Annotated in this window: 48 protein-coding genes and 3 pseudogenes (1 of these 51 cut by a window edge); 25 read left to right on the plus strand and 26 right to left on the minus strand. The window is 70.8% G+C overall.

The features are described from left to right. Nucleotides 1-167 (plus strand): annotated as a pseudogene (locus ACZ6B1_RS27305) (flavodoxin-dependent (E)-4-hydroxy-3-methylbut-2-enyl-diphosphate synthase); the annotation flags it as partial. A gap of 114 nt (nt 168-281) precedes the next feature. Here ACZ6B1_RS27305 and ACZ6B1_RS27310 read toward each other — a convergent pair. After that, a complete protein-coding gene (locus tag ACZ6B1_RS27310; RefSeq protein WP_468782597.1) occupies nt 282-479 on the minus strand; it encodes a hypothetical protein in 198 nt (65 codons plus the stop codon). A 445-nt stretch (nt 480-924) separates the two neighbouring features. On the opposite strand from ACZ6B1_RS27310, the gene ACZ6B1_RS27315 reads away from it, so the two are divergent. From ACZ6B1_RS27315 to ACZ6B1_RS27350, 8 genes are all read left to right on the plus strand, one after another. Then, nucleotides 925-1,716, plus strand: a complete 792-nt coding sequence (locus tag ACZ6B1_RS27315) for a nucleotidyltransferase domain-containing protein (RefSeq protein WP_468783094.1) — start codon at nt 925-927, stop codon at nt 1,714-1,716. 186 nt (nt 1,717-1,902) lie between these two features. Continuing rightward, nucleotides 1,903-2,925: a LacI family DNA-binding transcriptional regulator gene (locus tag ACZ6B1_RS27320; RefSeq protein ID WP_468783095.1), complete on the plus strand. Its 1,023-nt coding sequence runs from the start codon at nt 1,903-1,905 to the stop codon at nt 2,923-2,925. A gap of 311 nt (nt 2,926-3,236) precedes the next feature. After that, on the plus strand, nt 3,237-4,367 hold the full coding sequence (locus tag ACZ6B1_RS27325) for a glycoside hydrolase family 12 protein (protein ID WP_468782599.1): 1,131 nt from the start codon (nt 3,237-3,239) through the stop codon (nt 4,365-4,367). An 871-nt stretch (nt 4,368-5,238) separates the two neighbouring features. Next, nucleotides 5,239-6,534: a globin domain-containing protein gene (locus ACZ6B1_RS27330; protein ID WP_468782601.1), complete on the plus strand. Its 1,296-nt coding sequence runs from the start codon at nt 5,239-5,241 to the stop codon at nt 6,532-6,534. Continuing rightward, nucleotides 6,531-7,196, plus strand: a complete 666-nt coding sequence (locus tag ACZ6B1_RS27335; protein WP_468782603.1) for a pyridoxamine 5'-phosphate oxidase family protein — start codon at nt 6,531-6,533, stop codon at nt 7,194-7,196. Before ACZ6B1_RS27330 ends, ACZ6B1_RS27335 begins: the two co-directional genes overlap by 4 nt. 797 nt (nt 7,197-7,993) lie before the next feature. Beyond that, nucleotides 7,994-8,779, plus strand: a complete 786-nt coding sequence (locus ACZ6B1_RS27340; protein WP_468782605.1) for an SDR family oxidoreductase — start codon at nt 7,994-7,996, stop codon at nt 8,777-8,779. Then, the gene (locus ACZ6B1_RS27345) at nt 8,770-9,387 is read left to right on the plus strand and encodes a VOC family protein (RefSeq protein WP_468782607.1); all 618 of its coding nucleotides are present in this window, start codon (nt 8,770-8,772) and stop codon (nt 9,385-9,387) included. The genes ACZ6B1_RS27340 and ACZ6B1_RS27345 overlap by 10 nt, the downstream gene beginning before the upstream one ends. Nucleotides 9,388-9,498: 111 nt before the next feature. Further along, nucleotides 9,499-10,344: a nuclease gene (locus ACZ6B1_RS27350; protein WP_468782609.1), complete on the plus strand. Its 846-nt coding sequence runs from the start codon at nt 9,499-9,501 to the stop codon at nt 10,342-10,344. A 19-nt stretch (nt 10,345-10,363) separates the two neighbouring features. Here ACZ6B1_RS27350 and ACZ6B1_RS27355 read toward each other — a convergent pair whose 3' ends face one another. Further along, a complete protein-coding gene (locus ACZ6B1_RS27355) occupies nt 10,364-10,666 on the minus strand; it encodes a protealysin inhibitor emfourin (protein ID WP_468782611.1) in 303 nt (100 codons plus the stop codon). After that, nucleotides 10,663-11,874, minus strand: a complete 1,212-nt coding sequence (locus tag ACZ6B1_RS27360) for a M4 family metallopeptidase (RefSeq protein WP_468782613.1) — start codon at nt 11,872-11,874, stop codon at nt 10,663-10,665. Before ACZ6B1_RS27360 ends, ACZ6B1_RS27355 begins: the two co-directional genes overlap by 4 nt. A 421-nt stretch (nt 11,875-12,295) precedes the next feature. Between ACZ6B1_RS27360 and ACZ6B1_RS27365 the strand changes: the two genes are divergently transcribed. The 4 genes from ACZ6B1_RS27365 (at nt 12,296) to ACZ6B1_RS27380 (ending at nt 18,575) form a co-directional block, all read left to right on the plus strand. Beyond that, the gene (locus tag ACZ6B1_RS27365) at nt 12,296-12,709 is read left to right on the plus strand and encodes a hypothetical protein (RefSeq protein ID WP_468782615.1); all 414 of its coding nucleotides are present in this window, start codon (nt 12,296-12,298) and stop codon (nt 12,707-12,709) included. Further along, the gene (locus ACZ6B1_RS27370) at nt 12,706-14,616 is read left to right on the plus strand and encodes a GMC family oxidoreductase (RefSeq protein ID WP_468782617.1); all 1,911 of its coding nucleotides are present in this window, start codon (nt 12,706-12,708) and stop codon (nt 14,614-14,616) included. The genes ACZ6B1_RS27365 and ACZ6B1_RS27370 overlap by 4 nt, the downstream gene beginning before the upstream one ends. A 73-nt stretch (nt 14,617-14,689) precedes the next feature. Beyond that, a complete protein-coding gene (locus ACZ6B1_RS27375) occupies nt 14,690-16,543 on the plus strand; it encodes a peroxidase family protein (protein WP_468782619.1) in 1,854 nt (617 codons plus the stop codon). A 1-nt stretch (nt 16,544) separates the two neighbouring features. Continuing rightward, on the plus strand, nt 16,545-18,575 hold the full coding sequence (locus ACZ6B1_RS27380) for a trypsin-like serine peptidase (protein WP_468782621.1): 2,031 nt from the start codon (nt 16,545-16,547) through the stop codon (nt 18,573-18,575). A 63-nt stretch (nt 18,576-18,638) separates the two neighbouring features. Here ACZ6B1_RS27380 and ACZ6B1_RS27385 read toward each other — a convergent pair whose 3' ends face one another. From ACZ6B1_RS27385 to ACZ6B1_RS27395, 3 genes are all read right to left on the minus strand, one after another. Beyond that, nucleotides 18,639-19,217, minus strand: a complete 579-nt coding sequence (locus ACZ6B1_RS27385; protein WP_468782623.1) for a GH25 family lysozyme — start codon at nt 19,215-19,217, stop codon at nt 18,639-18,641. 360 nt (nt 19,218-19,577) lie between these two features. Then, on the minus strand, nt 19,578-20,768 hold the full coding sequence (locus tag ACZ6B1_RS27390; RefSeq protein ID WP_468782625.1) for an acyltransferase family protein: 1,191 nt from the start codon (nt 20,766-20,768) through the stop codon (nt 19,578-19,580). A 193-nt stretch (nt 20,769-20,961) separates the two neighbouring features. Continuing rightward, nucleotides 20,962-22,083, minus strand: a complete 1,122-nt coding sequence (locus ACZ6B1_RS27395; RefSeq protein ID WP_468782627.1) for a PP2C family protein-serine/threonine phosphatase — start codon at nt 22,081-22,083, stop codon at nt 20,962-20,964. 155 nt (nt 22,084-22,238) lie between these two features. Between ACZ6B1_RS27395 and ACZ6B1_RS27400 the strand changes: the two genes are divergently transcribed. Continuing rightward, nucleotides 22,239-22,829: a GNAT family N-acetyltransferase gene (locus ACZ6B1_RS27400; RefSeq protein ID WP_468782629.1), complete on the plus strand. Its 591-nt coding sequence runs from the start codon at nt 22,239-22,241 to the stop codon at nt 22,827-22,829. Between the two features lie 197 nt (nt 22,830-23,026). Here the strand turns inward: ACZ6B1_RS27400 and ACZ6B1_RS27405 are convergent, their stop codons facing one another. The 5 genes from ACZ6B1_RS27405 to ACZ6B1_RS27425 form a co-directional block, all read right to left on the minus strand. Beyond that, on the minus strand, nt 23,027-24,253 hold the full coding sequence (locus tag ACZ6B1_RS27405) for a serine/threonine-protein kinase (protein WP_468782631.1): 1,227 nt from the start codon (nt 24,251-24,253) through the stop codon (nt 23,027-23,029). A 467-nt stretch (nt 24,254-24,720) separates the two neighbouring features. Next, entirely contained in the window at nt 24,721-26,391 is a 1,671-nt protein-coding gene (gene atzF / locus ACZ6B1_RS27410) for an allophanate hydrolase (RefSeq protein ID WP_468782633.1), read from the minus strand. Continuing rightward, on the minus strand, nt 26,388-29,975 hold the full coding sequence (gene uca / locus ACZ6B1_RS27415) for an urea carboxylase (protein ID WP_468782635.1): 3,588 nt from the start codon (nt 29,973-29,975) through the stop codon (nt 26,388-26,390). The genes atzF and uca overlap by 4 nt, the downstream gene beginning before the upstream one ends. A 5-nt stretch (nt 29,976-29,980) precedes the next feature. Then, nucleotides 29,981-30,619 carry an urea amidolyase associated protein UAAP2 gene (locus ACZ6B1_RS27420; protein ID WP_468782637.1) on the minus strand — a complete coding sequence of 213 codons (639 nt, stop codon included), beginning with the start codon at nt 30,617-30,619 and terminating at the stop codon, nt 29,981-29,983. Further along, nucleotides 30,616-31,458 carry an urea amidolyase associated protein UAAP1 gene (locus ACZ6B1_RS27425; protein ID WP_468782639.1) on the minus strand — a complete coding sequence of 281 codons (843 nt, stop codon included), beginning with the start codon at nt 31,456-31,458 and terminating at the stop codon, nt 30,616-30,618. Before ACZ6B1_RS27425 ends, ACZ6B1_RS27420 begins: the two co-directional genes overlap by 4 nt. Before the next feature lie 157 nt (nt 31,459-31,615). On the opposite strand from ACZ6B1_RS27425, the gene ACZ6B1_RS27430 reads away from it, so the two are divergent. Continuing rightward, nucleotides 31,616-32,296 carry a TetR/AcrR family transcriptional regulator gene (locus ACZ6B1_RS27430; protein ID WP_468782640.1) on the plus strand — a complete coding sequence of 227 codons (681 nt, stop codon included), beginning with the start codon at nt 31,616-31,618 and terminating at the stop codon, nt 32,294-32,296. Nucleotides 32,297-32,327: 31 nt separating this feature from the next. Here the strand turns inward: ACZ6B1_RS27430 and ACZ6B1_RS27435 are convergent, their stop codons facing one another. After that, nucleotides 32,328-33,893 carry an amino acid permease gene (locus ACZ6B1_RS27435; RefSeq protein ID WP_468782642.1) on the minus strand — a complete coding sequence of 522 codons (1,566 nt, stop codon included), beginning with the start codon at nt 33,891-33,893 and terminating at the stop codon, nt 32,328-32,330. 319 nt (nt 33,894-34,212) lie between these two features. Next, nucleotides 34,213-35,325 (minus strand): catalase family protein, encoded by a 1,113-nt coding sequence (locus ACZ6B1_RS27440; RefSeq protein WP_468782644.1) that lies wholly within the window; start codon nt 35,323-35,325, stop codon nt 34,213-34,215. A 214-nt stretch (nt 35,326-35,539) separates the two neighbouring features. Between ACZ6B1_RS27440 and ACZ6B1_RS27445 the strand changes: the two genes are divergently transcribed. Next, nucleotides 35,540-35,830 carry a hypothetical protein gene (locus ACZ6B1_RS27445; protein WP_468782646.1) on the plus strand — a complete coding sequence of 97 codons (291 nt, stop codon included), beginning with the start codon at nt 35,540-35,542 and terminating at the stop codon, nt 35,828-35,830. Between the two features lie 15 nt (nt 35,831-35,845). Here ACZ6B1_RS27445 and ACZ6B1_RS27450 read toward each other — a convergent pair whose 3' ends face one another. Further along, nucleotides 35,846-36,715 (minus strand): class II glutamine amidotransferase, encoded by an 870-nt coding sequence (locus ACZ6B1_RS27450; RefSeq protein ID WP_468782648.1) that lies wholly within the window; start codon nt 36,713-36,715, stop codon nt 35,846-35,848. Nucleotides 36,716-36,983: 268 nt separating this feature from the next. On the opposite strand from ACZ6B1_RS27450, the gene ACZ6B1_RS27455 reads away from it, so the two are divergent. Both ACZ6B1_RS27455 and ACZ6B1_RS27460 read left to right on the plus strand, forming a co-directional pair. After that, complete coding sequence (locus ACZ6B1_RS27455; RefSeq protein WP_468782650.1) at nt 36,984-37,532, plus strand: putative immunity protein; 549 nt, start codon at nt 36,984-36,986, stop codon at nt 37,530-37,532. Nucleotides 37,533-37,697: 165 nt separating this feature from the next. Continuing rightward, nucleotides 37,698-38,351 carry a M15 family metallopeptidase gene (locus ACZ6B1_RS27460; protein ID WP_468783096.1) on the plus strand — a complete coding sequence of 218 codons (654 nt, stop codon included), beginning with the start codon at nt 37,698-37,700 and terminating at the stop codon, nt 38,349-38,351. A 3-nt stretch (nt 38,352-38,354) separates the two neighbouring features. Here ACZ6B1_RS27460 and ACZ6B1_RS27465 read toward each other — a convergent pair whose 3' ends face one another. Beyond that, nucleotides 38,355-39,275, minus strand: coding sequence for an EamA family transporter (locus ACZ6B1_RS27465; protein WP_468783097.1), 921 nt, complete (start codon nt 39,273-39,275; stop codon nt 38,355-38,357). 52 nt (nt 39,276-39,327) lie between these two features. On the opposite strand from ACZ6B1_RS27465, the gene ACZ6B1_RS27470 reads away from it, so the two are divergent. After that, on the plus strand, nt 39,328-39,852 hold the full coding sequence (locus ACZ6B1_RS27470; protein ID WP_468782652.1) for a MarR family winged helix-turn-helix transcriptional regulator: 525 nt from the start codon (nt 39,328-39,330) through the stop codon (nt 39,850-39,852). Nucleotides 39,853-39,959: 107 nt separating this feature from the next. Here the strand turns inward: ACZ6B1_RS27470 and ACZ6B1_RS27475 are convergent, their stop codons facing one another. Together ACZ6B1_RS27475 and ACZ6B1_RS27480 are read right to left on the minus strand one after the other, a co-directional pair. After that, on the minus strand, nt 39,960-41,723 hold the full coding sequence (locus ACZ6B1_RS27475; protein ID WP_468782653.1) for a thiamine pyrophosphate-dependent enzyme: 1,764 nt from the start codon (nt 41,721-41,723) through the stop codon (nt 39,960-39,962). 14 nt (nt 41,724-41,737) lie between these two features. After that, the gene (locus tag ACZ6B1_RS27480; RefSeq protein ID WP_468782655.1) at nt 41,738-43,321 is read right to left on the minus strand and encodes an FMN-binding glutamate synthase family protein; all 1,584 of its coding nucleotides are present in this window, start codon (nt 43,319-43,321) and stop codon (nt 41,738-41,740) included. 237 nt (nt 43,322-43,558) lie between these two features. Between ACZ6B1_RS27480 and ACZ6B1_RS27485 the strand changes: the two genes are divergently transcribed. Then, entirely contained in the window at nt 43,559-44,050 is a 492-nt protein-coding gene (locus ACZ6B1_RS27485) for a hemerythrin domain-containing protein (protein ID WP_468782657.1), read from the plus strand. A 191-nt stretch (nt 44,051-44,241) separates the two neighbouring features. Here ACZ6B1_RS27485 and ACZ6B1_RS27490 read toward each other — a convergent pair whose 3' ends face one another. Continuing rightward, on the minus strand, nt 44,242-45,021 hold the full coding sequence (locus tag ACZ6B1_RS27490) for an SDR family NAD(P)-dependent oxidoreductase (protein ID WP_468782659.1): 780 nt from the start codon (nt 45,019-45,021) through the stop codon (nt 44,242-44,244). A 517-nt stretch (nt 45,022-45,538) separates the two neighbouring features. Between ACZ6B1_RS27490 and ACZ6B1_RS27495 the strand changes: the two genes are divergently transcribed. From ACZ6B1_RS27495 to ACZ6B1_RS27505, 3 genes and pseudogenes are all read left to right on the plus strand, one after another. Further along, nucleotides 45,539-45,940: a hypothetical protein gene (locus ACZ6B1_RS27495; RefSeq protein ID WP_468782661.1), complete on the plus strand. Its 402-nt coding sequence runs from the start codon at nt 45,539-45,541 to the stop codon at nt 45,938-45,940. Nucleotides 45,941-46,237: 297 nt separating this feature from the next. Next, a pseudogene (locus ACZ6B1_RS27500) lies at nt 46,238-46,573 on the plus strand (ArsR/SmtB family transcription factor); the annotation flags it as partial. 213 nt (nt 46,574-46,786) lie between these two features. Further along, nucleotides 46,787-47,691 (plus strand): annotated as a pseudogene (locus tag ACZ6B1_RS27505) (DUF3626 domain-containing protein). Nucleotides 47,692-47,773: 82 nt separating this feature from the next. On the opposite strand, the gene ACZ6B1_RS27510 reads toward ACZ6B1_RS27505, so the two are convergent. Continuing rightward, nucleotides 47,774-48,754, minus strand: a complete 981-nt coding sequence (locus ACZ6B1_RS27510; RefSeq protein WP_468782663.1) for a Clp protease N-terminal domain-containing protein — start codon at nt 48,752-48,754, stop codon at nt 47,774-47,776. Between the two features lie 68 nt (nt 48,755-48,822). On the opposite strand from ACZ6B1_RS27510, the gene ACZ6B1_RS27515 reads away from it, so the two are divergent. Together ACZ6B1_RS27515 and ACZ6B1_RS27520 are read left to right on the plus strand one after the other, a co-directional pair. Beyond that, nucleotides 48,823-49,182: an excisionase gene (locus tag ACZ6B1_RS27515; protein WP_468782664.1), complete on the plus strand. Its 360-nt coding sequence runs from the start codon at nt 48,823-48,825 to the stop codon at nt 49,180-49,182. Nucleotides 49,183-49,389: 207 nt separating this feature from the next. Next, the gene (locus ACZ6B1_RS27520) at nt 49,390-49,848 is read left to right on the plus strand and encodes a hypothetical protein (protein ID WP_468782666.1); all 459 of its coding nucleotides are present in this window, start codon (nt 49,390-49,392) and stop codon (nt 49,846-49,848) included. A gap of 89 nt (nt 49,849-49,937) precedes the next feature. Here ACZ6B1_RS27520 and ACZ6B1_RS27525 read toward each other — a convergent pair whose 3' ends face one another. From ACZ6B1_RS27525 to ACZ6B1_RS27555, 7 genes are all read right to left on the minus strand, one after another. Continuing rightward, the gene (locus ACZ6B1_RS27525; protein ID WP_468782668.1) at nt 49,938-50,591 is read right to left on the minus strand and encodes an HD domain-containing protein; all 654 of its coding nucleotides are present in this window, start codon (nt 50,589-50,591) and stop codon (nt 49,938-49,940) included. A 32-nt stretch (nt 50,592-50,623) separates the two neighbouring features. After that, on the minus strand, nt 50,624-51,985 hold the full coding sequence (locus tag ACZ6B1_RS27530; RefSeq protein ID WP_468782670.1) for a solute carrier family 23 protein: 1,362 nt from the start codon (nt 51,983-51,985) through the stop codon (nt 50,624-50,626). Continuing rightward, a complete protein-coding gene (locus ACZ6B1_RS27535) occupies nt 51,972-52,787 on the minus strand; it encodes a phosphoribosyltransferase (protein WP_468782672.1) in 816 nt (271 codons plus the stop codon). The genes ACZ6B1_RS27530 and ACZ6B1_RS27535 overlap by 14 nt, the downstream gene beginning before the upstream one ends. Continuing rightward, nucleotides 52,784-54,208 (minus strand): MFS transporter, encoded by a 1,425-nt coding sequence (locus tag ACZ6B1_RS27540; protein WP_468782674.1) that lies wholly within the window; start codon nt 54,206-54,208, stop codon nt 52,784-52,786. Before ACZ6B1_RS27540 ends, ACZ6B1_RS27535 begins: the two co-directional genes overlap by 4 nt. Before the next feature lie 26 nt (nt 54,209-54,234). Then, nucleotides 54,235-55,167, minus strand: coding sequence for a nucleoside hydrolase (locus tag ACZ6B1_RS27545; protein WP_468782676.1), 933 nt, complete (start codon nt 55,165-55,167; stop codon nt 54,235-54,237). Between the two features lie 80 nt (nt 55,168-55,247). Next, entirely contained in the window at nt 55,248-56,333 is a 1,086-nt protein-coding gene (locus ACZ6B1_RS27550) for a glycosyltransferase family 4 protein (RefSeq protein WP_468782677.1), read from the minus strand. A 6-nt stretch (nt 56,334-56,339) separates the two neighbouring features. After that, on the minus strand, nt 56,340-56,761 hold the 3' end of the coding sequence (locus tag ACZ6B1_RS27555) for a formylglycine-generating enzyme family protein (RefSeq protein ID WP_468782679.1). It continues 592 nt past the right edge of the window; the window shows 422 of its 1,014 coding nt (coding positions 593-1,014); its start codon lies beyond the right edge, outside the window; it ends in the stop codon at nt 56,340-56,342.

A 56,761-nucleotide genomic window follows, 5' to 3' on the forward strand; every position in this document is an offset into this window, starting at 1 on the left:
AGGGCCAGATCTTCGTCAAGGGCGAGGTCATCAAGACCGTCCCGGAGTCGAAGATCGTGGAGACCCTCATCGAGGAGGCCATGAAGCTCGCCGAGCTGATGCGGCAGGGCGAGATCGACGACTCTTCCGCAGCCGTCCTCTCCGCCGGGCAGAACAGCGCCAGGTGAGCACACCGACCACCGTCAGACCAACCAATGGTGGGCGGCGGGGCAGCGCGCGGGCCGCGGGTGCGGGGAGTCGGGCAGGGCGGCGGCCGTCGTGGCTCCGGGGGGCATGGGTGCCTACTGGTAGCAGGGATCCCCGCACAGCACGGTGACCGTGCCACTCTCACTGGCCGTCGCGGAGGTGCCATGGGTGACGACTGTGGGCGTCCTGCTGGTCTCCCAGGGCATGGGTGCGGCCATGGCCTGCGGTCCCAGGGCAGCGAAAGCCGCTGCGGTCACCAACACGACGGCCAGCGGCCCCTTGCGCAGATGCATCTCAACTCCTCATCCGACGGGTGGGGGTCGGCTGCCGGCTCCTCTCTCGGAGAGACGCCGGCCGCCGGCTGTCATTCTCAGCATGCGCCTCGCCCTGGGCCAAGGTCTGGCTGACAAGTCGAATGAGTCCGCCGGACGGTCAGTCGCAGAAGTAGGCCTTGGCGGCGGCGTAGCTGTCCTCGTAGAGGTGGTAGCGGGTGATCCGCCCGTCCCTCAACGCCGCCAGATGACCCCTGGAGCCGGCTCGGGCATGCACCACCGCTGCGGAACCGACCCATCGCCCTCACCCAGCGCCTGACACACGTCCGGCGCCCGGGGCGTCGCGGGCTGTCAACGGAAACGAGCCGGGCGGGCGTCCTACGCGGGCCGGCCCAGCGGGCGGACACGGCTGGGCCGACGCGTCGACGGCTGCGAGAATCGATGCGTGCGGGTGATCATCGAGGAAATGGCCGGCCGGCTGGCCGAGGTGCCGGGCGTAGCCGGAGTGGTACTCGGCGGCAGCCGGGCACGTGGAGAGCACCGCCCCGACTCGGATTGGGACCTCGGCGTCTATTACCGGGGCGAACTCGATCTTGCCGCCTTGCGCGTGCTGGCGGGCCCCGACGTGGAGGTGGCCGGCCCAGGCGGGTGGGGGCCCTGGGTGAACGGAGGCGCGTGGCTCCAGGTCGACGGCGTGGCGGTGGACTGGATCTTGCGGGACCTGGATCGGGTCGAGCAAGTGTGGGCGGACTGCCGCGAGGGCCGGTACGAAGTGGGCATGCAGCCGGGGCATCCGCTCGGATTCTGGTCCCCGTGTTATGCAGGTGAGTTGGCGCTCGGTCAGGTACTGGCCGACCCGTCCGGCGAGTTGACGGACCTTCGATGCCGGACCGCCGACTACCCAGAGCCGCTGCGAGCGGCGTTGACGGCGGGAGCCTGGGAGGCGGAATTCCTGACCAGCGCCGCGGCAAAGGGGGTGGCGCAGGAAGACACCCTCTACGTCTCGCTCTGCCTGTCCCGGGCCGTCGGCGTGCTGGTGCAGGCGATGTTCGCCGCGGAGCGGCGGTGGTGTCTCAATGAGAAGGGCGCGCTGGCTGTCGCCGAGGCACTGCCGATGGCGCCAGCCGGCTTCGGCCCACGAGTCCGCGGCTTGCTGGGGGCGCCCGGCGAGACGGCGGGGTCGTTGGCGGCAACGGTGGCCGAGGCGCGGGCGCTGGTCGAGGAGACCCTCGCCGCGCTGAGGAACCGCACCGAGTGACAGCTGCCGTCCTCAGTACAGGAATCGCCGGCGCCACGGGTGCAGCCCGGCACGCGAAGGCCAACCGGATTCACCGGCCCGGTATCAGCCCCTGGTCGCACGGCGATCCCGGAATCCGGTGCCGCAAGAAGACCTGTGCCCTGGGTCGTCCGCGCCGTAGTATCGGTGATCTCCGGGGAGGTGGTCATGGGCAGGCGGCAGCCGGGCGCTCCGACACTCGAGGAGGTGGCCGCCCGCGCCGGGGTGGGCCGGGGCACCGTCTCCCGTGTCGTCAACAACGCGGCGGGCGTCAAGGAATCGACGCGGCGAGCCGTGAAGCGAGCCATCGCGGAACTGGGGTACGTGCCCAACCTGGCGGCGCGTTCCCTCGCCGGGCAGCGGGCCGACGCTGTCGCCCTCGTGATGACGGAGCCCAGATGGCGGCAGTTCGCCGAGCCGTTCTTCTCCGAGATCGTCCACGCGATCGGCGACGCGCTGGCCGGCACCGGGCCGCAACTGCTGCTGACCCTCGTCCGCTCGGACGCCGAGCGGCAGCGCTTCCTCGAGTACGCCCGCGGCGGGCGGGTCGACGGAGTCCTGCTGATGTCCGTTCACGCCGACGATCCGCTGCCCGACATGCTCGCCGAGGCCCGGCTGCCGACCGTGCTGATGGGACGCCGCTCGAGCGACGAGCGCGTCAGCTACGTCGACGCGGACAACGCCGGCGGCGCCCGAAGCGCGGTCGCCCACCTGCTGGCCACGGGACGACGGACGATCGCCACGATCACCGGGCCGCTCGACATGTACGTGGCCCAGTGCCGGCTGCGCGGCTACCAGGAGGCCCTCGCGCTGGGCGGCCTGGACGCCCGGCCTTCGTGGGTCGGCGAGGGTGACTTCACCGAGGAGGGCGGCCACCGCGCCATGACCCAACTCCTCGAAAACCATCCGGAGATCGACGGCGTCCTCGCCGCTTCGGACACCACCGCCGAAGGCGCCCTGGCGGCGTTGCGGGCGGCGGGACGGCGGGTGCCGGAGGACGTCGCCGTCGTCGGTTTCGACGACTTCCCGCTCGCGGAGCGGACCGAGCCACGGCTGACGACGGTGCGTCAGCCGCTCGAGGAGATCGGCCGGACCATGGTCCGACTCCTCCTCCAGGAGATCGAGGAGCCGTCCGTGGCGTGGCGCCACGTCATCCTCCGAACGGAACTGGTGTTGCGCGACTCCGCTTGAGTGACGCCGCCGACCGGTTGGGCGGCCGGGGACCCGCGTGCGCGGTGGGGCGGCGTGTCCGCTGGAGTTCGGGAGCGCTCCCAGTACAGCGGCCGTCGACCCGGCGCGTCACGCCGTACCGCTCGACGTTGCCGACCTACGCCCCGACCTGCGCCTGCGCAGGCGTTTCGACGGGATTCTGCGCGCTGCCTTGTCAGGGGCACGACCCTCTCCTACAGTCCCCCGGAAACGGAGGTGATGGGAGCGCTCCCAACCCAGCCTTGTCTCCGGCGCTCCCTCGATCTCTCCCCACCCCCTCCGAGAGGACCCGCATGCGAACCTCACGGCACCCCCTCCCCACCAGGCCGCACGCCCTGTTAGGCGCACTGCTCGCCTCGCTCGCCACCCTGGCGGCGCTGCTCGGTACCGCCCCGGCGGCCCATGCAGACACCTCGATCTGCGAACCGTTCGGAACGACCACGATCCAGGGCCGCTACGTCGTCCAGAACAACCGCTGGGGCACCAGCCAGACCCAGTGCATCACCGCCACCGACTCGGGGTTCAGGATCACCCAGGCCGACGGCTCGGTCCCGACGAACGGCGCCCCGAAGTCCTACCCATCCCTCTACAACGGCTGTCACTACACCAACTGCTCGCCGGGCACCCGTCTCCCGGCGCAGCTCAGCGCCATATCCAGCGCACCGACCGGCATCTCCTACAGCTACGTCAGCGACGCGGCGTACGACGCCGCGTACGACATCTGGCTGGACCCCACTCCCCGAACCGACGGGGTCAACCGCACCGAGATCATGGTCTGGTTCAACAAGGTGGGTTCCATCCAGCCCGTCGGCTCACAGGTGGGCACTGCCACCGTGGCAGGGCGCCAGTGGCAGGTGTGGTCCGGCAACAACGGCTCCAACGATGTCCTCTCCTTCGTCGCCCCGTCGGCGATCGCCAGCTGGAACTTCGACGTCATGGACTTCGTCCGGCAGGCCGTTTCCCGAGGGCTGGCGCAGAACAACTGGTACCTGACCAGCGTTCAGGCAGGCTTCGAACCCTGGCAGAACGGCGCCGGCCTCGCGGTGACCTCGTTCACCTCCACGATCAACACCGGCGGCGGGGACTCCGGAAACCCCGGAGACCCCACGGCCTGCTCCGTGTCGTACGCGACGAACGTGTGGCAGGGCGGCTTCACCGCCGACGTCACCCTCACCAATAGCGGCTCCTCCCCCGTCAGCGCCTGGAAGCTGGGGTTCACACTGCCGGCCGGGCAGCAGATCACCAGCGCCTGGAACGCGAGTCTGACCCCGTCGTCCGGAGCCGTCACGGCGAGCGGTGTCGCCCACAACGCGCAGATCCCGGCCGGCGGGAAGGTCTCCTTCGGCTTCCAGGGGACGTACGGCGGCACCTTCGCCAAACCCGCCGCCTTCAGCCTCAACGGGGCCGCCTGCGGCACCGCGTGACCCACCCTGCGCGGCTGCGCGTGCGCCGAGGCCTCTCGCCTTCTTCAGGGCGCACCACGGACCGGGCCGCGCACCCGGGGCCCGCCCCTGGCCACCACGGCCGGGCGGGCCCCGACATCCTCCACACCGAGATGACGGATTGCGCACACGCGGCCGCCCTCCACGAGAGGGCAACTCGACGACTCCACCGCGCGCCCAGCTCTCACAACTCCCCCACATGAAGCACCGTCTCTCCAATGATCCGCACCAGTTCGACACGCGGAGGCCCTTCTACCGCCCGGTAACCCCGTGCGTCTCTTCAGCGCGCCCTCCTGGGTCATTCGGCGACGTCCTCGACCGCTAGGGTGACGGGCGCCTGACGGTTGCCCGTCCCAGGCGGCCGGGCTGCCGGCGCAGGCATCTGCTCACGCGTGCGCGGGGCTCTCGGCAGTTTCAGCGTCCGACGATGACGTCGCCCCGCTCGTGCTCAGGGTGCCGACGTGGAGAGAAGAAGGTACGTGAGTTCCATGTACAGCGCTCGCCCGCGAACTGGTGTCGCGCGTGTCGCACCCACGTCGCGTGGTGGCGACGTCCATGCCGAAGACCACCCCGCGACACCCGTGGGAGGGTGCGCACCTGTCGTCCCCTCCCCCGCCCCCAGGCGGACGTCACCTGCTCGGGCCTCGTCGGGCCGACATCGTCCGCCGCTGGACAGTGTCCGAAGAACGTGCCGCAGCTCGCCCGGATCGGGTGCCCTGTCCACCGCACGGCGACGAGCGAGCGACATGGCCGCACGAGTTCGGCTCGCGGAAGAAGTGCCCTGCCTTCACATCTGTGCATCTTCTGCAACGGATCATGCCTGGGGTCCGCGATGACGGGCAGGTTCGAGTCCATGCAACTCACCTCGCACGCCGACAGGTCGTCCGGGCCGGCGGCCGGATGGGGCATGGCCGCCTCGGCCCGCCCGGCTCCCCCTCCGGTACCCGGTCACATAGCAGCCGCCCAGCCCCCTGTCAGCGCTGAGGACGTCGCGCTGGTGCGGGCCAGCCTCGAGATCGTCAGTCCTCACGTCGCCGAGCTGGCCGCGCACTTCTACAGCATCCTGTTCGCGCGTTACCCCCAGGTCAGGGGTTTGTTTCCGGCGGAGCTCGATGTCCAGCGGGAACGTCTGGTGCGCGCCCTGCTGCGCATCGTGGAACTGGTCGACGACCCCGGTAACCTCGTGGCGTTCTGCTCCCGTCTGGGACGCGGCCACCGCAAGTTCGGCACGCAGAGCGCCCACTACCCGGCCGTCGGCGAGTGCTTGCTGCAGGCCCTCGCCCACTTCGCGGGCCCGGCGTGGAGCCCGGCGCTGGCGGCGGCATGGCAGCGTGCCTACACCGCTGCCGCGGACGTGATGGTCCGGGCCGCGGAGGAGGACGCCCGTGAGCGCCCGGCCGTGTGGGACGCGCACATCGTCGGACACGTGCACCGCGGGCACAGAATCGCCGAGATAACCGTCCAGCCACAGCTGCCGTATCCGTTCGTGGCGGGCCAGTACGTGAGCATCGAAACGCCGTGGGTACCGAGACAGTGGCGCCAGTACTCCCCCGCGCACGCCCCGCGGCCCAGTTCCGAGCTGACCTTCCATGTACGTGCCGTACCAGGAGGGAAGGTCAGCAACGCGCTCGTCCACCACGCCCGCTTGGGAGACCCCGTCCGGCTCGGCCCGCCGGAAGGCGACATGGTCCTTCGGCCGACCCGCCAACGGGACCTGCTCTTCGTCGCCGGCGGCACCGGCCTCGCTCCGATTCGCGCCCTGATCGAGGAGGTGGCCCGGGACGGCGTCGGTGACGCACGGGAAGTCAGCTTGTTCATCGGCGCCAGAACGGCGGACGAACTGTACGGGCTCGATGACATGCTGCGCATGTCCCAGCGCTACCACTGGCTCCGGGTACGGGCAGCGGTCTCCCACGAGCGCATCGTGGGACTGGAGGGCACGCTGCCCGAGGTGCTGGCGGAATTCGGCCCCTGGTACCGGCATGAGGCGTACCTGTGCGGCCCACCGCAGATGCTGGGCGAAGCGGTGCATGCCTTGCGGCGCCACGGCGTCCCGCCTCGTCACATTCACTACGACCCCTGGGACACCCCTGTGCTGACCGCCCCGTTGGGGCCGCCCCCGCCAGACGAGGAGACCGACCAGCTGTGAACGGCCCCGAGACGACCGGCTCCCGCGGAGAACGCCTGCTGCAGCAGCAGCTCGGCACCGCCGACCGGGCGGCCGCGTTCTACGACCGTCAGGTGCACCCCTACCTGACGCCAGCCATGAGGGAGTTCATAGCCCGGCAGAGCATGGTGTTCCTGTCGACCGCCGACTCCCTGGGAGCCTGCGACGCCAGCTTCCGCTCGGGACCGCAGGGCTTCTGCGTCTCCCTCGACGACCGCTCTCTGACCTACCCGGAATACCGGGGCAACGGTGTCCTGGCCAGTGCGGGCAACATGACCGAGAACCCCCATCTCGGCATGCTCTTCATGGACTTCACCCATGACCACATAGGGCTGCACGTGAACGGCACGGTCCGGCTGTACACGGACCACGAACTCCGCGCGTGGTACCCGCACCTGCCGACCGACACCGCGCCCGGTCGCCAGCCTCACCTGTGGGTTCACGTCACCGTCGAGGAGGCCTACGTCCACTGCTCCAAGCACATTCCCCACCTCGAGCCGGCCCCGCGCCCCCGCACGACGACGGACCGGAACCGTCCCAAGGACAACGCGTACTTTCCGGAGCCCTCCCCCGCTCACCAGGCAGTGCCCGACGCCGAAACCGACCGCGCCTCGTGGCGAGACCGCCTGCGGATCCGCCGCTGATCCTGCCGACGCGGACAGGGCGGATGAGGCGTTGTCGGAGCTGTACGGGAGTGTTCTGCACCAGGGGACCGTCTATGCCGCCACCGCGGAGGCGGTGCCGTTCCTGGCCGGGATCGCGGCAGTCGGCCACCGTGCGGCACCGCACCGCGCTCGCCGCGGTTGTCCCGCGGTCCGCTGAAGGTGGACGCCGATCCGGCGGGGCGCCTGCCATGCGCTGGAAGCCCTCGGCGCCGACGCGATGAACGGTGACCACCTACGCCGGCTCTCCGTGCTCGCCGAGGGCGACGCGCGGATCGTGCGCTCCGGAGTCGAAGACCACATCATCCGCCGCCCGGGGGCGGCGCCTTTCGAGAGCACGGCGGGGCGCTGCTCACCGCCCTCAGGATCGACCCAACTCCCTGACGTGTCGGCGTCGTCGGCTGCTCCGGCATCAGAAACAGGCGGCCGCACTCGGGGGCCACAGCCCGGATGCGCCTCGGCCGGACGAGTGACAGACTGAAGTCAACGTGGTCGGCCGTCCGCGGCGGAGGCCCCATGACCGTCCACTCCCGTCCCTGCTGTGGTGCATCCCCGGCGACGCTGTGGTGCATCCCCCAGCGACCCGATCCGTTCGCTGACCCGTCGGGTACTTCCCGGCCATTGAAGGGCCGGATCCGCCGGACTGGACGGTCTTGAGGGTCAGCCAGTACAAGCCCGGGAGACACGAGGATGAGCATGTGCGGCGTGCGGAGGGACGTCCGGGTATCGCGGTCTCACGGCGGTGAGCTGCTGTGAGTACGACCGGAGGGGCCCGTCCGGTGGACGAGGGTTTGGCCGGACGAACGGTCGTGGTGGTGGGAGGCAGCTCGGGAATCGGTCTGGAGACCGCGCGGCAGGTGCGTGCGGCCGGGGGCGACGTGGTGCTCGCGGCGCGGAACGCCGATCGGCTCGAGCGAGTCGCGGACGAGTTGGGTCCCGTCGGAACTGCCGCGTTCGACGCCCTGGACACCGATCGCCTGGAGCGGTTTCTGCACGACCTGCCGGGGCTGGTCGACCATGTGCTGGTCACAGCGGGCAGCCCGTCGTACACACCCCTCGACGAGCTCGACCTGGCCGATGCCGGACGTGACTTCGGTGGGCGTATCGCGATGCTGCTGGCGGCGGGGCGGGCGTGCCGGGAGAAGGTCAGGGCGGGAGGGACGCTGTTGTTCATCGGCGGAACCGGCGGCCGTCGGCCCGCGGCCGGGATGGCCGTGACGGGCGCGCTCACCGCGGCGCTCCCGGCGCTCACCGCCAACCTGGCGCTGGAAGTGGCCCCGGTACGGGTCAACCTCATCGCCGCCGGTTTCGTGGACACACCGCTGTCGGCCTCCCTCCTCGGTGAGCGACTCGAAGCACGCCGGGAACAGTTGCGCAAGACCCTGCCCATCGGCCGGGTGGTCGGCCCGGCGGATGTCGCGGCCCTGGCCCTGCACATCATGCCAACGGCGCCCTCACCGGGGCCACCTACGACATCGACGGCGGCCAGCAGCTCGTCGCGCACTGATCGTCCGATCAGCGCCCAGGGTGCGATCTCCGGACGGAGACACAAACGATGGACATGAAACTAGAGGTCGTCGTGGTGCCGGTGTCCGACGTCGACCGGGCCAAGGAGTTCTACACGGCGCTGGGCTGGAGACTCGACGCCGACGTCGCCCCCGATGCCGAGTTCAGGGTGGTTCAGGTGACCCCTCCGGGCTCACCGGCGTCGGTGATCTTCGGCACGGCCGTCACGGAGCAGGCGCCGGGTTCGGCGCAGGGCCTGCACCTGGTGGTCGACGACATCGAGGCCGCTCATGACGAGTTGACGCGGCGCGGTGCCGACCCGAGCGCGGTGTTCCACGATGCCGGCGGCGTGTTCCACCACGGCGGCACCGACGCCCGGCTACCGGGTCCCGACCCGGGACGCGGCAGCTACGGCTCCTTCCTGTCGTTCACCGACCCGGACGGCAACGGCTGGCTCCTGCAGGAGATCACCACGCGCCTCCCGGGACGGCTGGACCCCGCTACCACCGCTTTCGCCTCGGCCGAGGACCTGGCCGGCTCTCTTCGGCGCGCCGCGGCCGCCCACGGTGAACTCGAGGCACGCACCGGTGCGGAGGATCCCAACTGGCCGGACTGGTACGCGCGGTACATGGTGAGCGAGCAGGCCGGAGCGGAACCGCCGTCGTAAGCCGTTCCCCTGATTCCGGGCGCGAGGGCCCCGGCCCATCGCCGTGATCGGATTCCGAGCCGGTCCCACAGATCCCAACCCACTTCGAACCCATCCCCCATCGGAGTCGTCATGCCCATGCTGCTCATCCAGGGCAAGTTCCGCCTGAAGGGCACGGAGCCGGACGGAGACACCGTCCACTTCGTCGCGGACAATCCCAACGACTGGACGCTCGTAGGCGGCAAGCACCCGGTGCATGCCACCGACGGTGACGCCCCCCTCCGTCTGGAGGGCATCGACGCGCTGGAAACCCACTACGGCGGAGAACACCAGCCACTGCAGTTCGGCCACGCCGCCGCGGCTGAACTCCTCACCTGGCTCGGCTTCAACACGGTGCAGCGCAACTCGGGAGAGAAGGTCACTTCCTCGACACCCGAGACCACGCCCGGCTACGTCCTCACCGGGGGCGGTGACATCCACAACCGCGCCGTGGCCCTCGTCGGGCGGGGCGGACCTCCCGCGGCCAGTGGTACGGCGGTCACTGTGGACGTGCCGTTGCTGCGGCAGACCGCCAACCATCATCTGGCCTCACTGGGCCTGGTCTACCCGACCTTCTACACCAGCCTGTTCCGCGACCTGCGGGAGGAACTCACGAAGGTCGCGCAGAACGCCCGAACCGCCGGCCAGGGCTTGTGGCCGCAGGACGCGACCACCTCCGGGTTCAAGGTCACCGCGCTGACCACCATCACCGACGACGCCGTGATCCTGCCCAAGCTGTTCCGGCGGCTGGTGGACTACTTCGAACTGGGCATGTCGGTGTCCTGCTTCCCCGCGTACCTCGCCGGCAAGGAGGACACGCTCACGGTCCTGTCCACCGGTGAGCGGCTCGTGGGCCTGCACCACGTCGTCACCGTCACCAACGGCCACTCCATCCGAATGACGCACCCGGTCGAGGACTTGCTCTTCGACGAGGGCTGAGTCATCGACGAGGGCCGGGTCATCGCTGCGCGAAGTGTTTTCTGAGCGAGGTGAGCAAGGCCGCGAACGCAGGGGTCATGGCGGCGTCCGACTGCTCGAGGACCGTCACGCGGTCGCCGGACTCCACCGTGATCGTGTAGCTCATCGCATCCCGGGCGCGGCCGGTCTCCTCCTCCTGGGGCGTCGCGGTGGCATCGCTCAGCAGTCGGGCCAGTTCAGCCGTAGCGGTCTCGGACAGGGCGTCCGTGTCCAGCACCTCGGGCGGGCGGCGGAGGTTGGTCACCGCCGCCAGCCCGCCGTAGGTCTCCAGTTTCAACTTCACTTGGTGCCCCTGAGCGCGGCCATGTCCTTGGCCAGCCCCGTGACCTTGTCGTTCAGGGCACCGATCTGCCTGGCGAGGGCCGCCAGGCCGTCCTCCCGGCCCGCGCCGCCGTTCCCATTGGCCGCGAAGCCGCGTACCCGGGCGACTCCGGCCGGAACTCCCCTGACCGGGACTTCGACCTCCTGCCACGCCGACAGCACGGCCGACTGCTCGGAGCTGCCGGCGCCAAACAGTTCCCCGGCCTTCTGGAAGGTGGTACCCGCGAAGTCCTGGAACTGGTCCTCGGTGCTGGACGCCTTGAGCGCTTCGTACCAGATGGTTCCGGCTGCCTCCCATGCGAATCCGCCTATGTGCGCGGCCGTGAGGAAGAACGCCTTGTTCGGAATGCCGGAGTTGAAGTGCACTCCGCCGAAGTCGCCTCGCTTGGTGTCGGGCAGGTGGATGAACTTACTCATCCGGTCGGGCTGGGGGTCCTTACCGAACTGCGGGTTGTCGAAAGCGTGCCCCGGTGCCTTCATCGATCGCAGGGCGTCGCCACCGACTCCAGGAGTCCACACGTCGGCTCCGATCAGCCAGTCCGCCTCCTCGGCCGTCTGCTTCAGGGACCACTGCTTGACCAGCGACCCGAACACGTCCGACATCGACTCGTTCAGGGCCCCGGGCTGATTGTGGTATTCGAATTCCGACGTGTGATCCGTGACTCCGTGCGTCAACTCGTGGGCGATCACTTCGAGGGATCCGGTGAGATTCTTGAACCTCTTTCCGTCCCCGTCGCCGAAGAGCATCTGCCGTCCGTCCCAGAAGGCATTGTTGACCTGGAAGCCGAAGTGTACGTATCCGTCCAGGCGCATCCCCCTGCCGTCGACCGAATTCCGCTGGAACACCTCCTTGTAGAAATCACGGGTAAGGCCGAGCGCGTCGAACGCCCGGTTGATGGCCGGGTCCGCGACATCCGGGCCGTCCTCAGGCCTGGCCAGGACGGCGTCGGGGAGGGATTCCCCCTGCTCGCAGTCGAAGACGGTGCGCCGACCGTCACCGGGGGCCGCCGCGCCGGCGAAGGACGCCCGGACCGCTCGCTCACCGCGCAGCCGGGCAGTGACCAGCATGGTGTCCAAGGCGGCCTGGCGCACCTCTCTGTCATCGCTGTCCAGGAGCCTGTCGAGAATGTACGGGGGGATGATGCAGTTGATCGGGCGAGTCCGGCTCATGGAGCACCTCCTGAGTGAGAGGACCGACGGCGGATCATTCATCGTTTCGAGGCGGATTTACGACTTGCGACAAGCGCAGTCGCAGACAATCCGCAGATGCCCGCTGACAGGGCAGCAAAAGGGGAAGCGTCGACACCGGCCATCCCCGTCTCCAGCGGCGTGGTCACGCTGATATCACCAGTCTCCTGCCGTCCGTAGTGGCTGGCAAACGCAACACGAGGACCGGAAAACCAATTTTGTTGAACGCAACGCCAATTGGTTGAACGTGACGCCAATAACCGTGCCGCCCTCGAGATGCAGCTCAGCAGCCGTTCCCATAGCGTGGCCTGTAAGAGTGCGTCCAGGGTGTTCCTCTCCCTTTTCGTGGGGTTCGGCCGACGGTCCCGTCAGCGCACGAATCCCCACACCCCCAGGAGACATCATGGCCACGGTTCCCACTTCACAGCGCCCTGTCTCGGTCTATGTCCTCGCCGGCATCAGACTGTTCAACGGAGCGGCCGGTCTGCTGGCACCGGAGATGCTCATCCGGCGGTTCGACCCCGACCGCGATCCGCCCAGTCCGGCAGCCGTCTACGCCTTCCGCCTCTTCGGTATCCGAACCGTCCTCCTAGGCCTCGACCTGCTGACCCACAGCGGAGCCCGGCTGCGCGACGACGTGTGCGAAGGCATCCTGATCCACGGCAGCGACACCGCGACAGCGGCCACGCTCGGCCTCCATGGGCAGGTCCCACCGCGCACCGCGCTCCTGACCACCCTCATCTCGGCCGTGAACACCGCCCTGGCCATCAACGGCAGCGTCTCGCTCGCCAACTCCCCGAAGGACAAGCGGAAGTGAACACGCAGTCCGGGATCACTCCCCCTACCGAGACCGGCTTCGACTACGTCGTCGTCGGCGCCGGCGCCGGTGGCGGACCGCTCGCGGCCAACCTCGCCGCCGCGGGCATGCGCACCCTCCTCCTCGACGCCGGCGGTGCGGAGGAGAACGACAACTACCTGGTGCCCGCCTTCCACGCCGACGCCTCCGAGGACCCGGTCCAGTGCTGGAACTACTTCGTACGGCACTACGCCGACGAGCAGCAGCAACGGCGCGACAGCAAGCTCGTGCCGGACAGGGGTGTCCTCTACCCGCGCGCCGGAACGGTCGGCGGGTGCACCGCGCACCACGCGCTGATCACCGTCTACCCCTACAACCGTGACTGGGACGCCATCGCGGAGGAGACCGGTGACGCGACCTGGCGGAGCACCGCCATGCGCCGGTACTTCGAGCGCCTGGAGCGCTGCACGTACCGGCCCCGGCCCAAGGAGCCCCCGGGCAACCCGCTGCTGGCCAGACTGCTCCGGGCGCTGCCCCTCGTGTCGGACCGGTACCGCAACCACGCCCGGCACGGGTTCGACGGCTGGCTGCCGACCTCGCTGGCCGACCCCCGACTGGCCGTGCAGGACGAGCAGTTGCTGAAGGTCGTCCTCTCCGCCGCGGAGGACACGCTCGCCGGTTTCCTCGGCCGGCCGCTGTCCCCTCTGGAAGGTCTCGGCTCACTCATCGACCCCAACGACTGGCGGGTGCAGACCCAAGCACTGCAGGGACTGTGGCAGATTCCGGTCTCCACCGCCGACGGCCGCCGCAGCGCCGTACGCGAACGCGTCCGGGCCGTGCAGCGGAGCCACCCGGATCAACTGGTGGTCCGCACCCACGCGTTGGCCGCACGGATCGTACTGGACGAGGACAACGCGGCGACCGGCGTGGACTACCTGGATGCGGCGCACGCCTACCGGGCCGATCCCGGTACCCGGCCCGCGTCCGGTCACCCGGTGCTGCGCCGTGTCGTCGCAGCACGCGAGGTGATCCTGGCCGCGGGAGCGTTCAACACACCCCAGCTGCTGATGCTTTCGGGCATCGGACCACCGGAGGAGCTGCGGCGGCACGGCATCCCGGTGCGTGTCGGCCTGCACGGAGTGGGTGCCAATCTCCAGGACCGGTACGAAGTCGGCGTGGTCAGCCGGATGGACCGCGACTTCCCCGTCATCAAGGACTGCTCCTTCCACGCTCCGCGGCCCGGGAGTGAACCGGACCGCTGCTACCGGGCCTGGCAGCAGGGCAAGGGCCTCTACACCACCAACGGCGCCGTACTCGGTATCACCCGAAAGTCACGCCCGGACCTGGACGCCCCCGACCTGTTCATCTTCGGCGGCCCCTTCGACTTCCGGGGATACCGCCCCGGCTACTCCCTCGACCTGACCCACTACAAGGACCGCTTCACCTGGGCCATCCTCAAAAGCCGCACTCACAACACCGGAGGCCGGGTCCGACTGCGCTCCCCCGACGCCCGCGACACGCCACTGGTCAACTTCCACTACTTCACCGAGGGCACGGACAAGGAGGGCCTCGACCTCGAAGCGATGGCCGACGCCGTGGAGTTCGTGCGCGGGATGAACCGCAGGGCCGGCTCCGTGATCCTCAAGGAGCTGTGGCCCGGCGAGGACGTCGGTGATCGCGACGCCGTGCGCGGGTTCGTCCAGGACGAGGCCTGGGGCCACCACGCGTCGTGCACCTGCCGAATGGGACGCTCCGACGATCCCTCGGCGGTGGTCGACAGCGCCTTCCGGGTCCGAGGGGTGAACCGTCTGCGGATCGTCGACGCCTCGGTCTTCCCACACATTCCCGGGTTCTTCGTCGCCGCGCCCATCTACATGATCAGCGAAAAGGCGAGCGACGTGATCCTCGGGGACGCGGCCGCCGCCTGACCCCGTACGGATCTGACCCCCGCACGGGCGCGCTTCCCGCGCGAACGACAGGAGCCACCCAAGGAGTACCGCGATGAGCACGCACCGACGCCCCGAACGACGTTCCCCGGCCGGATACCGCACGTCACTCCCCTGGCGGATCATCACCGGCGCCGCCCAGTACATCGACCGACGCTTCGGCTGGGACCGACTCCCCGTCGTCGCGGGCCTGCTGACGCTCTTCGGGCTGCGTGTCAGGCTTCGGCAGAAGAACCTGTACGACACCGGTGGGCTGCCCTCGGTCAACGGACCCAAGCCCGCTCCGCCGTCCGCGGGCAACCGGGTCAACCGGACCGCCGACGGCAGCCACAACGACCTCGGCGACCCGCGCATGGGCATGGCGGGCACCCGCTTCGGCCGGAACATCCCACTGGGGAACATCGCCCCGGCCGCACCCGAGGACGTGCTGTCCGCACCCAGTCCGCGCGAGGTCAGCCGCACTCTGCTCACCCGCCATGAACTCATCGCGGCCGAATCCGTGAACTCCCTGGTCTCCGCCTGGCTCCAGTTCATGATCCGCGACTGGTTCAGTCACGGCACGAGCCCTACGGACCGGCCCTGGGAGGTCCCCCTCCTCGGCGACGACCCGTGGCCGGAACACCCCATGAAGATCTTCCGGACCCCGGACGACCCGACCCGTGACCCGCAGGCGCCTCCCGGTACACCCGACACCCGCGTCAACGTCTCCTCCCACTGGTGGGACGCCTCCCAGATCTACGGCAAGAACGAGGTCGAGCAGCACCAGTTGCGCACCGGGCGACTGGGCAAGCTGCACCTGTGGGACGACGAGCAGGCCCCCGTCCCGGCGGACCCCTCCCAGGACCCCACGCGCGTCCCCGGCTTCTGGCTGGGCCTCGCGATGATGCAGGACCTCTTCACCAGGGAGCACAACGCGATCTGCGACCATCTGCACGGCGCCTACCCCTCCTGGAGCGACGAGGAGCTGTTCCAGCGGGCCCGGCTCGTCAACGCCGCGCTCCTCGCCAAGATCCACACCGTGGAGTGGACACCGGCCGTGATCAGCCATCCCACCACCGTCAAGGCGCTTCGGGCCAACTGGTGGGGCGTCGCGGGCGAACGCGTCCACAACCTGTTCGGCCGGATCGGCGACAGCGAGGTCATCAGCGGCATTCCCGGCGGCGAGACCGACCACTACGGTGTCCCGTACTCCCTCACCGAGGAGTTCGTGGCGGTCTACCGGATGCATCCGCTGATCCGCGACGACTGGCACCTGCGCTCCGTCGCCGACGACACGACCCTGCGCCAGTGCACCCTGCGCGACATCTCAGGTCCGGGCGCGCTGAAGTTCCTGGAGACCACGGAGATGGCCGACCTGCTGTACAGCTTCGGCACGCTCCATCCCGGACTGGTCACGCTGCACAACTTCCCCAAGTTCCTTCAGGAGTTCGAGCGGCCCGACGGCCATCTGCAGGACCTCGCCGCGACCGACATCCTGCGCTCCCGGGAGCTGGGGGTACCCCGCTACAACGAGTTCCGGCGGCTGCTGCGGCTCAAGCCCGCCAAGAGTTTCACGGAATTGGCGCACGACCCGGCGTGGGCCGAGCAGATCGAGCGGCTCTACGACGGCGACATCGAGAAGGTCGACCTGATGGTCGGTCTGTACGCGGAGAAGCTTCCGGCCGGATTCGCCTTCAGTGACACGGCGTTCCGCATCTTCATCCTGATGGCCTCGCGCCGGCTGAACAGCGACCGCTTCTTCACCACGTATTACACCCCCGAGGTCTACTCCAAGGCCGGGATGGCCTGGATCGACGACAACACCATGGTCACCGTCCTGCTGCGCCACCACCCCGAGCTGCGTACGGCCCTCTCCGGTCTGACCAACGCCTTCGTGCCATGGCACAACGCCGCACGGAAGGACTCCTGAGATGGCGGCGGTGGAAAGCCTCCGGCAGGAGCGCGCGCACCAACTCGCCGCAGCCGCCGAGCGATACCGCGCCACCAGCGACGAACGCCGGGCCGTGGAGCGGCAGCAGGACGCCGGCGTCCCCTTCCCGGACTCGCGGCAGGCCCTCGCGGCGCGCGCCACACGTCTGCTGGACCGGCACGCGGTGCCCGCCGCCATGGCCGTGGAGGCGGTGCGCGCGGAGCCGCTGGCCGCGCCCGACGCGTACGAGCGCATCCTCGGAGTGTCGAAGGAACTGCAGGCGTGGAGTTTCCTGCCGCGCGGTGCCCGGGCGGCGCGTACCGTCGCCCGGATCTCGACCAGGGAGAACGGACGCGAACTACCGCTGGGCACCGGCTTCCTGGTGTCGCCGCGTCTGCTCATGACCAACCATCATGTGCTCCCCGACGCGGAGGCGGCCCGGCAGTGCTTCGTCGAGTTCGACGCCCAGGTCACCGTCGACAACACCCCGCAACCCGCGACGCGGCTGGAGTTCGCCCCGGACGCGTTCTTCGTGGCCGACCAGCGCCTGGACTACGCCCTGGTGCTGGTGGCCTCCGGGCCGGACGGGCGGCCACCGGGCGAGACGTTCGGCTGGAACCGGCTCAGCGTCCAGACGGGCAAGCTGGTCATCGGCGAGCCGGTCAACGTGATCGGTCACCCGATGGGGCGGCTGAAGGAGATCGCCGTCCGCGACAACATGCTCCAGGTCCGGCTCGACGACTTCCTCCAGTACCGGACGGACACCGAGCCCGGCAATTCGGGTTCCCCGGTCTTCAACGACCAGTGGGAGGTCGTCGCACTCCACCACAGCGGGGTGCCGAAGACCGACGAGCAGGGGCGCGTCCTGCGCAGGGACGGGCAGGTGTGGCAGCCGGGGGACGGCGAGGACGCGGTCGACTGGGTGTCCAACGAGGGCGTACGCGTCAGCTCCATCCTGCGGCACCTCGCTCAGCTGCCGGCCGGCACGCGAGCGGGTCCGCCGGCGGAGATGGGCACCGAGTCGGGTCTGGGGGTGGCGGAGTCCATGGTCCCCGCTCCGGCGTCCGCGGCCGCCGTACCCGTCCCGGGTGCCGCGGCGGGAGTCACGCACACGGGCCTGCGCGCCCGGGACGGCGCGTTCGGCGGCGGGCGTCATCTCGTGTTCCTGCACGGTCGCTCCCAGGAACACAAAGACCCCGAGGACCTGCGCCGCGAGTGGACGGCCGGGCTCAATCAGGGACTCGTCCGTGCCGGGCTCCCGCCGGTCGACCCGGCCGACGCCTGGTTCCCGTACTACGGCGATCGGCTGGTGCGGGTGCTCGCCGCCCACGAGGCCGTTCCACGGGGCGCCGAGGCGGTGAGTCCGTCCCCGGCCGAGGCGGTCGCCCCGGTCTCGCCCACCGCGCGAGCGCTGTACGAGGAGATGATCGGCGAGGCCGCCCGCCGGTGGGACCTCCCCGAGGAGAGGCGGCCCGAACTCGAGCGGATCACCCGGGGCGACGTCGTCGCAGGCCTGCATCGGCAACTGGGCTGGCTGGCCGCGAGGAGCGACCTCGACGCATGGACGATCGCCCTGGTTCTGCGCGATGTGGCCGCGTATCTCGACGACCGGCCCGTCCGGGACGCGGTCCTGGACAGTGTGCTCGGCACACTGCCCGAAGAGGGCGAGGTGATCCTCGTCAGCCACAGCCTCGGCACGGTGGTCGGCATGGACCTCACCACACGGCTGTCTCCCGCCCTGCGCACCATCCACCTCACCACGGTGGGCAGTCCGCTGGGTCTGGACAGCGTGTACAAGAGGCTGCTCATCGGCGGGCCCAAGCGCCCTGACGTGGTGGCGGACTGGCTCAACGGGTGGTCACCGTCCGACGCGGTGGCCATCGGCTGCCCGCTGGCCGACGAGTGGGCGGGCACGGTGACCGACATCGCCGTCATCAACGCCCGCGACCGGGCCCACAACATCGCGGAGTACCTCTCCCACCCGGAGGTCGCCGGGCAGATCGGCAGCCACCTCGGGCTCACCGCGGGGTAGCCGGGCGAGTCGTATTCGACCGCGGCGGGCGGGGCACCGGGCCCCGCCCGTCCCGGACTCTGTTCAGTTCTTCACGCCGTTGATACCGCCCGAGAAGGCGACCAGCTCCGCCTTGGAGGTGAAGACGCTCACGTTGGTGTCCAGCGGCTTGTCCGTGTACTGGTGGAACACCCACTTGCTCTGGACGTGCGGCTTGCCCGCAGCCACGCCGTACTCGGCGATCCAGAGGAAATCTCCCGCATCGCCGGTGGTGTCCCGGTGAAGCCAGAAGTCCCGGTTGCAGTACAGGCCTATCTTGTGGCTGGAGCCGCGCAGTCGCCTGACCTCGGCGATGAAGGAGTCCTTCTCCGCGCAAGTGGCCGCGGTGCCGCCCGGGTTGGTCTCCCAGTCTACGACCATCAGGTCGTACTCGATGCTCGCGCTGCCCTCCACGAAGTGGGCCGCCTGCTCCTTGATGTGCCCCGGGTGCAGGAAGTGGTAGAAGCCGACGACCAGTCCCGCGGCGCGGGCGTGTGCGGCCTGTTCCTTCTGCTTGGGGTTGACGTAGGAACGACCCTCGGTGCCCTTGATGAACGCGAAACTGGTCCCGGCGGTGGGGAAGTTCGCGTCCTGGAATGCGGATACGTCATAGCCTTTGATCATCACGGTGATCCTCCCGATGCGTCGATCCGGAGGGGGCACCGTGGGGCGGCCACGCGGAAAACGTCGCGCCTTGTCCGAGAGGGGGCCCGTCGACGGCTTCGGCGTCACCGACGCCGAAATCCACCGCGTTCTCGCCGCAGTGCTCGTGGTGCTGCCGCTTCAAACACCAGGTGTCCGCGCGCCATTCCGGCACGGTGCGGTCCTCCACGGTCTCCTTCCACGATCTGACCAGTGGGCGGATCGCGCAACTTGCGGGTTGTGGGCGCGGTGAGATGATGCCGCCGTGCCGAGTGGTCTCGACGCGCTGCTGACAGGGGCGTCCTGGAGAGGTGCCCCCGTATGAGCCGTGGGTCACGGTCCTCACGGTGTGACACGGAAGTCCTCGCCAAGTGCCTGCTCTGGCAGCGGAAGAGCGTGCGCGGGCGTGCGGGCCGGGACAGGGGCGGGAGCCGGGGCCAGCAGCCAGCCCACCGGGGGCCGGGTCAGGGGCTGAGCGAGGCGGCGCACGGGCGCTGACGCGAGGAGCGCCGTGAGCAGGACTCCGCCCAGCAGCAGGGCGATCAGCTCCGGCGTGGTGTCGGCCCGCTCGATCAGGCCCTTCTCCCGCAGCGGCAGGATGACGAGCGGATGCAGCAGGTAGACGGTGAAGCCGCCCGCGCCGAGCGCGGAGACCAGCGGCAACCGCCGCTTCGGCATCAGGCGCAACATGCACAGCACCAGCGTCGCCGCCGAGGCCAGTACGGCCAGCCGCACCAGCCAGGCGCCTTCCATGCCCAGTGCGGTGTCGGCCCTGTAGGCGTGGCGCATCGACAGCCAGGTGCCCTGGACGTCCCGGTGCCACCGCCAGGCCGCAAGTCCCGCGGCGAGCACGCCGGCAGCAGCAGCCGGGAGGCTCCACCGGCTCTCGAACCACGTGCTGAACATGCCTTGCCCCAGCCGCCAGCCGAAGTAGAACAGCGGCATGTAGACCAGGGTCCGGCTGGCCGAGAACTGGAGGCCGAACTCCTCCACGTAACCGACCGCGAGGGCCACCGCCGTAGTCACCAGCAGGGGGTGGCGCAGTTGGGCCACCAGCGGCAGCAGCAGCCTCCAGAAGAAGAGCGACATCAGAAACCAAAGGGTCCACGGCAGCTGGGTGATGTGCAGGGTGAAGGGTGACCCGAGGGCGTACGACTCCACCGAGAACAGCACGCTGAACAGGAGCGCGGGGAGCACGATGCTGCGCAGCAGGGTCCGCAGATGGCGCGGGCCGAGCGGCCCGGCGCTGCTGAACACCCCGGCCAGTACCACGAAGGCGGGAACTCGGAAGGCCCAGGCCGCGACGTGGAAGGCGTGCAGCGGGCCGTAGCGGTCCATGATGCTGCCCATGGTGTGCAGGACCACGATGAGCGAGGCGGACACGAACCGGGTGTTGTCCCACCAGGGGTTGCGGGCCGGACTCCCGCCGGTGGCACTGGCGGGGTCGGATGGGCCGGTGGGGCCGCGGGTCTCGGCGGGTCTCGGCGTCGGGCTGTCCATCGCGGGCGTGTACTCCTGACGGGGCTCTGGCAACAGAAGAGGCCACCTTCGCGACCCCGGTGAAGGGGCCGGTTACGCGGCGCGGCCCGGACGGTGAACGGCGCGTGTACGACCTGGGTCGTCGGCGCGGTGCAGGCACCGGCGGAGGGCCGGACGCGCGCCACCGGGTGCTCGTGGCCGCGGCCCGGGGGTGCTCAAGTCGGTCGAGCGTGCGCCGGCCGAGAATTCAGACCGCCTCGCGGCGGATCGCGACCACGGCCGCGTCGTCGTCGAGATGTCCGTGGACGTGGGCCAACAGGTCGTCCCGGAGACCGCGCAGGAGTGCGTCGGGGTCGTCCTTGGTCCACTCGGCCGCCCGTTCGGTGAACGGATAGAAGAGTCCGTCGGTGTCGCGTGCTTCGAAGACGCCGTCCGTGTAGAGGAGCAGCAGGTCGCCCACCTCGAACGGGAACGTCTGGACCTCGTAGGCGGCGATACCGAAGGGCCCGCCGAGCCCGATCGGAAGGTGGCTCGCCTCGGGCACGAGCGGGGTGATGCGACCCCCTCGCAGGAGCAGCGGCGGTGGGTGGCCGCAGCTGATGAGGTGGACGACCGGATCGTGGTCGGGGATGTCGAGCAGGATCGCGGTGGCGAAGTCCTCGTCGGTGTCCTGCTCTTCCTGTGATCGCCACTGGCTGGTGTCCCAGCGCAACGCGGCGTCCAGGTGGACGGCGAGGCGAGGCAAGGTGGCCTGCCGGTGGGCGGCCGCACGGAAGGCGCCGAGCAGCAGGGCGGCGTTGTTGATCGCGGCCAGCCCGTTGCCGCGCACATCGCCGATGAGGAGCCGGGTGCTGTGGTGGTCGGTCCGTGCGGCCGCGTACAGGTCCCCGCCCAGATCGGCCTCTTCCTCGGCGGGGATGTACAGGCCGGCGATCCGGAGCGGGCCGGTGCGGGCGGGCAGTGGCCGCAGCAGCACGCTCTGCGCCGCCTCGGCGACGGACCGCACCCGGTGCAACTGGCGCTCACGCCGGTCCCGGACCACGCAGATGCTGACGCAGACGGCGGAGACGACGATCAGCGCGATGATCTGGGCCTGGATGTTGGCGGTGGACAGGACCCCTCTCAGCACACCGATCAGCACCTGGGCCGCCACCGCGAGCGCTCCCATCAGCGCCGTCACGCGGGCGCCTGCGAAGGCCACCGTGATCGCCGGTGCCGCCACGAGCAGGGGACCGAGGTGGATGTGCGGCGGAGCAAGCACATCCACCACACACACCGTGACGATCAGCGCCAGTGGGACGACCAGCAGCGCGGATGTGTAACCCGGCCGCCAGGAACGCCGGAAGTCCCGCCACGGTCGAAAGGCCATGCCCCAAGCCTTCCACTTGCCCCCGCATACCGGAATGCGGCACTCCGGAGGCCGGGCCCGGGAGAGTGGGAGTTCATCGGACGCCCAGGACGTTCCGGCCGCCGGCAGTGATCGCAGCTGGTCGCTCCCGGGGCCGGCTGGCTAGGCTGCCGGTCATGAATCCGGCCATGACCAGCGGTGCGACCACTGAGCCCGTCATCCTCGATGCCGTGGGGCTGGCTTCCGATCCGGAGCTTGAGGTTCCGTTCGCGGAGTCGGCTCACCGGATCCTGGCGGATCTGGTCAGCGGCGGTGCCGCGCTGGGCTGGGTGGACCCACCCTCACGGGACGAGGTGGCGGACCTTCTCGGCCATGTCGTCTCGGCGGCGCGGGCCGGGGACGCGGCCCTGCGTGCCGCATACCTCGACCGTCGGCTTGTCGGGCTGGGGTACTGGCTCCGTTACGCCCGACCGACCCATCGGCCGCACGCCGACCTGGAGAAGCTCGCGGTGGACGCCGGCTGCCATGGTCGTGGTGTGGGTCGGGCGCTGACCGCTGGTCTGATCACCGACGCCCGGGGGGCGGGCATCGAGGTCCTCACTCTGGACGTCCGTGGCGACAACAGCGATGCCCTGCACCTCTACCGGTCGCTGGGCTTCACCGAGTACGGCCGTCTGCCCCGCTTCGTCGCCGTGGGCGAACGCCGCTACGACAAGGTCTTCTGCATGCTGGACTTCCGCGGCGACTGCCTGTCGTCGACTGGCTGACGGTCTTCTCGCCGATGCCGGTGAGGAGCGCCCCGGCAGCCGGCCCCGCGCACCGGTGAGTCCGCCGGACAGGACGGAGCGGGTACCGGTCGATCTCCTGCTCGCGCGGGGCGGCGGGCTGACGGCTGACGCGTACCCGAACGTCGTCACAGCTGTTGGCGAAACGGATTGACGAACTCGCCCGGTCTGTCCGGTCCCTACCGCCCGGCCAGGTACGCGCCGAGTACGGGGTCGAGCCGGGTGAGCCACTCGGTCAGCCGGGCCGTCCGGCGGGCGTTCAGCTCGCACTCGAACACGCTGCCGTCCCACAGCCGGACCGCCACCGTCAGCCGGTTGCCCCGCGGGGCGCGCACCACCCCGGCCATCTCCGCCCACTCGAAGTCCGCCGCTGCGCCGCCGACTTCGAGGATGATCCCGGTCGCGTTCACGACGACACGGCTGTCCCGGTCGGTGAGCACCACCTCGGGCGGGCCCAGCGGGACGGGCGGTCCGAACCCGTACGGGCTCCCCGGCGGGGTCGCGGGAAGCGGCGGCGGCTGCCGGTACGCCGGGGGGGCCGGCGCGAAGGGCTGCGGGGCGGGCGGGGCGTACGGGGAGGGCGCCGGGGGAACGGCGACGGTCGGGGAGTACGCCGGCGGACCCGGCTCCCGGGACTCCCCCGTGACCATGTCCAGCAGCCGGGAGGGCGTCGGCCGGGCCGCGGGGTCCTTGGCCAGGCAGGCCGAGACCAGGTCCGTCAGCCCGGCGGGCACGGCGGCCAGGTCGGGCGTCTCGTGGACGGAGCGGTACATCAGCCCCATGGGTGTGCCCTCGCCCCAGGCGCTGCCACCGGCCGCGGCGACCAGGACGGCACCGAGGGCGAACACGTCGGCGGCGCCGGTCACGTCGTGGCCGAGGGCCTGCTCGGGGGCGAGGAAGCCGGGAGTGCCGAAGGCGGTGCCGGTGGCGGTGAAGCGGGTGGACTCCACGGCCCGGGCGATCCCGAAGTCCAGCACACGGGGTCCGTCCTCGGCCATGATGATGTTGCCGGGCTTGAGGTCGCGGTGCACCAGGCCGCGGGCGTGGATGGACTCCAGCGCCTCGGCGAGGGCGGCGGCCAGCGCCCGCAGCTGCGGCTCGTCCATCGGGCCCTCGGCGGCGAGCCGGGCCGCGAGGGTCGGCCCGGGGATGTATGCGGTCGCCAGCCACGGCGGGTCGCCGTCGACGTCGGCGTCGACCACGGAGGCGGTGTGGAAGCCACCGACCGTGCGGGCCGCCTCGACCTCGCTGCGGAACCGCTCCCGGAAGACCGGGTCCGCCGCCAGCTCCGGCTTGGCCACCTTCAGCGCGACCGCGCGCCCACCCCGTGTCCGGGCCAGGAACACGGTTCCCATCCCGCCCTCACCGAGCTTGCGCTCGACGAGGTACCCCCCTATCCGCTCCATGCGCACAGTATGGCGGCAGGTCCACCGTGCTCCGCCACCCGACTTCCGGCTCGACCGGAACCCTGCTGCGCCGTGGTGGCCTCTGCCTCGGGCGCTCGCCTGCCCGCTTCGATGTCCCTCGTGTGTGGCATCGAGGGGCAACTGGACGAGGGGCGATGCCCCGTGTTCGCTCCCGTGTCTGTCGGCCGGCGCGTCCGCCCAGCAGCCGCTGGACGGTCGCGGCGCGAACGGCGGCGAGCAGACCGAACGGCGGGCCGGGATCAGGGCAACGGCTGCTCCGCCCAGATGATCTTGCCGTGGGCGGTGTGGCGGGTGCCCGGATGTGGTCGCCCTACGCCGGGCCAGGAGCGGGCTGATGACCTGACAGAACGGGTTTTTGCCCCGTACGGGGGCCGGTGTCTGCCCCCACTCGGGCGGTGCCGGCACGGACACGTGCCGTCCCAGTACTGCGGCCCGGGCACCGGTCATCACGGGTCGTCGTGACGGCAGTCCGACTGCAGGTACGTGCGCCAGCCGCCGAACGAGGTGATGTCACGGGCACCCTCGACGGCCAGGGGCTCGCAGAGGAAGCCGGTCACCGAGCTGCCGTCCGCGAGTTCCACGCTGCCGAGCGCCATCGGGCGGGGCAGCGCAGCGGCCAGCGCACCCAGCCCCTCGGCGGGCAGCCGCCACACCTCGGCCTCGACGGCCCCGCCGCCCGCGCCGACCCGGACCAGACCCGGCTTCGCGGGCACCGTGTCCAGCGCGTACAGCCGGTAGACGGGGGCTGTCGTGGTGGTGCGCAGCAGCCGGCCACCCGCGGCGAGCAGTTGCCCGTTCAGGGGCAGTCCGGACAGATGCGCGCCGACCACCGCCAGCGGCAGTGGCGGGGCGGTGAGCAGTCCGGCGATGCGCGCGAGCCGCTGGTCGGTGAAGGCCGGGCCGACCAGCATGACGCCGAACGGCAGCCCGTTCACCTCTGTGGCGGGGACGGACACCGCCGCCAGGTCGAAGAGGTTGGTCGAATTGGTGTAGCGGCCGAGCCGGGCGTTCGCGCCCAGCGGGTCGGCCGCGACTTCGGCGATGGTCGGGTGGCCCGGTGCGGTCGGCAACAGCAGGGCGTCCGCGTCGCCGAGCGAGGCGAGGGCGCGCAGCCGGAGGGACTCCAGCCGCCGCCGGTCCGCGTAGAGCTGGTGGGCCCGGATGTCCCCGGACCGGGAGATGATGGCGGCCACGGTCGGGTCGAGGCCGGGGGAGCCGGCGTGCGCGTCGATGAAGGCGCCGACGGCGGTGTAGCGCTCGGCGACGAACGCCCCCTCGTACAGCATCGCGGCCGCCTCGGTGAACGGTGCGAGGTCGACGGGCAGCAGCTCGGCGCCCGAGTCGGCGAGCCGCCGCGCCGCAGCCTCGAACGCCTGGACCCAGCCCGGGTCCAGTCGGCCCAGCTGTCCGGCCGGCGGCACGGCGATCCGCCACGGCCCCGGCCGTCGTGGGACCGGGGCCGTGGGCGCGCGTCCGGACGGCGCCACCATGAGGGACAGTGCCTGCTCGGCCTCCGGGAGCGTACGGGCGAAGACCGTGACGCAGTCGAGCGAGGCGCAGGCAGGAACGACACCCTCGGTCGGCACCAGTCCGATGGTCGGCTTCAGGCCGACGATCCCGTTGAATGCCGCCGGGACCCGGCCCGAGCCCGCCGTGTCCGTGCCGAGCGCGATGTCGACGATGCCGAGCGCGACGGCGACCGCCGAGCCGGAGGAGGAGCCGCCGGACACGCGCTCCGGCGCGACGGCGTTGCGGACCGCGCCGTAGGGGCTACGGGTGCCGACCAGGCCGGTGGCGAACTGGTCGAGGTTCGTGGTGCCGAGGACCACCGCGCCCGCCGCCCGCAGCCGGGCCACCGCCGGGGCGTCCGCGTCCGGCAGGTACGCGTACGCGGGGCAGCCGGCGGTGGTCGGCAGCCCGGCCACATCGATGTTGCCCTTGACCGCGAGCACCGTCCCTGCCAGCGGCAGCCGTTGACCGGCGGCCACCTTGGCGTCGACCGCGGCGGCGTCGGCCTCCGCCTGGGCCCGCGGGCGCAGGCCGATCCACACCTCGGGCCGGTCCACCCGCGCGATGCGCGCGTAGGCGGCCCGTACCCGCTCCACCGCCGTGATCACGCGGCTGCCTCCATGTTCTGGACGGGAGCGAGGACGACGAGGGCGGTGCCCGCCTCGACCTGGCTGCCCGGCCTGGTCAGGACCCGCACCACGACGCCGTCGGCGGGGGCCGGGACGCGGGACTCCATCTTCATGGCCTCCAGCACGAGGAGCGGCTGCCCGGCCGACACGCGGTCGCCGACCTCCACGCCCACCTGCCAGACGGAGGCGGTGAACTCCGCTTCGACCAGATGGCCGCCCTCAGGCACGGCGATGTCGGTGGCCGGCGGGGGCACCTCCGCGGCCGTCTCGGCCCGCGTGAACTCGCCCGCCGCCTCCCAGGCCGCCCGCTCCGCGTCGAACGCCGCGCCCTGCCGGGCCCGGAAGGCGGCGATGGAGCCGGCGTTCTCGGCGAGGAACCGCCGGTGGTCGGCGAGCGAGAAGGACCCTTCCTCGATCCGCGGGACGAAACGGCCGGAGATGATGTCCGCGCGTAGCTCCAGCAGTTCCTCCGCCTCAACCGGGTACCACCTGATCCGGTCGAAGAACCGCAGCAGCCAGGGCCTGCCCGGCTCGAAGGCGCCGCGCTGCCGCCAGCCCGACCAGACCTGGGTGGTGCGGCCGACGAACTGGTAGCCGCCGGGGCCCTCCATCCCGTAGACGCACAGGTACGCGCCGCCGATGCCCACCGAGTTCTCCGCGGTCCAGGTGCGGGCGGGGTTGTACTTCGTCGTCACCAGCCGGTGCCGCGGGTCCAGCGGCGTGGCCACCGGCGCGCCCAGGTACACGTCGCCCAGGCCCATGACCAGGTACTCGGCGTCGAAGACGGTGCGGTACACCTCGTCCACCGTCTTCAGGCCGTTGACGCGGCGGATGAATTCGATGTTCCAGGGGCACCACGGGGCGTCGTCGCGCACGCCCGCCATGTAGCGGGCGATGGCCTCCCGGGTCGCCGGGTCGTCCCAGGACAGCGGCAGGTGGACGGTGCGGCTGGGTACCACCAGCTCGTCGGTGGCGGGGAGTTCCTCCTCCACGCGCCGGGCGATACCGAGTAGCTCGTCCAGCGGCAGGACACCGGGGTCCGTCCGCACTTGGAGGGAGCGGACGCCGGGGGTCAGGTCGGTGATCCTGTCCGGGTGCCGCGCCGTCAGCGCCTGCGCGAGCGCGTGGATCCGCATGCGCAGGGCCAGGTCGAGCTGCATCGGTCCGTACTCGATGAGGAGGTTGTCGTCGCCGCTGCGCCGGTACGTCACCGACGGGCGCGTCCCGGTCTCCGGGAGGCGGGCCAGGACGCCTCCGTCGACGACGGGCGCGCGGTCGGCCCGCGGGGCCGCCGACGGGTTCCGCCGCAGACCGGCGGCCGCCTCGATGGTGACGGGGACGAAGCGGACGGTGTCGCCGGGGCGGAGCTGCCCGAGTTTCCAGCGCTGCCCGGTCACCACCGTGGCCGGGCAGACGAAGCCGCCGAGCGAGGGCCCGTCGGGTCCGAGCAGGACGGGCATGTCGCCGGTGTAGTCGACGGCCCCGACGGAGTACGGGGTGTCGTGGATGTTGGACGGGTGCAGGCCGGCCTCGCCGCCGTCCGTCCGCGCCCACCGCGGCTTGGGGCCGACGAGGCGTACGCCAGTGCGCGCCGAGTTGAAGTGCACCTTCCAGTCCGCGCCGTAGAAGTCGCGGATGTCGTCCTCGGTGAAGAACTCGGGCGCGGCGTGCGGGCCTTCGACCGCGCCGATGGACCACGCGCCGCCGAAGGCCGGGCGCCGGTCCGCGGGAACGGCGGAGGCCGCCGGACGTCGTTCGCCGCCGTGCAGGACGTCGCCCGCGCGCAGGGCACGGCCGCCGTGCCCGCCGAACCGGCCCAGGACGAAGGTGGCCGCGCTGCCCAGGAACTCCGGTACGTCCAGGCCGCCCGCGAACAGCACGTAGGTGCGCAGGCCGTGCTCGTGGGGGGCCCCGACGGCCAGGATCTGCCCGGCCTCGACAGTGACCGGCTCCCACTGCGGTACGGCGGTGCCGTCGACCATCACCGGCGCGGGCGCGCCCGTGACGCAGACGGTCGTCGGGTGCGTGAAGCGCAGGGATGGTCCCTGAAGAGTGCACTCGAGGCCGGGCGCGCCCTCGACGTTGCCGAGAGCGGTGTTGCCGAGGCGGAACGAGAGGTCGTCCATCGGCCCGCACGGCGGGACGCCGACCTGCCAGTGGCCGGTGCGTCCCGGCCAGTCCTGGACGGTGGTCAAGGTGCCCGGCGCGACGGTCTCGATGCGGGGCGTGGGGTCGCCGATCCCGGCGAGCGAGGCGGTGCTGTGGGCCGCCGCGCGCACGCCGGCGTCGCCCAGCGCTGCCCGCACCAGGCCGAGGTTGGTCTCGATGCCGTCGAGGCGGGTGGCGGCGAGCGCCGCGTCCAGCCGGTCGAGCGCCTCGGTCCGGTCGGCGCCGTACGCGACGACTTTGGCGAGCAGCGGGTCGTAGGAGGTGGTGACCTCGGTACCGGTCTCCACCCACGTGTCCACGCGGACCCCGGCGGGGAAGGCGACCCGGGTGAGCAGACCCGCGCTCGGGCGGTGGTCGCGGGAGGGGTCCTCGGCGTAGAGGCGGGCCTCCACGGCGTGGCCCTTCGGCACCGGCGGCGTGGTGACGACGGCGGTGTCGCCCTGCGCGAGGCGCAGCATCCACTCCACGAGGTCGACGCCGTAGATCTCCTCGGTGACCGGGTGCTCCACCTGCAGGCGGGTGTTGACCTCCAGGAAGTACGCCTCCTCGCGTGCGGCGTCGTACACGAACTCGACCGTGCCGGCGGAGCGGTAGCGGACGGAGGCGCACAGATCGCGGGCGGCGGTGGTCAGTCGCTCGCGGACCCGGTCGGGGAGGTTCGGCGCCGGGGCCTCCTCCAGGACCTTCTGGTTGCGGCGCTGCAGCGAGCAGTCTCGGTCCCCGAAGGTGACGACACGGCCCTCGCCGTCGCCGAAGACCTGTACCTCGACGTGGCGGGCGGACTCCACGAGTCGTTCCAGGAAGACGCCGGCGGAGGAGAACGAGGCGGCGGCCACGCGCTGGACCCGGTCCCAGGCGTCGGCGAGGTCGCCGGCGTCGCGGCACGCCCGCATGCCGATGCCCCCGCCACCACCGGTTGCCTTCAGCATCACCGGGTAGCCGATCCCCTCGGCCGCGGCGAGGGCCGCGTCCACGTCGGACAGCAGCCCGGTGCCCGGGGCCAGCGGCACGCCCGCCGCCTGAGCGGCCGCCCGCGCGGTGTGCTTGGCTCCGAACAGTTCGAGCTGTTCGGCCGTGGGGCCGACGAAGACCAGGCCCGCCTCGGCACAGCGGCACGCGAAGCCGGCGTCCTCCGACAGGAAGCCGTAACCGGGGTGGACGGCGCCCGCCCCGGTGTCCTTGGCCGCCCGGAGCACCAGGTCGGCGTCGAGGTAGGACTGCTTGGCGGGGGCCGGGCCGAGCCGTACGGCCTCGTCGGCCAGCCGGACGTGCTCGGCCCCGCGGTCCGGGTCGGAGTAGACCGCGACGGTGCGCAGGCCGAGCCGGCGGGCGGTGCGGATGACGCGCGAGGCGATCTCGCCGCGGTTGGCCACCAGCAGGGTGTCGAACGTCATGGGATTCAGCTCCCGTCCGGCTCGGTGACGGTGGTGCGCAGGGCGGTCGGATCGAATCCGTTGCAGGGGTTGTTGATCTGCGGGCAGTTGGACAGCAGGACCAGGACGTCGGTCTCGGCCCGCAGCACGACCTTCAGGCCGGGGGCCGAGATGCCGTCGACGATGCCGAGGGTGCCGTCCGGCTCGACCGGCACGTTCATGTACCAGTTGACGTTGGACACCAGGTCGCGCTCGTCCAGGCCGTGTCGGGCGCCCTCCGCGAGAAAGTTCTCCACGCAGGCGTGCTGCGACCAGGTGTGGTGTCCGTAGCGGAGGGTGTTGGACTCCTTGGAGCAGGCGCCGCCGACGGTGTCGTGCCGCCCGCAGGTGTCCTCGACGACCGTCATCAGCGGCGTGTGCTCGCCCGACAGCAGCACCGAGCCGGTGGTCAGGAAGATGCCGCCCTGGGCCTGGATGGTGTCCGGGGCGCTGTAGCGCACGCAGGTGTCGTGCGCGTCGTAGACGAGGAAGTCGGCGGCCTGGTTGCCGTACAGGTCGGTGATGGTCAGCAGCGAGCCCGCGCGGACGACCGTGGACCAGGCGGCGCGGGCGGGGACGGTTACGTCGGTGACGACGTGTCCTGCGCGGGTGGTTGCGGTGGTCATGCGATCCCCCTGGCGGCGAGGTGCTCGGCGGTGTTGAGGAAGGCGCGGCGGCCCTCGGGCGTGGCGTTCCACAGCGCGTCGTCCGGGCCGGTGGGCCAGGCCCGGTAGGCGAGGACCTCCAGGGGGCCGGAGACGTAGTCCGGGCGCGGGTCCAGCGGGTGCGGGACGTTGGCGATCAGGACGGTCAGCGGCTGCTCGGCGCGCAGCGTGACGGACCCGCCGGGGCCCGCGGAGCCGGTGAACACGGTGGTGCCGTCCCCATTGATCCGTACGCCCTGGAAGAAGGAGACGGACGGCGGGACGTCCCGTGGGCCGAGCCCGTTCTTGAGGGCGGCGAGCTTGAACAGCTCACGCCCGGCCGGGGAGGCCGACTGAGGGGACCCGTCGCCGTAGCGGGCGGTGTTGCGGGCCAGGGCGGAGGTACCGGTGAGGGCGTCGTGCCGGCCGGAAGTGTCCGCGGTGACGGAGGCGAGGACCCGGCCCTGGCCGGACAGGAGCAGTTGGCCCTCACCGAGGTAGGCGTTCCAGAGCACCTTGACCGTGTCGGCCGCGTTCAGCCGCTCCCACGGGCGGTCCGCGCTGTACAGCAGGACGTGCGCGCACGCGTCGCCGGTGAGGTCGGTCAGCCGCAGCTCGGTGCCCCGCGCGAGGACCTTGTGGGTGTAGTTGCCGCCCGCCACCGTCTCGGCCCACACGAGGTCCTCACCGGCGATCCCCTCCGGCGGCGCCGGCCAGTCGGTCGCGGGGAGTACGGGCTTGGTGGCGGACTTCGTGCCCTCCTGGGCGCGGGCATGTTCCCGGGCACCACGGGCCGATGCTGTCGCTGACGGTGTCGTCACGGCTGAACCTCCGGCTCGGCGCTATTTCTGTCGTGCGACAGAAATTAGGGGCGGGTCGAGTCCGGGCCGTTGCCCGTGCGTTTCCGGGCGGTAACCGGCGTCTCACCGCGGCCGATCGGCGCCCGGGCAGCCCGCGGCCCTGTGCGAGGATCACGGAGTGAGCCCGCCCACCAGCAGAAGAGTCGGCCGCCCTCGGGCCCAGGAGCGTCCCGCCAGTGGACTCCCGCCCCGCGAGGAGGTGCTGGCGGCCGCTGCCGAGCTGTTCACCGCGTACGGCTACACCGCGACCTCCACCCGCGCGGTCGCCGAGCGGGCCGGACTGCGCCAGGCGTCGCTCTACCACTACTTCGACGGCAAGGAGGCGATCCTCGCCGCGCTGCTCGAAGGGACCGTCCGCCCCTCGCTGGAGATCGCGCGTGAGCTGGTGACCCGTACCGGGACGGCCGCCGAGGCGCGACTGTGGGCGCTCTGCCACTCCGACGTGCTGCTGCTGTGCGGCGGCCCGCACAACCCGGGGGCCCTTTACCTGCTCCCCGAGGCGCAGACAGAGCGCTTCGCCGTCTTCCAGCAGGTCCGGGCTGAACTGAAGGCCACATACGGGGAGTTGCTGGCAAACACGGAGCCGGGCGCGACCCTCGACGAGGAGGAGCTCGCCCTGCGTACAGACCTCGTCTTCGGCCTCACCGAGAGCGTCATCCTCATCCGGCGCGCCGACCCCGCCCGCGATCCGCGGGCCCTCGCCGCGGCGACAGCCGACGCGGCACTGCGGGTCGCGGGCGTACCGCAGCGCTCCCTGGCACGGCAGCGCCGCGAGGGGCAGCGGCTCCTCGCGGCGTGACGGTGACGGCGCACCCGGGGCGCGGGCCCGCTCAGACCGCTGCGGCCTCCGCCGCGTCCGTGCGGTCCGGCTCCCCGGCCGCCGTGGCGGCCGGCGCGCGGCGCCGGCACAGCGCGCCGGCGGCGACCGTGGCGCCGACGAACAGCACGGTGAACCACTGGAAGTACCAGTGGCCGCCCGCCGGGTCGTACACCCCGGCGCGGGGCCAGGAGAGATTGACCGTCATGAACAGCCCGTACCCGACCGCCAGGGCGTTGATCGGCAGACCCCAGCGGCCCAGGGAGAACAGCGGCCGGCCCAGCTCGTCGCGGCCGCCGGCGTCCGTGGCCGGCCACTGGCCCCTCAGCCGCCGGACCAGCATCGGCGCGGTGACCCCGGCGTAGGCGAGGTAGAGCATCGCGATGCACGTGGTGCCGATGGCGAGAAACGCCTCCGGGGAGGCGAGGTTGAGCAAGGCGAGCGCCGCGGCGAGGACGCCGACCACCAGCGCAGGGGCGAAGGGCATGCCCGTGCGCGGCGAGACCTTGGAGAGCCGTGCGGACAGCGGCAGCATCCCGTCGCGCGCCATGGAGAACAGCATCCGCGTGCCCGCCGTCTGGATGGCCAGCGTGGCCACGCAGATGGCGACCGCGACGTCCGCGAGCAGCGCCCTTCCCACACCGCTGCCCAGACTGCTGGTGAGGACGTAGCCCAGCCCCTCGGTGGCCAGCCGACCGTCCTTAAGGCTGGGCGCGGCCAGCACACCGCCGAGCAGCAGCAGGCCGCCCAGTACGCCTGCCGCGGCGAGGGCGCCGAGAATGGTACGCGGAGCGGTCCGGCGGGGGTTGCGGGTCTCCTCGCTCATCTCGCCCGCGCTGTCGAAGCCGATGAGGACGTAGGCCGCGGTGAACGAGCCCACCAGTAGCGCAGCCACCGGACCGCCCTGGCCGCCGGTCCTCAGGGTCACGCCGGCACCGCGCTCGGCGTGGGTGAACAGCAGGACGACGATGAGGACCGCGCCGATGATCTCGGCGGTGACGCCGACTCGGTTGACGGCGGACATCACGCGGTTGTCGACGACGTTCACGACCGTGGTCAGCACCAGCAGGAAGAGGGCCAGCAGGGCGGCGTTGGCCGTTCCGGTCGCCGTGGTGGGCGCCGGGTCGCCGCCGGCGAGCTGGAAACCGGACCAGATCGCGGGCAGTACGACCTGCAGCGCGAGCGCCGCCGCGGCAACCACGACCACCTGGCCGATCACCATGATCCAGCCCGTGAACCAGCCGAAGGCGGGACCGCTCAGCCGGGTCGACCACTGGTAGACCGCCCCGGAGATGGGATAGCGGGCGGCGAGTTCGGCGAAGCAGGCGGCCACGAGCAGCTGGCCGGCGAGCACGGCGGGCCAGGTCCACACGAACAGCGGCCCGCCGAAGGAGTAGCCGAAGGCGAAGAACTGGAAGACTGTGGTCAGGACCGAGATGAAGGAGAAGCCGGCAGCGAAGGACGCGTACCGCCCCATCTGCCGCCGCAGATCCTGGCGGTAGCCGAATGCGGCGAGCATGTCGTCGGCGGCGGCGCCGGCGGACGGAGGTGGCGGTGCGGGATCGGTGGTCACGGTCATGGCGGTCCCCTGTCGCGGAGGCGTGATCCTGCGAGTTCCTGTCGTGCGACAGAAATTAGGGACGCCCCGTTTCCCCGGGGTGTCACGACCGTGTCCGCACCGTAAGTGACTCCTCTCCGTGGCTCCAGGGCCTCACCGCTTTCCCGAGGAGGGCCCCACGTGCGGGCGGTTCACGCCACTTGGGAGGGCCCGCCGCTACACGTCGTCACGCTCCGGGAAGAGCACGTGAGCGGCGTCGAGAATCCGTTGCCGGGTCGCTCGTCGCCCTGCCGCAGTCCCAGTGCGGTCGGCACAGGCGGCGGGACGCGGCTGAGCCGGCTCATCCGAGTAGTTGCGCGCTGCTGACCGGTTCGCGCCGCTGCTGTCCATTGACGCGGTGCCGTTCGATGGACGAACGCCGGTACACCTCCTGCCGCACCCGCTGGATCTCGCCGACAGGCCGGTGCTCCTCGCGTGAGCGCCACGGTGTGATCGACGTGGCGTCGGCGGCCGCCACGTTCTCGTCCCCGCCGATGTCCTGGCGCGGGAGGTCCACACGGGCGACGGTCACCCACGGGGACTGTTCCTGGGGCCACTTCACCGAGGTGTTGTCCACCGGCATGTGGACCAGATCGGTGTTGAGCTGCACCTGGAGTTCGAAGGAGTGGTCCCGTTCCGCGGCCTCGGCAACGAGTGTGTGGCGGAACGCCTCGTTGTCCGCGCGCACGTCCACGATCTCGTGCGTCAGGGAGGCCACGGACTCGGTCGTGGGCACGGTCCGGATCTTGGCGATGTGGTCGCCGTACCGGAAGGCGCCCATGCTGTTGTAGGTGTACGACAGCAGGTTCCTGCGCGGGACGGTGGTGAACGACAGCATGGCGAACAGTTCGTCCCACAGCCAGCTGTCGGGATCGATGAGCGTGCCCCGGCGGGTCAGGAACTCCGCCATCCAGGTCTTGCGGCGGGCTGGGTTCACCAGGGCCTCCGGCAGCTCCGCGAACAGGTCCTCGATGACCATGTAGTCGTAGGCGGTGTTCGCGAAGAAGACATCGTTGTTGATCAAGTTGAGGTCAAAAGTACCGCTGTCCGGTTCGTCGTCCAGCAGTGAGGGGCCGGGGACCCCGAACAGCTTGATGCCCATCCCACACGCCGCGCCCAGCTGATGGTCGGGGCGCTGATGACCAAGGCCGTTGGAGTAGCGGACGACGGCGTCGTACACGGTGGGTCGGGCGAAGATGCCCTGACCGTAGAAGCCGCGGTTGTCACCGACCGTAACCGTGGCCTTGAGAAGGCCGTAGGTCTTTCCGTGGGCCGTGCGGACGGCGCGGCCGACGACCTCGCGCTCGACCGAGGTGCGGGTGCGCTGCGCCACCTGCGCCACCACCGCATCCAACTCCTGCTGGTAAGTCTGACGTTCGGCGGGGCGGTAATCCTCGTAGCGGACAGGATCCATGGTGTTGCCTCCCTGTGCTGTGGTATCGACTCCAGACGCTAGCCAGCAATTAAATTGTGCACAACATAACTGACTGTGATGAATCACACGTTGGCGAGCGCAATCACGTCGGGGGCATACCACTCCCCAGGGGCGATGCATACGGTGCTCGAAGGCGGACGGGGCGGCCGACCTTGCACCCCGCGCGGGTGCTGACGGACGGCCAGCTCGCGCGGTGGCCGCAGCCACCGACCCGGCCTCCTTCGACCGCTACGCCCGTTCCTGGCACGGCAGTTACCACCTGCCGGCCAGTCTGCACGGCCGGGTACGTGCGCAGGGCACCGTGACCGATGTCCGGTCTCTGTTTCATGGCGGGACGCACCGGGTCGACCGGGCCGACGTCCTGGCCGACCTGATCGGGGCACCCCTCGACGAGGGCCGGCTCGCGCTCCAGATGCTCAGTCCGGGCGTGCTCCACCCGCTGTCGGCGCGACCCGTGTGGCGCATCCTGTGGTCCGCCCACTGATCCAAACGAAAGACCCTAGGCGGCCTTCTGCGATGCGGCCGCACCGGGATGCAGGTCGTCGAGGGTGAGCCGGTGCACCGGGGGGTCCGGCAGGAGGATCTGGCGACCGACGTGCAGGTCGGAGCCCACGTGGAGGAGTTCGCCGGGCTCCAGGAGGCGCCAGTCGGGATGGTCGTCCATCCGCTCGCTTGCGACGATGACGGCGGGGTGCTCGGCGAGGGATGCCGAGTGGACACGCATCCGGCCGTGACTTCCGCTGTGATCGAGATGCCGGCTGCCGTGCTGGCCACCCGCCGGACGCTCGAGGACGTACAACTCGTGGGTGTCCGGGTAGCGCAGCGCCCACAGCTCCCGGGGTGTGATGAGGATCAGGTTCATGGCGAAGACGGGCAGGTTCTCGGCGATCCACCGGGCGGCCTGCCGGACGCCCTCGGTGACGTCACCGCCGTTCCGCCGGGTCTCCCGGGTGATCATGGCGAAGAAGCGCTCGGAGTCGGTGTCGCCGCGGACCAGCGTCCGGTCCTCGCCCAGATGGTCGTCGAGCGCGTCGAGCCCCTCGATCACGCCGTTGTGCGCGAAGAGCCGCCCGTCCTGCTCGAAGGGATGGGTGTTGCGGATGTCGAGGCTGCCGGTCGAGGCGTAGCGGACATGGGCGATGAAGGTCGCGGACTCGTCCTGCCGGGCCTCCTCGGCGAAGGCGCGGTCGCGGTAGGCGGCGATGGGGGCCTTGTCGACGCACGGGGTGCCGTCGGCGGAGAAACGGCCGAGGCCGGTGCCATCGGGGTCACGGTGACTCTGCCTGCTGAGGCTGTCGGGCGCGTCCAGCAGCCAGAACGTGGCGTGCGTACGGAGTGGGGCGCTGCTGAGCCCGAAAAGGCGGCACATGGTTTCCTCCGTGATGGCCCGCTTACGACGGGATGCCGACCGGGTTTCCCCCCGGCCGCCTGATGAACCTCGGCACGCCGTGGCGCAGGCCCCTCAGCATCGCGCAGGGCGGGCGCGTCGGCGAGCGGGCCGGCGACGAACAGACCAAGGACGTGAAGCGGGCGGTCTTCCCCGCAGCGCCGCGGCGCATACGGCATTTACCGCGCCGCCGCTCACCTCGCCGGCACGGGCGATCCCCTGACGCCGACAACTGGTCGAGAATGGAATCGTGGCGGAGGACGAGAGCGAGATCGCGCTGAGTAGCCAGGACCTTCGTGAGGTCACCGCGTTCGCTGCGGCGTGCGCGGAAGTGGTGCTCGAGGTTTTCGAGGCCGATCAGCCGGAGGACTCGCGGCCTCGGGACGCCATCGGTGCCGCGTGGGCGTTCGCTCGGGGCGGTGAGCGGGGGAAGTCCCTGCGCGACACGGCCTGGGCGGCCCTCAAGGCAGCCAAGGGTGCGGACACCGCGGCTGGGCGCGAGGCAGCCTGGGCAGCGATGTCCGCGGCAGGCGCCGCCTACTTGCATCCGCTGGCCAAGGCCACCCAGGTCAAGCACATTCTCGGAGCAGGCGCTCACGCGGCCAGGGCAGCGGAACTCGTAGCCGGCCAGGATCCGCGCATCGGCGCCGAACACGTCGAGCGGGCGGTGCGTCGTGCGACACCGGTCGTCGTGGAGGTACTCGGACGTTTCCCACCGGCACCGAGTGGCGGTGGCCGGGTCGGAGAGTTGATTCGCATGCTGGACGCCGCCCTTCGTTCATTCACCCCCGCTGAATGACTTTCACCGTCCACCTGACGCGACCCCGCCCCTGATCACGGATCGTAAGCCCCGCCAGGGGCCCAGCCGTTCGTGATTGTCTGAGCGCGCGACACCGTCCGTCCCGCACACCGAGTGCACCGCCTCGGTCCCCCCGATGAGGAGCCGCAGTTGAGCATCGTCCTGATGTCCGACCCCCGGGTCGCCGCCATCCCCGTCCAGGAATGCGGGGAAGACCTCGTCGACACCCGCGCATCCGGTCTGTTCCTCGTCGACGAGCGCAGGTACGACCCGAACGGCCACTTCGCGCACCTGCGCCGAGGAGCGGCCGACCGCCTCCAACTCGCCCAGCGACTCCTTCCGCCGGGCTTTCGCCTCCTGATCGTCGAGGGCTACCGACCGCCCTCCCTCCAGCGCGCCTACTTCGAGGAGTACTCCGCGGAACTCCGTCACGCCCACCCCGACTGGACCGACAGCCGGATCCACCAGGCAGCGAGCCGTTACGTCTCCCCGCCGCAGATCGCACCGCACAGCGCCGGAGCGGCCGTCGACCTCACTCTCGCCGACCGCGACGGCAACGAGGTGGACATGGGAACGCGTATGAACGCCTCCCCGGAGGAGAGCGACGGCGCCTGCTACACCCACTCGGACAGGGTCAGCCCGTCCGCCCGCGCGCATCGCGAGACCCTCTGCCGTGCCATGTCGGCGTCGGGATTCGTCAACTATCCGACCGAATGGTGGCACTTCAGCTACGGAGACCGGTACTGGGCGCTCGACACCGACCGATCAGCCGCCATTTACGGCCCACGAGCGCACCCGGAGCTCCGCCCGCGTCCCTGATCTTCACAAGGAATCGCGTGTGGAGGGCGTTCGCGCGGGACGTTGGCCGGCCACGGGGCGGGGATGCACCTGACTGCTGTCGCGGCGGCTCGCGGGCCTGGGCCGACCCAGGACGACTCCGGTCAGGACCAGGACCAGTCCGCACAGTTGCTGAACGCCCAGCGTCTCCCCCGCGACAGTTGTACCGAGCAGGACACCGGTGACGGGGTTGAGCAGTCCGATCAGTCCGACGGTCCCCGCCGGCAGGTGCCGCAGTCCGGTGAACCAGGCGGCGAAGGCCAGCGCGGTGGCGACCGTGGCCACGTAGCCGAACGCGAGGAGCGTCGGCGTCGACAGCGTGGGCGGAGGGCCCTCCACGGAGGCGGCGACCGGGAGCAGGAACAGACCTCCGGCGGTGAGCTGCCAGGCGGTCGAGGCGAGCACGTCGGTACCGGCGCTCCACCGCTTGGCCAGGATGTGCCCGAAGGACGACACCAGCATGGCGGCGGTCGAGGCGAGGACTCCCGGCACGCTCACCCCTTCCGTCCCGGTGAGCAGCATGAGGCAGACCCCGGCGAGTCCGATCGCGGCGCAGGCCAGGTGGCCGGTCCGGGGCCGTTCGGACACCAGGGGCCAGGCCATGAGCATCATCGTCAGCGGGGACACCGCCATGACGGTCGAGGCGACGCTCGTCGGCAGCAGCTGGGAGGCGGCGTAGACGAGGACGAAGAACACGCTCACGTTGAGCAGCCCGAGCACCGCGGACCGCCACCACCACACCCCACGCGGCCGCTGTCTGCGCAGAGCGAGCAGGACCAGGCCTGCGGGCAGCGCCCGCATGGCGGCGCCGTAGAGCGGGCGGTCGGCCGGCAGGAACTCGTGTGTGACGAAGTAGTTGGTTCCCCAGGCCACCGGCGCGACCGCGGTCACTGCCACCCAGCGCATATTAGCTTCCATGGAAGCCAATATAACTTCCCGGGAAGCTATCATGGATGGCATGGAGCACGGTGAACCGATGGACCGAGTGGCCCGCATCCAGGCGGACTGGCGCCGCGAGCGCCCCGACGTCGACATCACGCCGCAAGGAGTGATCGGCCGGCTGCACCGCCTGGCCGACCGGCTCACCGGGGAACTCTGCCTCGTCTACGGCCGCTACGGCCTCAGCGAGGGAGAGTTCGACGTCCTGTGCGCGCTGCGCCGTGCCGGGGATCCCTACGAGCGGGCGCCCGGCGAGCTCGCCGCGCACACCATGGTCACCACCGGCGCGATGACGAAGAGAATCGACCGCCTGGAGCGAGCCGGACTCGTCACCCGCCGCCGTTCCGACGACGACCAGCGCGGCCGGATCGTCGCCCTCACCGGGCCCGGGCGCGAACTGATCGACCGAGCGTTCACCGACCACATGCGCAACGAACGCCACCTGCTGGATCTGCTGACGCCCACCGAGGCCGAGTCACTCGAAACGCTGCTCACGACCTGGCTCTCCCGCATGGAGCAGCCACGCCTTCCCCATACGGAATGACCTCCCCCTGAACTCCGCGGTGGTTCGCTGCCGGGCGCCGCCGGCGCGGGCCGGGGCGCGGCGCGCGCCCACCCCGGCCGACAACCGGCGTTCCCGCGAGGTTCCGGTCAGTTTCCGTCCGGCTCTCCGTTGCTGCGCACGATTTCCTTCACCTTCGCCAGCGCGAACCCCCAGCCCTGCTCGACGGTCGGCTTGGCCGGAACGGCGATCTCGTCGGGGTTGGTGAGGACGTCGAGCAGCACCGGGCCGGGACTGCGGAAGGCGCGTCGCACGGCGCTCTCCACGTCGGCGGGATCCGTCACGCGGATACCGGTGATGCCCATGGCCTCGGCCACGGCGGCGAAGTCGGGGTTGTCGAGCACCGTGCCGAACTCGGGCAGGCCGGCCTGCTCCTGTTCGAGTTTCACCATGCCCAGCCGGCGGTTGTCGAAGACGACGAGTTTGACGGGGAGCCGGTACGTCTTCAGGGTCATGAGATCGCCGAGCAGCATGCTCAGTCCGCCGTCGCCGCAGAAGGCGACAACCTGTCGCTCACGGTCCAGGCACTGGGCGCCCAGGGCCTGGGGCATGGCGTTGGCCATCGAGCCCAGGTTGTAGGAGCCCATGAGGCGTCGCTCGCCGCGCATCTCGACGAAACGCGAAAGCCACACCGTGGCCATGCCCGTGTCGGAGGTGAAGACCGCGTCGTCCGCCGCCACGCGGTCGACGGCCGCGGCCAGGACCTCCGGGCGGATGTCATGAGCCCGGTTGTCCAGCGCGGAGCGGATGCGGCCCACGACACCCTTGTCGTGGGAGGGGTCGGCGAGCCGGGCCTGACCGGTGCGCCAGCGGTCGAAGCGTTCCCGCGCCTTCTCCAGGTGCGAGCGGTCGCGTGCGCCGTCGGACCCGGCGGGCGCGGCGGTGAGGTGGTCCAGGAGGTCGCGTACGGTGGCGCCGGTGTCCCCCACCAACCCGACGTCGACCGGTACCCGGCGCCCGATGTGGGTCGCCTCGGTGTCCACCTGGATCACGTTCCGGCCCTCGGGATACCAGTCCCGGTAAGGGAAGTCCGTGCCGAGCAGCAGAAGAGTGTCCGCCTCCTGGAGGGCCGCCGCCGCTGCGGGATTGCCGATCAGTCCCGTCTGGCCGACCTGGAAGGGATTGCCGTCGCCCTCGAAACCGGCCTTGGCCTTCAGGGTGAGCACCATGGGTGCGGCGAGACGGTCGGCGAGGGTGAGGACGTCCTGGCGGGCAGCCCGGGCTCCCTCGCCGACGAGCAAGGTGACGCGCTCGGAGCGGTCGAGGAGTTCCGCGGCGCGGTGGACGGCGGCCTCGTCCGGACGGCTCACCGGGGCGTTCAGGGAGAACCGGGCCGGCCGGTCGGCCGTCAGTTCGCGCTCGCCCAGGTCGCCCGGCACGGTGAGGACGGCGACGCCCTTGCGGCCCAGTGCGTGGCGCACCGCGGTCTCCAGCATCTGCGGCAACTGGTCGGGCGAGGTGACGGTCGCACGGAAGACGGCCACGTCGCTGAAGAGGGCGTCGTTGTCGACCTCCTGGAAGTAGTCGCTGCCGAGCTCGGCGAGCGGCACCTGGCCGGCGATGGCCAGGACCGGGGCATGGCTCTTGGCCGCGTCGTACAGCCCGTTGAGGAGGTGGACGGAGCCGGGTCCGACGGTGCCCATGCACACGCCGAGGGTTTCGGTGAGCTGCGACTGGGCGCTGGCGGCGAAGGCGGCCGCCTCCTCGTGCCGGCAACCCACCCACTCCAGGCCGTCGGTGGTGCGGATGGCGTCCGTCAGCGGGTTGAGCGCGTCTCCGACGACGCCGAACACCTGGCGCACGCCTAGTTCGCTCAGCGCGTCCACGATGACTTGGGCAACGGTACGGGGCATGCGATTCCTCCAGGTCACACGGTGAAACGATCGGGGTCGGCGGCCTTCCAGTCGGCCGCCCAGGAAGCCGGTGGCCCGGCGAGCAACTGCCCTGGCTCGAGCCACTCGTAGAGTTCCTCGTAGGAGCGTTCGGTGAGGGGGTCGACGCGTCGGCGGAGCATGTGCGGGCGCAGCTCCGCGGGGTCGGTGACGCCCATGGATGCCATGATCTGCAGTGCGCTCGCCACGGTCGCTTCCTGGAAGCGCTGGACGCGGGGCGCCTTGTCGCGGACGTCGAGGGCGCGAGCTCGTCGGGGGTCCTGCGTCGTGACGCCGGTGGGGCAGGTGTTGGTGTGGCACCTCTGCGCCTGGATGCAACCGACGGCGAACATCATCGCCCGCGCGGCGTTGCCGTAGTCGGCGCCCTGCACCATGCGCTTGACGAGGTCGGTACCCGTGGCGATCTTGCCGCTCGCGCCGATCCTGATCCGGTCGCGCAGTCCGGCCCCCACGAGGGCGTTGTGGACCGTGAGCAGGCCCTCGGTGAGCGGGGTGCCCACGTGGTCGGCGAATTCCAGCGGCGCCGCTCCGGTCCCGCCCTCGGCTCCGTCCACCACGATGAAGTCGGGTGCCGTGCCCTCCTCCAGCATGGCCTTGCACACGGCCAGGAACTGCCGGCGTGAGCCCACGCACAGCTTGAACCCGGCGGGCTTGCCACCGGACAACTCGCGCATGCGGGCGATGAACCGCACGAGTTCACGCGGGGTGGAGAAGACCCGGTGGTACGGCGGGGAGACGACGGTACGTCCCTCGGGCACGTCCCGGACCCGGGCGATCTCGGCGTTCACCTTGGCTCCGGGCAGCACACCGCCGATGCCGGGTTTGGCACCCTGCGACAGTTTCAGGGACACACATCTGACGTGGTCGTGGGCGGCCTTGTCGGCGAACTCGGCCGCGTCGAAGTCGCCGTCCCGGGTTCGGCAACCGAAGTAGCCCGTGCCGATCTCCCACACGAGGTCGCCCCCTGGACGCAGGTGGTACTCCGACAGCCCGCCCTCGCCGGTGTCCTGCGCGAACCGACCGGCTGCAGCACCGCCGTTGAGAGCCAGGATCGCGTTGGCCGACAGCGAGCCGAAGCTCATCGCCGAGACGTTCAGCAGCGCCATGTCGTACGGCCGGGCGCAGTCCGGGCCGCCGATCCGTACGCGGGGCGGGGACTGCGGCACCGGGCACGGCGCCATCGAAGGGACCAGGAACTCGTAACCGGGCTGGTACACGTCCCGTTCGGTGCCGTACGGCTCCTCCGCCTCTGTGCCCTTGGCGCGCTCGTAGACGATGCTGCGGATGTCGCGGTCGAACGGGCGTCCGTCGAAGTTCCGCTCGATGAAGTACTGCTGCAGCTCCGGACGTATGCGCTCCAGGAGGAAGCGGGCATGGCCGATGACGGGATAGTTGCGCAGCACCGAATGCCGGCGTTGCAGCAGATCCGACGCGCCCAGAAGTCCCAGCAGGATCAGGGGCACGGCGGCGACCGACCACCAGGGCGAGAACCAGACCGTTGACAGGGACGCGAGCGCACCCGCGACCAGGGCCAGGGCGACGATTGCAATGCGTATCACCACTTCCTCATTGCCGGGTGATCGCTCTCCAGTCCTGCGGCCACGTCAAGAACCCGCCAAACACGGCGAGCGGTCGCGCCGCGGGTGACCAGCGGATGCGGAGCCGGACGACTGCGCCTCGACCGACTCGATCTCATCGCCAGTCACCGGCGGTCCCGGAGTCGGGGAGCCATCAACGCGGACGGTGAGGGTATGCGTCAGTGACCCCATCCGTTCGTACGAAAGTGATGCCCTGCCATGGCCGAGACACGCGACGTCGTCGAGCTCATCCTCCAGGACCACCGGCGCATGGAGGACCTGTTCCGCCTGATGCGCAGCGTCGAAGCCGACCGGGCGGCCGCACTCCAGGAGTTCGCGGAGCTGTTGATCGCCCATGCGCTGGCCGAGGAGGCCAAGGTCTATCCGGCCCTGAAGAGGTACAAGAACATCGACGACGAGGAACTCGAGCACGGCGAGCACGAGCACGACGAAGGCAACAAGGCCCTCCTGGACCTCCTGGAGGTGGAGGAGGTCGGCTCCGAGGAGTGGGACTCCAAGCTGGAGGACCTGGTGGAGGCCATCACTCACCACGCCGACGAGGAGGAGCGCACCATCCTCAATGGCGCCCGCGAGAACGTGGCGATGGAGCGGCGGGAGGAGTTGGGAGCGGCTTTCCTGGAGGAACGCGAGCGTCAGCTGAAGGCCGATTGCGGGTCGGTGGACAACGTGCGGCGCATCGTCAACTCCTGACCGTGCCGCCGGCGCGGGGGTCCTGGCCCGGAGACAGGGCCCCCGCGCGGGTCCGGCTCGGCCGCACAGCCCGTCACTCACGGCCGGCAGACCGCCCTCCCCCAGCGGGCGACCTCCTCGACTGCGGCTTCTCAGGCGCCTTCCGCCGGCCCTGCACCGCGGTGCCGCGACCCTGCCGGCCGCTCGTGTTCTCACCAGGTGGGAATGAATCCGCCGTCGATGATCATGTCGCTGCCGGTGATGTTGCCCGCCTGGTCACCGGCGAGAAACAGGACGAGATCGGCGACTTCCGCTGGTGTGGAGAAGCGGCCGGTGGTGGTGGAGCCGGCCGCTCGAGCGACCACGTCGTCCGGGGTGATGCCGGCGGCTGCGGAGACCGTGGCCGCGACCCCGTCCTGGGCCAGCCACAAGTCGGTCTGCACCGGTCCGGGGCTGACGGTGTTGACGCGGATGCCCTTCGGCCCGACCTCCTTGGACAGCGCCTTGGAGAAGGCGACGACAGCGGCCTTGCTGGCGCTGTAGTCGATCACCATGGGGTCGGGCAGGGTGGCGTTGACGGAGGCGACCGTGACGATCGAGCCCTGCCCGGCCTCGAGCATGAGCGGCAGGGCCTCACGGGTGACCCGTACGGCGCTGAGCAGGTTCAGATTCAGGATGTGCTGCCAGTCGGCGTCGGTCACCGACAGGAAGCCGCTGGTCCGGGCGGGCGCGGCGCCGACGTTGTTGACCAGGATGTCGACGCGTCCCTTGGCTTCGTGGATGAGCCGCTCCGCGTCCTGAGGATCGCTGAGGTCGACACGAACCCAGGTGACCGCGCCTTCCGCGACGAGTGCCTCCACTTCGGGCGTGGAGGTTCGGGACCCGGCGATCACCGTCGCCCCGGCCCGCACCAGTGCCGCGACGATGGCCAGTCCAATGCCTTTGCTGGCACCGCTCACCACGGCGGTGCGGCCGCGCAGTAGGCTGTTCATGGGCGCTCCTGGTTCTCACGGTGCCGATATGCACCGACGTTCGGCGTCGCTTAAGGCGGTTCTACCGCCCTCAGCTTCCGCTGACCCCCACGAACTGCGCATCAGTGGATCGACCGCGGACTCCGACGGGCAGGCCGCTCGAGCGGGTGTACGCCGGGCCATTACTCGTCTGGACGCGCTTCGGCCATATCGGTGGGGGCGGCGACGCAGGGCGGCTCCATAACTGCTTGGCGTTCTCCGCCCATGCGAGCAGGAATCAGCCCCTCCTCATCTTCACGGCCAAACGGATACAGAGGGGCGAATGGCATCGAAGCCGCGCCCTTGAAGAGGTCCTGCGCGCGCCTTTACCTGATCAAGGTTGGCCTGAAACTTTTCATAGGGCAACAGTTGAGCATTGGACTGCCGAAGATCGGGCAGCCGTACGTCTGGACACCCGCCCCCGTCGGCGAGGTCTCCGCCTCCTGGTGCGGACCGGTCCGCAGTCAGGGTCAACTCTTGTGCTCCATTGGGGGGATCGATGCAGAGATTCGGCGCACGAGGACGTACGAGCGTCCCGGCCGACGGTCTGCCGGCCTTCGAACTGTCCCTGCCGGAGTACCGGGCCCTCGTCCGCGTCATCGATCACGCCGAGGCCTGCCTCGTCCTGCGCAGCGGCAGTGACGCCGAGACCATCCGCAACGCCAGTGGCGCCGAGCTGACCCCCGTTCTCCACCAGCGAGCAGCAGCCGGCCATGCGCAGGGGGCGGGCGGCGTACCGATGCTGGCCTGCGAGATCCGACACCTGGAAGCGGCGGTCCTGAACCTGGAGTCCTACGGCGGACACGAGACCGTGCTCTGCGAGGGCTACGCCCTGCTCGAACGATGCGAAGCCCTCAGCGAGGGCGCCCAGACAGGAATAATCACCGGACTGACACGTTAAAGGCCTGGTCGATCAACTTTGATCGTTCTTGAGCAGGCTTCTCCCCCAGTGGGCCGGTGCGCATACGGTGCGTGCACGGGCGGGCCCGGAAACGGAGCCGGCCGCAGCCGATGACCAAGGGGAGGGCGCCGATGGCGACTGTGGAAGTGGCACTGAAGGAAATGGTGACCGGGATCGAGGGGGCACTGGGGCGGCTGTCGTCGACTACACCAGTGGCATGGCCCTTGGCACCCTGGGCGGGGGAAAGGACCTCGACCTGACGGTCGCCGCGGCCGGCGACACGGACGTGATCCGGGCCTCCTGGAACTCCTGCAGCACGGCCCGGTCCCCGTGAGGGACTTGCTCGCCGACATCGAGATCGAGCCATCCAGCCTCTCCCAGCAACTGGCCATCCTGCGCCGGGCGGGCATCGTCGTGTCCACACGAGAGGGCTCCACTGTCACGTACGCGCTCGCCGGTGGCGATGTGGCCGCACTCCTGCGCGCGGCGCGCCGCATCCTCACCGAGCTGCTGGCCGGACGGAACCAGCTCCTGGCCGAACTGCAGCAGACCGACATCTCCCCGCCACCGGCGACAGCGGCGACCAGTCCCTCGGTTGCTGCGGGCGCCGTCAGGGGTTCGGCGCGCCGATGAGTGCCCCGGTGCCGTCCTCGGTGCCGGACGGCTGCCGGGGTGCCGGAGGCGTACCTGGACGAGCATGTGCGCCGCGCGGTATCGGTGTGGACCCGAGCCGGGCCCGAGGCCGAGCGGCGGGCGGTCAACGGGGCCGGGCGCACGGTCCGCACGGTCCCAACCTGAGTCGAAATGAAGATGCCACAGCGGGCGGCGCTCCTGCACACTGCACGGATGGTGGCTGATACGGCTTGGTCGCCGCAGGAGCGGGCTTTGCGGTACGTCGCTGCCCTGTCTTCGGGAGGGGCTTTGGACCCTCGGCTGCGGTTGACGATGAACTTCCACCCCGACCGCGTCGCGGGTGGCCGGCCGATCCTGCTGAGCATGGCGGCAGACGGCGTCTACCGCTCGCAGTTCGTGACAGGCACCAGCAACGGCGGCCTGACCGCGCACCCGGGCGGAGACCGGTGGCGCTGGGAGAGCCGTGTCTTCGCAGGCGCCTACGACCACGCCGCCCCCGAAGAACGCCCCGTGTACGGGGCACTGGACTTCCGGCGCGATCCCGCCGGTGGAGCACCGCGATTCGGCTCCTCGTACTTCAGGCTGACCGCCGACGCCCTCACCCGGGCCACCTTCTGCTATCCGGACAGCTCGACCGAGCCTTCGCCTTCGGCGTCGCGGGCTGCTGCTCTCTCATCGAACTGGCCGAGGCCGACGGCCTCGACGTCGTGGACGGCCATATCGAGGCGCAGGTTCACGGCCCGGTCGTACTCGACCGTGACGTCGAGGCGCTGGTTCTCGATGCCGGCTATCTCGGCACGGCAGTGGAAGACGCGGCCCGCACACTTCCCTGTCCGGTCGAGCGGCACTCCGGCTTTCGGCTCAGCGTCGATCACCTGCGGCGCCACCCGGACTACCGTGGGCAGCGGTACGTCGACCTGGGAGCCGAGATCGCGGTCGACGGACGGCTCGATCCCAAGGTGATCGGAGACGCCGCCCAGACCGGCCGCTACGACCCGCAGGATCTCAAGAAGGTCTGGCACTGCTTGGCCCGATTCGGCTCTCCGCCGCGCTCCCGCAACGGCGACACCCTCGACGTCGTACTCGATCCAGGGCGCCGCCGCGCCGAGGCGGGGTAGCGGGTCGGGCCGCCGGGTTCCAGTCGCCGTGGCTGACCGGACGGCGAACCCGGCTCACCGAACGCCTCGGCCGGGAACCCGATCAGCCGGTTCCCCGGCGGAACCGGGGTGCGAGGACCGTGCGCACGGCCTTGGCCACCTTGCTCGTGGCGGATCCGTCCTCCGGTTCGGATTCCGGTTCGAGGAGGAGCTGGATCTGCGACAGCATCTGGTTGGTCGACCGCCAGAGCGGGACGAACATGCCGGCGACCGGCCCGACTCCCTGGATCGGTCCGTTGGACAGCTCGGTGACCTTCTTGGTGATCGCGACCGTCGCGGGGTCCCGAAGGATCAGGTGCACCTCACCTTCGACCAGCCGGATCTCCATCCTGCGCGCGGCGGCTTCCTCCGGGTTCGCGTCCGTGGTCGTCTCCGGATCCACTTCGTCGATCTTGGCGGCGACCGCGTCCGGATCGACGCCGAGTTCGCGCAGCACCCTGGCGGCCATGCTGTTCTCCGTCCGCAGCATCGCCTCCAGCAGGTGATGGCTGCCGACCGGTGCGCCGCCGGCCAGCGCGCCCGCGGTGGAAAGGGTGTCCTCGGCGGCAGGTGTGCCGGCCGGCCAGGGGCCGGCCGCTAGGTCCTGCGCCCCCTCCAGTGCCGCCAGCACCGCGGCACGGATCCTGCTGATCGGATCGATCCGCTCGGCGAGCACCTTCGCGCCGACGCCCTCCCCTTCCCTGACGAGGGCGAGCAGGATGTGTTCCGTACCGATGTTGCCGTGGTGCAGCTGCTGCGCCTCGCGCAGGGCGAGTTCCAGCGTCTTCTTCGCCCGAGGCGCGAACGGGATGTGGCCCCTCAGCTCCTCCGTGCCGGGCTTGACGACCGCGGCGATGTCGGCCTGCGCCGTCTCCTTGTCGTACCCGAGCTGGTGCAGGACCTTCGCCGCCGTGCTGTCCGGCGCCTCGAGCAGCCCCAACAGGATGTGCTCCGTGCCGATGTGGTTGTGCCTGAGCTGCCTCGCCTCCTCCTGAGCCGTGACGACCACCTTGCGGGCTTCCACGGTGAACCTCTCGAATGACATGCTTCAATGGTCTCAACCCTGTCAATACACTGTCATTGACAGGGTCACCGTGACGAAGGGAGGGTGTGATGGAGACACCGTCGGACTGGGAGGACCGGCTCGCGCGCTGGCAGAACGAGCTGGAGCTGTTCGAGCGGCTGGACGAGACACCCTGGGTCACGCTGGCCAGGGCGGAAGCCGAGACCGGCGTTTCCCGCTCGGCCCTGCGGTCCTGGTACCGCAACGGCGAGATCCGGTCCCGGCTGGTCGACGGCCCGAACGGGCCGCAGCGTCTGGTCCAGTTGGAGGCGGTGATCGAGCGCGCCGCCTCGTCCCCGCGCATCCAGCGCAGGGCGGAACGGGAAGTCAGCCTCGAGGCCCAGGTCACCCTGCTTCGACACCGGGTCGACCAGCTTGAGCTGCGACTGGCCGCGCTGGAGCGGAACTGACCGGCGCGAGCAGGGGCGGAGGCAATCCCCCCGAGCGCCGATCCCGTACCTACTTCGCCGGAGGCGATCCCTCCCCAGGGGGTGACTCCGGTCCGGGCCCGAACCGAGGGCCTGCGGCCGGAGCGCACCGTACGTCCTTCGCCGGCTACCCACCGGGGCCGAAGCCGTCCTTCGGCTCACGGCAACCGGTGCCCGTCTGGAGTCGCCATGATCTCCATCTCCGCCGCCGACATCGCTCTGCGAGGACTGGGAGCGTGCTGTGCGGTCGGCAACGCCGTGCTGCACGCTCTCCTCGTCCCGGACCACCTGGAGGAGAAGTTCTACATGGGCGTGCTGTTCGCCGTGGGTAGTGGCGTCATGCTCGTCGTGGCTGCCACGCTCGCGGTCGGGAAACGCCCCATGACCGCATGGCTGACGGGAGCGGCCGTCAGCCTGGGCATGATCATCGGATTCGGGCTGTCGCGCACCGTCGGTCTGCCGGACGGCTACTACGAGCCCGGCTGGGAGCCGCCGTACGGCCCGCTTTCCCTGATCGTCGAAGGCCTGTTCGTCCTCGCGTTCCTCACCTGGCTGGGAGTCAGGTCCACGGCGGCGGTCGCCCAGGCGCCCTCGAACAGGGGGCACACCGAACGGACCACGCAGGCGCGAGTGACGGGAAGGAAGTGAGCGCCCCGGCTGAGGACGGCGGGCCTTGACGGCGGCTTCGGCGTCGGCGCGGCTCTGCTCGACCCGGTGGCCGCCGTCAAGTCCCGCCGTCAGGCGCCCGGTTCGGCGCGGTGTACCCAGCCGTTGTCGGCACCGGTGCGGATCAGGTCCTGTGCGTATCGCCAGAGGTCGGCGGAGGCATCCTGGATCACCGACTTGCGGGCGAGCACGTCCGCCTCGGTGACTCCCGGTGTGCGCCAGGTCCCGCCGCGGTTGCCGTAGTTGAGGAGCAGCGGCTGGAGCCGGTCCATGGCCTTCGCGAAACGTGCCTCGGGCGTGACGCGTTCCTCGAACTCGTCCCACAGGGACCGGAAGTGGTCCCGCTGGTCGGGGGGCAGGAGCGCGAAGAGCTTGTCCGCAGCCCGCTGTTCCCGTACGTCCTGGTCGGCGGCGGCCGCCGCGTCGTACAGGAAGGTGTCTCCGGCGTAGATCTCCACCAGGTCGTGCAGGACGACGAGGGCGAGGACCTTGCTCGTGTCGATGGGCTCGTCCGCGTACTCGGCGAGCACCAGGGTCATCAGGGCCAGGTGCCACGAGTGCTCGGCGTCGTTCTCCTTGCGCTTCGCGGCCAGCAGCGGGCTCTGCCGGAAGACGTCCTTGAGCCGGTCCACCTCGATGATGAACTCGATCTGACGGCGCAGCCTTTCGGGGGTGCCGTCGGGCTGCTTCACCGAGTCGGCGAGCAGCGGGGCGTCGTGGGACATGGGAGCTCCTTGAAGGGGGTTGCGTGCGCTGATCAGAGGCTGAGGTACTGCAGAAGGACGCCGGCGGTGAGGACCAGCGTCGTCACCCACAGTGCGGGACGCGGTCCACGGCGGCGCAGGACGCTCGCTCCGGTGCTGACGACGAAGGCCGCGGCCATGGCCTGGTCGATCGCGAGGGTGGCGATGGTGGTGATGACGGCGGCCGCCGTGACGACCAGGCCCAGGCGGTCGGTGCCGCCCGAACGGAGTGCGGTGAGCATTTTGACGGCCACGAAGACCAGTGCGCCCGTGGTCGCTTCCACCGGGACGTGGGCGAGGAGTGGACCGAGGAACAGGCAGGAGAACAGGAGCAGTCCGGTGACGACTGCCGCGATCCCGGTACGGGCTCCGGCTCGGATGCCGACCGCGCTCTCCACGAAGGCCACGAAGCTGGACGATCCGGCCGCGGACCCGGCCACGGTGGCGCCGGCGTCGACGAGCAGCGCCTGACGCATTCCGGGCACCTGCCCGGTGCCGTCCTGCAGGGGGGTGCCCGCCGACAGCCCCACCACCTTCGCGATGCTGCCGAAGAAGTCGAGGGCGAAGAGCACGAGGATGATGCTCCACGCCTTCGGATCGGCGATGACGGTGAGGTCGAAGCGGAGCAGTGCGGCCCCGCCGCCGTGGAAGCCGTCGTGGCCGGCCTCGGTCCTGATGCCCGCGACGGCGCAGTACAGTGCGGCGGCGGCGATGCCGCCAAGGACCGCCGCGGCACGGGCGCCCAGGGCATCCAGGACCAGGGCGACGGCGAGGCCGATGTACAGGGCCACGGCCGGTGGCCCCGTCCAGTCGCCCAGCCCGGACAGCCGCCCGTCGGAGGTGACGACGAGGTGGGCGATCTGCAGGCCGACGAGGCCGATGAAGGTGCCGACCGCGGCGGCGAGTGCCGAGCGCATCCGCGGGGGGATGGCGTCGATCACGGCCTCGCGCAGCCGCAGCAGGGACACGGCGAGCATCGCGACGCCGGACCAGAACACCATTCCCAGCGCCTCGGCCCAGGTGTGGGCGAGGGCGCCGACCACGGAGAAGGAGATCATCGCGTTCATCTCCATGCCGGGTGCGACGGCGAAGGGAAGCCGGGCCCACAGTCCCATGGCCATGGTGGCGAGGCCGCCGACCGCCGCCGTGGCGAAGAAGGCGGCGGCCTGGGGGATGCCGGCCTGGCCGAGGATGGCCGGATTGACGACCACGATGTACGACAGTGCCAGGAACGTCGATGCCCCGGCGACGATCTCACGACGCCAGGTCGAGCCCCGCGCGCTCAGGGAGAAGTACCGGTCGACGGGTCCGCGGCCGGACCCGGGTTCGGGCGGCGGCGGTTTCGGGCGCAGCCCTGGGCGGTCAGGCGCGGTCACGTCGTGGTCCACGCGGCGGGATGCCGGAGGCGACGGGGCTGATGGTGTCTCCGACGTCGCCCAGCAGCACCTGGTCGGGGGCGTCCGGTCGCACGGCGTAGAACTTTCCGTTCAGTGCCCCGGACACGTGTCCGACGTGAAGGGTCAGCGACACCTCGAGTTCCTCGGCGTACCGTGCCAGGGCGAGTGCGCCCTGCCGGGTGGAGTGGCAGGTGAAGACCTCGGCCTCGGCTCCCGCCTCACACGCCAGTCGCAGAATCGCCATCAGGGTCACTCCGCTGGCCACGACGCCGTCGACGACGACCAGCCGGTCCGCCCGCGAGGGCAGCCATTCGTCCACGCCGACGAGCAGGCCGCCGGCCACCGGCATCCGCTTGGCCTGGGGCGTCCAGCCCCTTTTCCGGGGCAGGACGCCGAGGCGCTCGGCCAGGATGCGCCCCTCGCGCTCGGGCGCGATCACGGTCGTCCCGGGTAAGGACGCGCGGTCCCGCGCCTGGACGGGGAGCATGCCGTAGATGTCGAGGAGCGCCCGCAGATAGCGGCCGCGGTCGGCGTCGCGCTGCTCGGGAAGGTTGGCGACCGCCGTGACCTCGGCCATCCGCTCGATCACCGCGGGATCGGCCGAGGACGCGACACGTACGTTGTCCGGCAGCGCACCGGGGGTGTGCAGCGATTCCAGCAGGTGAGGGTCGAAGTGGACCAGGTGACTGAAGTAGGTGTCGTGCTCCTTCTCGAAGTCGTCCACCGTCTGCCGGGCGTGCAGGGGCAGTTCGGTCCTGTCGAGTAGACGGGCAGTGTTCATCGATGACCTCCGGTCCGGTGCTCTGAGGGCTGTTCTGGGCGGGAAACGGGGGCGGTCCGTCGCCCCGTGCGGTTGAGGAGGACCATCACCGACGGCGCGGCCGCCATGGCGATGACCGCGGTGACGCAGAAGGTCAGCACGAAGTCCCTGGCCGTCGGCTGCTCTCCGTGCAGCAGGACCAGCAGCGCCAGGCCGATGGAGCCGCCGGTGTACTGCGCCGTGGTCACCAGGGCGCTCCCGGTGGCGTTGCTCGCCTGTGGGAGGTCGCGCGTTCCGGTGATGAACATCGCGGTGAACGCCATGCCCTGTCCGAGTCCGCTCAGCAGCAGCCCCGGCAGGATGCCAGGCAGGTATCCGCCCTCGGCGCCCACGGCCAGGGCGAGCACCAGGAGGCCGGCCGCACCGGTGAGGAAGGCCATGGACAGCAGCCGCCCCAGCGGCACCCGCCCGGCGAGCCGGCCGGCCACCGTGTTCCCGACGGTGATGGTCCCGGCCAGGGGCAGGAAGGCCATGCCGGCGGCGAGCGCGCTGTAGTCCCGAACCTCCTGGAGGTACAGGGTGACGAGGTAGAACTCGGCGCCGAAGCTCGCCATGTACAACGCCGCGACCAGGCAGGCCGTTCGCAGGGTCCGCACGCCGAGCAGGGCCCGGGGCGCCAGCGGCCTGCGCCTCTTCTGGCTGAACGCGAGGAGCCCGCCCGCCAGGACCGTGACCGCCAGGGCGGTCGCGACGACGGGGAGGGCGGGCCGGGCCCGGGAGAGTTCCGTGAAGGCCAGCACCACGGCCACGACCGCGGCACAGGCCGAGAGCGTGGCCGCGACCGCGATGGGGGCCCGCTGTCCGGCCGTGGTGGCGCGGACCGCGTTCCCGGCGGCGAGCAGACAGACCGCCACGATGGGAAGGTTGATCCAGAAGATCCACTGCCACGATGCCACCGCGAGGATGCCTCCGCCGGCTGTGACGCCGAGGGCGAGCCCGACCGCTCCCGTGGTGCCCCACACGGCCACGGCCCGGTCGCGTTCCGCACCCGCCGGGTAGGCGGAGCTGAGCAGGCCCAGTGTCGCCGGCACCAGCAGGGCCGCCGCCACCCCCTGTCCGACCCGTGCGGCGATCAGTGCCGCGGCGGACGACGAGAGCGCGGCGCCGGCCGAGGAGGCGGCGAAGAGCAGCTGAGCGGTGAGGAACACCCGGCCGGAGCCGAATACGTCCGCCAACTGCCCGCCCAGCAGCAGGAAACCGGCGAAGAAGATCGCGTACGCGCTCACGATCCACTGCAGCGCGACCGCGGAGAAGTGGAGGCTCGTGCCGATGTCGGGCAGCGCGACGTAGATGATGGAGAAGTCGAGCGCCACCAGTAGTTGCGCCCCGGCCAGCGCCGTGAGTAAGCGGGCACCCGGCGTCGGAGCGGGAGAAACGGGCACGGTCGGTCAGCCTCCGTAGTCGTGTGTCAGCCCAGAGCGGCCAACGCCGTCATGAACACGTCCCAGAATCGGTCCGTGTCCAGGCGCGTCGCCACCTGCGCGTTGGGGGTCCTTCCCGTGACACCGTAGAGGTCGATCACCGTCGCGCCGCGGGTGAACTCCCCGTGCAGTTCGATCGAGACGGGGGCCTCGACGCATTCCACGAGGCTCGGATCGAGCACGCGGGCGACGGCGACGGGGTCGTGCAGCGGTGCGTCGGGCAGGTCCCAGATCTGGTCGTAGGTGCTGGAACGGAATTCGAGCAGGGCTGCCGACGCCTTGCTGATGTGCGTGCCCACGTCGACGATCCGCCGCAGGACGTCCTGGGTGACCGGTGCCTGGTGCGTGACGTTGAGGCCGCAGTACGTCAGGGGGACGCCGCTGTCGAGCACTTCGTGGGCGGCCTCGGGGTCGACCAGGATGTTGTACTCCGAGTAGGGCAGCGTGTTGCCGCGGTGCGTGGCTCCTCCCATGCACACGATTTCCTTGATCTTCTCCTTGTCCTGCGGGTGGAGGGCGAGCAGGCCCGCGATGTTCGTCTGGGGCCCGGTCACCACCAGGGTGAGGGGTTCGCGGCTGTCGGCGAGCAGGTTGTGGATGAGGTCCACGGCGTGCGCGGAGTGGAGCGGGACCTCCGGCTCCGGGAAGTCCCAGCCGTCCAGGCCGGTCTCGCCGTGCACGTCGTCGCCGATCAGCAGCCTGCCGGTGAGCGGCTTGGCGTATCCGGCGGCGACGGGCACGTCGAAGGCCCCGGCCAGGGAGCACATCCGCCGTGCGTTCAGGGCCGTCTTCGCCACGGTCTGGTTGCCCGCGCTGGTGGTGACCGCCTTGAGATCCACGCGGGGGTCACCGACGGCGAGCAGGATCGCCATCGCGTCGTCGTGGCCGGGATCGCAGTCCAGGATGATGGGGGTGGGCATATGTGGCTCCAGGTGTCCGGTCGGGGGGAACTGGGGCGGATCGGCGTGCGCGAGCTCCGCTCGCCCTGGTGGCGGCCTCGTCACGCCGCGTCGGCGAGGGTCCGGTAGAGGTCCAGGTGGCGCCGGCCGGCGGCCGCGAACCCGTCGCGCAGGCGTTGCGCCAGCGCGCGGTCACCGGCGGTCGGTACGGTCGCGGGCCCGCGGGCGGCCTCTCTGAGCGCGCCGGTGAGTGCCTGGACGTCACCGGCGGGGACGATGGTGGCGGCCGAGTAGTCGGCGAGCAGCAGCGGCAGGTTGCCGGAGTCACTGGCGATGATGCGCCGTCCGCAGATGACGGCCTGGGCGACGGCGAGCGAGAACGGCTCTCCGTGTGCGCCCCGGTCGATCGTCGGATGGATGACGATGTCGCTCGCGCGGATCGCGGCCCAGCTCTGCCGGGGGTTGTAGTGGGTGAAGTGCACGCGTCCCTTCCGCTGCCAGACCCCCGCCTGTTCCAGCAGGGTCTCGGGGATGCCGGGTGGCCAGACGAGGTGCTGGGTTCCCGCGTGCACGAAGTGCAGGTCGGCGCCTTCGTCCAGCAGGGTCAGGGACGCCTCCAGGCTCAGGTGGGAGCCCTTCCAGCGGGTCATCCGGCTGGGTTGCAGCACGGTGGTGCGCCCCGTTCCGGGCAGCCGGAACGGTTCTTCGTCCAGGGGCAGCGCGAGCGCGAGGACGGTGACGTCGGTGTCGGGCAGTCTGCGCCTGACCTCGTCGGCGACGAATGCGGAGTGGGCGGCCATCGGGCCGGGGAGCGTCGCGAGGAACTCCCACTGTTCCGGCCGCACGTCGATGTTGTGCAGGTCGAAGAGGAAGCGCCCCCGCCACCGGCGCTCCCGCAGCCGCGCCACGACGGCGGTCACGACCTCGGGCTTGTGCCACTGTGGGTTGTGCCAGTGCACGATGTCCGCGCCGAGGCACCGCTCGGCGAGTGCGGCGGCACGGTCGGGGGTGAAGGGCTCGGCGATGTCGAGGGCCGGTTCGTAGACGCAGCCGGGTGACTGCCGCGTGCCGACAATGGAACGCACCTCGCACGGCAGGGCCTCGAGTTGGCCCACGACCGCGTTCAGGTGGGTCTCCACACCGCCGGTGACGGGCAGTCCGGTCCAGTGGACATGGACGATACGCACCGTTCGTCAGACCTCCCCGGACGCCGGTACGTCCTCGGCCAGCCGGAAGCCCATCGCGTACAGCGAGCGTGGGTACGGGCCGTGCCGGCGCTGGCATCTGGCCAGGTCACGAAACCGGTTGAAGGCGCCGCCCCGGGCGATGCGGTAGGCGCCGAGCCTCAGGTACAGGTCGTCGTGCACCAGTTGCCCGCCCGGGTAGGGGCCGTAGGTGCTGCTGGTGTACTCCTCGACGTTTCCGGCCATGTCCAGGGCCCCGCACCACGACCGCCCTCCGGGAAAGGCCCCGACCGGACTGGTCATGAGCAAGCCGGTCTCCAGTGTGTTGGCCGCCTGGGCGTTCCAGGTGTCACCCCAGGGATGGCGCCGTCCTTCGGGCCCCGCCGCGGCGTACTCCCATTCCTGTTCGGTGGGCAGCCGGAAGCGGCGGC

Source organism: Streptomyces sp. NPDC041129, assembly GCF_055592265.1.

Excerpts from the sequence above, each read along its gene's own strand:
- ACZ6B1_RS27365 (WP_468782615.1), top strand. The coding sequence starts at position 12,296 with ATGGCCACGGTTCCCACTTCACAGCGCCCTGTCTCGGTCTATGTCCTC.
- ACZ6B1_RS27485 (WP_468782657.1), top strand. The coding sequence starts at position 43,559 with ATGGCCGAGACACGCGACGTCGTCGAGCTCATCCTCCAGGACCACCGG.
- ACZ6B1_RS27545 (WP_468782676.1), bottom strand. The coding sequence starts at position 55,167 with ATGCCCACCCCCATCATCCTGGACTGCGATCCCGGCCACGACGACGCG.
- ACZ6B1_RS27525 (WP_468782668.1), bottom strand. The coding sequence starts at position 50,591 with ATGTCCCACGACGCCCCGCTGCTCGCCGACTCGGTGAAGCAGCCCGAC.
- ACZ6B1_RS27350 (WP_468782609.1), top strand. The coding sequence starts at position 9,499 with ATGCCCATGCTGCTCATCCAGGGCAAGTTCCGCCTGAAGGGCACGGAG.
- ACZ6B1_RS27465 (WP_468783097.1), bottom strand. The coding sequence starts at position 39,275 with ATGCGCTGGGTGGCAGTGACCGCGGTCGCGCCGGTGGCCTGGGGAACC.
- ACZ6B1_RS27315 (WP_468783094.1), top strand. The coding sequence starts at position 925 with ATGGCCGGCCGGCTGGCCGAGGTGCCGGGCGTAGCCGGAGTGGTACTC.
- ACZ6B1_RS27325 (WP_468782599.1), top strand. The coding sequence starts at position 3,237 with ATGCGAACCTCACGGCACCCCCTCCCCACCAGGCCGCACGCCCTGTTA.
- ACZ6B1_RS27395 (WP_468782627.1), bottom strand. The coding sequence starts at position 22,083 with ATGGCCTTTCGACCGTGGCGGGACTTCCGGCGTTCCTGGCGGCCGGGT.
- ACZ6B1_RS27375 (WP_468782619.1), top strand. The coding sequence starts at position 14,690 with ATGAGCACGCACCGACGCCCCGAACGACGTTCCCCGGCCGGATACCGC.
- uca (WP_468782635.1), bottom strand. The coding sequence starts at position 29,975 with ATGACGTTCGACACCCTGCTGGTGGCCAACCGCGGCGAGATCGCCTCG.
- ACZ6B1_RS27490 (WP_468782659.1), bottom strand. The coding sequence starts at position 45,021 with ATGAACAGCCTACTGCGCGGCCGCACCGCCGTGGTGAGCGGTGCCAGC.
- ACZ6B1_RS27520 (WP_468782666.1), top strand. The coding sequence starts at position 49,390 with ATGATCTCCATCTCCGCCGCCGACATCGCTCTGCGAGGACTGGGAGCG.
- ACZ6B1_RS27535 (WP_468782672.1), bottom strand. The coding sequence starts at position 52,787 with ATGAACACTGCCCGTCTACTCGACAGGACCGAACTGCCCCTGCACGCC.
- ACZ6B1_RS27475 (WP_468782653.1), bottom strand. The coding sequence starts at position 41,723 with ATGCCCCGTACCGTTGCCCAAGTCATCGTGGACGCGCTGAGCGAACTA.
- ACZ6B1_RS27420 (WP_468782637.1), bottom strand. The coding sequence starts at position 30,619 with ATGACCACCGCAACCACCCGCGCAGGACACGTCGTCACCGACGTAACC.
- ACZ6B1_RS27495 (WP_468782661.1), top strand. The coding sequence starts at position 45,539 with ATGCAGAGATTCGGCGCACGAGGACGTACGAGCGTCCCGGCCGACGGT.
- ACZ6B1_RS27385 (WP_468782623.1), bottom strand. The coding sequence starts at position 19,217 with ATGATCAAAGGCTATGACGTATCCGCATTCCAGGACGCGAACTTCCCC.
- ACZ6B1_RS27435 (WP_468782642.1), bottom strand. The coding sequence starts at position 33,893 with ATGACCGTGACCACCGATCCCGCACCGCCACCTCCGTCCGCCGGCGCC.
- ACZ6B1_RS27460 (WP_468783096.1), top strand. The coding sequence starts at position 37,698 with ATGTCCGACCCCCGGGTCGCCGCCATCCCCGTCCAGGAATGCGGGGAA.
- ACZ6B1_RS27440 (WP_468782644.1), bottom strand. The coding sequence starts at position 35,325 with ATGGATCCTGTCCGCTACGAGGATTACCGCCCCGCCGAACGTCAGACT.
- ACZ6B1_RS27330 (WP_468782601.1), top strand. The coding sequence starts at position 5,239 with ATGCAACTCACCTCGCACGCCGACAGGTCGTCCGGGCCGGCGGCCGGA.
- ACZ6B1_RS27450 (WP_468782648.1), bottom strand. The coding sequence starts at position 36,715 with ATGTGCCGCCTTTTCGGGCTCAGCAGCGCCCCACTCCGTACGCACGCC.
- ACZ6B1_RS27380 (WP_468782621.1), top strand. The coding sequence starts at position 16,545 with ATGGCGGCGGTGGAAAGCCTCCGGCAGGAGCGCGCGCACCAACTCGCC.
- ACZ6B1_RS27310 (WP_468782597.1), bottom strand. The coding sequence starts at position 479 with ATGCATCTGCGCAAGGGGCCGCTGGCCGTCGTGTTGGTGACCGCAGCG.
- ACZ6B1_RS27400 (WP_468782629.1), top strand. The coding sequence starts at position 22,239 with ATGAATCCGGCCATGACCAGCGGTGCGACCACTGAGCCCGTCATCCTC.
- ACZ6B1_RS27320 (WP_468783095.1), top strand. The coding sequence starts at position 1,903 with ATGGGCAGGCGGCAGCCGGGCGCTCCGACACTCGAGGAGGTGGCCGCC.
- ACZ6B1_RS27345 (WP_468782607.1), top strand. The coding sequence starts at position 8,770 with ATGGACATGAAACTAGAGGTCGTCGTGGTGCCGGTGTCCGACGTCGAC.
- ACZ6B1_RS27360 (WP_468782613.1), bottom strand. The coding sequence starts at position 11,874 with ATGAGCCGGACTCGCCCGATCAACTGCATCATCCCCCCGTACATTCTC.
- ACZ6B1_RS27405 (WP_468782631.1), bottom strand. The coding sequence starts at position 24,253 with ATGGAGCGGATAGGGGGGTACCTCGTCGAGCGCAAGCTCGGTGAGGGC.
- ACZ6B1_RS27470 (WP_468782652.1), top strand. The coding sequence starts at position 39,328 with ATGGAGCACGGTGAACCGATGGACCGAGTGGCCCGCATCCAGGCGGAC.
- ACZ6B1_RS27515 (WP_468782664.1), top strand. The coding sequence starts at position 48,823 with ATGGAGACACCGTCGGACTGGGAGGACCGGCTCGCGCGCTGGCAGAAC.
- ACZ6B1_RS27510 (WP_468782663.1), bottom strand. The coding sequence starts at position 48,754 with ATGTCATTCGAGAGGTTCACCGTGGAAGCCCGCAAGGTGGTCGTCACG.